Source organism: Stakelama flava (assembly GCF_019351405.1).
In the GTDB taxonomy this organism is placed as follows: domain Bacteria; phylum Pseudomonadota; class Alphaproteobacteria; order Sphingomonadales; family Sphingomonadaceae; genus Sphingomonas; species Sphingomonas flava_A.
Genome location: NZ_JAHWZX010000001.1, coordinates 284,842 through 340,936, shown reverse-complemented (window position 1 = coordinate 340,936; position 56,095 = coordinate 284,842). Strand labels below are relative to the sequence as shown.

The window sequence follows — 56,095 nt, the reverse complement described above, 5'->3', positions numbered from 1 at the left end:
CTGTTTTCGGGCGCTTCGACCGCGTTCGGGGCGGAGCCGAACACGCAGGTCTCGCTGGTTGACGCGGCGATGCCGGGGATGCTTCCCGTGCCCAACCGTGAATGCATTCGTCAGGCGGTTCGCACCGGCATGGCGATCAATGCCGTGATCAACAAATGGTCGCGCTTCGATCGCAAGAATTATTTCTACGCCGATCTGCCGCAGGGCTATCAGATTTCGCAGCTCTATCACCCGCTTGTGGGCGAGGGAGTGATCGAGGTGAGCCTCGACGAAAAGGACCCGGAGGCCGAGGTCAAGGAAATCGGCGTCGAGCGTATCCATGTCGAACAGGATGCCGGAAAGCTGATGCACGATCAGCACCCGACGCGCTCCTATGTCGATCTCAACCGTTCGGGGGTTGCGCTGATGGAAATCGTCAGCCGCCCCGACATGCGCTCGCCGCAGGAGGCGGGCGCGTATCTGACCAAGCTGCGTTCGATCCTGCGCTATGTCGGGTCGTGCGACGGCAATATGGATCAGGGGTCGATGCGCGCCGACGTTAATGTCTCGGTGCGCAAGCCGGGCGGGGAACTGGGTACTCGGACCGAGACGAAGAACGTCAATTCGGTTCGCTTCGTGATGCAGGCGATCGAGCAGGAGGCGCAGCGTCAGGTCGATGTGCTCGAAAGCGGCGGGCGGATCGTTCAGGAAACTCGCCTGTTTGACCCCGACAAGGGTGAGACGCGGTCGATGCGGTCGAAGGAAGATGCGCATGATTATCGCTACTTTCCCGATCCCGACCTGCTGCCGCTGGTGCTTGACGACGCATTTCTGGACGAATGCCGTGCGACGCTGCCCGAATTGCCCGATGCCAAGCGTCGGCGCTATGAAGGCGACCTTGGCCTTCCGGCCTATAACGCCGCCGTCCTGACCGCCGATGCCGAAACCGCGCGCTGGTTCGAGGCGCTGCTCGCCGAAAGCGCGCGGATTCAGAAAAAGGGTGAGGCGGAAGTCGCGAAAGCGGCATCCAACTGGCTGATCTCCGAACTGTTCGGCGCACTGAACCGGCTGGGCAAGGACATCGAGAACAGCCCTGTCAGCCCGGAAAAGGGTGCCGAACTGCTCGGCCTGGTTGCAGATGGCACAATCTCTGGCAGCATCGCCAAGCAGGTGCTTGAGATCATGCTGGAAACCGGTGATGCGCCTGCGAAGATCGTCGAGGAAAAGGGGCTGAAGCAGACCAGCGATACCGGCGCGATCGAAGCCGAGATTGCCAAGGTGCTGGAGGCAAACCCCGACAAGGTCGCCGATTATCGCGGCGGCAAGGACAAATTGTTCGGCTTTTTCGTCGGTCAGACGATGAAGGCGATGCAGGGCAAGGCCAATCCGCAGGTCGTCAACGAGCTGCTGAAAAAGGCGCTTGGCTGAGGAGAGGGCGATGCGGTTGGTGATAAAGGTGTCGGCGATGTTCCTGCCCATGCTGGTGGCAAGCGCTGCACTGGCACAGGACGCGCCTTCGCCGATCAAGGGGTTGCCCGATCCCTATGCCGGATGGCCGCGCGTCGAACTCGACACCAGCGCGGGCAAGATGGTGGTCGCCGTCGATACCAAAGACGCGCCGATTACTGCGAAGAATTTCCTGCATTATGTCGATTCGGGCCGGATGAACGGCGCCAAATTTTATCGCATCGTGAAGGTCGATAACGAATTCGGATTCGTCCAGTTCGGGATGCAGACCAACCCGAAAAAGCTGTTTCCCCCGATCAAGCATGAGCCGACGACCGAAACGGGGCTTCACCACACCGACGGCACGCTTTCGATGCCGCGATTGAAGCCCGGCACCGCGCAGGGCGAATTCACGATCACGCTGGGCGATCAGCGCCCGTCCTTCGATGCGCATCCCGAAGCGTCCGGCGATAATCTGGGCTATGCCGCGTTCGGCAAGGTGGTGGAGGGGCGCGATGTCCTTGTCAGCATCCTCGACACGCCGCTCGACCCCGAAAAGAACGATCGCGGCGCGTTCAAGGGCGAAATGCCCGCAGACCCGGTGATAATCGTAAAGGCGAAGCGACTGGCGGAATGACATCGCCGCCGCCTTTATGGTTAGCGAAAAGCTGCCTTTCGCCGCTGTATATTTGCGGAGGTCATGGCGCGGCGGAAATTCGTTAAGCTGATCGCCATCAGGTGGGCGCTATCTGCGAAAACGGAGCTGTACAATGTCAGCCGATGGTTCCCGTCCAGTCACCAATGATGCGGCCTTTCTTGTCGATTATGTGAAGGTGCGTCCCTTTTTCGACACCGCCTATGTCGTTCGCGGCAAGGACGATATCCGAACCGTCGAAGTGCCCGATGTCGTGATCTCGATCTCCGATGCTGCCCGCGCCGCCTATGACGGGATGAACCCGCAGCAGGCGAACGAACTGGGCCGCTATCGTCAGAGCGGCCACGACGATGCTTCATCCAAGGGTTAAAGCCTCTCCCTTTGCCTTGCCCCTGCCACAGGTGTAGCCCGAACGGGTGAGTCCGCTTGTTTCCAAAAATCTGATCGGTGATCGCATGCGCGGCGATGTCCCCGGCGTAGTGGGAATCGCGGTGGTGACGTGCCTGCTGTGGACGATTGCGCACTATCGCGCATCGTGGATGCCGTTCTGGGCACCATGGGATTTTTCGCCGCTCTGGTTTCTCGCCGCCGCCTTCACACTCTGGTGGTTCTTTCGCGGCTTGCGCGCGGTGCCGATGGGCGCGGGGCGGATTGTCCTGTTTCTGATCGGCATGGCGGCGATCTGGGCAGTGCTTCAGACGCATTTCGAATATGCCGCCCAGCATATGTTCTTCCTGAACCGCATCCAGCATGTGGTGATGCATCATCTGGGGCCCTTTCTGATCGCGCTTGCATGGCCCTGGCAAACGATAGCGGCAGGAATGCCCGGCCCCGTGCGCCGTGTGGCATCCCATCGCCATATGCACGCAGTGATGCGGTTCTTCCGCCAGCCGGAAATCGCCATCGCCTTTTTTCTGGGGCTGATCGCGCTATGGCTCTGGCCGCCGGTGCATTTCGTCGCGATGATCAATCCCGCGCTTTACACGGTGATGAACTGGTCGATGGTGATCGACGGGCTGTTGTTCTGGGCGGTGGTGCTGGACCCGCGCGGGGCCGGGCAGGCGGGTAACAGTTTCGCGATGCGCGCGGTGATGAGTGTCGGCATCATCTTCCCGCAGATCGCGCTTGGCGCAATCATCGCTTTTGCCGATAGCGACATTTACGGTTTTTATGCCTGGTGCGGGCGGCTCTATCCCGGCATCGACGCGATTTCGGACCAGCGGCTGGGCGGCGGCGTGGTGTGGATTCCGCCCGCGATGATGAGTGTCGTCGGGCTGATTTGCGTGCTGAACAACATGCGCCGCGAACAGGAGCGCACCGCCCGGCCCGGAAATGGCGGCGTGTCGAGTGCCGGCTGGACCGGACGGTAGAATAGCCCGATTAGACCATTTCCTGTCAATCCAATGGGAGACACCGTAAAAGCGAACGCGGGAACCCTGCCAGCAGGAGCAAGCATGTTCGCACGAGTTATTTCCGCACAGATGGGGGACGAAGGTGTCGACGGCTTTGTCAGTCTCGCCAAGCAGCAACTTCCCGGCGCCCGTGAGAGACCGGGGTTCTCGGGCTTCCTCCTTCTCGTCGATGAAGCCACCGGCAAAGCGCTCAACATCTCGCTATGGAAGACCCGCGAAGATATGGAAGCCGTCTCTGCGGGTACTGTGGAGGGTATCCATCAGGACGGTGTTTCCGAGGCCGGTATAGCTGACCTCCGCCTCGAAAATTATGAAGTAGTGGTCGATGTGGTCGCCGCGCCTTAGCTGGCGGCAACAGGTATCGCAGCCACGCGATGGTCGTGGCGAGAGTAGCGGCAGCCAGAAACTGTCCGGGCGTTACAAAACACCGCACCGTTTCGATACTAAGGCTTTTCGGCTGTCAGCCGTTTCAGGTCGGCGGCGACGCCGTCAATGTCGGGCTTGTCGGTGGAAAGCGAGTTTTCGAGCAGGCGCGCCTCCCCGTCGCGATCGAAGACGAACAATGCGCTGCTGTGCGTAACTTCATATTTCGCAGGATCGGCGGCGGGTTTCACCGAATAGGCGACGCGATAGCGTTTGGCGATGCGGGCAAGCTGGTCCTCGCTGCCGCGCAGGCCCACAAATTGGGGACCAAACGCCTTTACATAGTCGGCGACTTGTTTTGCCGTGTCGCGGCGCGGATCGACGGTGACGAACAGGACGCGGACATCGTTTGCTGCATCGCCCATCTGATGAAGCGCGCGGCCGAGGTTGGACAATGTCATCGGACAGATGTCGGGACAGAAGGTATAGCCGAAATACAGCAGCGTCACCTTCCCGCGGAAATTGTCGGCATCGACAGGCTTACCCGTTGCCGCTTGCGTCATATGAAGCGAAAGCGCGGGAACCTGACCATCGATATCGGTGCCGTGCCAATTGCCGCCGCCGGGCGAGCAGGACATCAGCGCCGATGCGGCGAGAAGCGGGAACAGCGGAATGCGCATGTGCCGCTTCCTTAAGCGCGAAGGCGGGGCAGCGCCAGGGCTGATGCCGTGCGGCCGATCGGAGGCTTCAATCGACCGGCTGTCCCGGTACCGTGGTCGGGCCGGGTTGCGGCGCGGGGCCGGGGTCCGGAACATCGATATCGGGGCCGGGCGGCGATATTTCGGGCGGAGGCGCGCCGGGAAGTCCCGGATCGGGTTCGCCGGGGCGCTCGGGCGGCGGCTGGGTAGGTTGGGGCGTAGGGCGCACCGGCGTTTCAGGCGGATGGGTGTCGGGCAGCGGAAACGGTTCGGGTGATGGCTGATCGGGCACGGCGTGTTTCTCCTTGTCCTTTGGCCCGTGAAAACGCATGGGAAGGGGCTGGGTTGCGGGACACTTGCTCGAAACAACATGGCTGCTATAGAGCCGGCCGACCGGCGGTGTCCGTTTGCGGGCGTGGCGGAACTGGTAGACGCGCTGGATTTAGGTTCCAGTATCGAAAGATGTGGGGGTTCGAGTCCCTTCGCCCGCACCAGTTTCCGCCCCTGTGATCGGGATGCCAGCCAATAGGGATCCTTGAAATTCTATTTTGAAAGCGTGGGAATGCAGACTGTCGAGACGTTGAACGAAGGCCTGAAACGCGCCTATACGATGACGATCACCGCCAAGGACATCGATGCGAAAGTCGATGCCGAAGTGAAGCGTGTCGCGCCGCAGGTCCGTATGCCCGGTTTCCGGCCCGGCAAGGTGCCCGCCAACCTGATCCGCAAAATGCACGGCGAGGCGCTGAGCCAGGACGCGTTGAACAACAGCATCCGCGAAGGCGTCGATTCGCTGATCGCCGAGCATAAGCTGCGTCCGGCGATGCAGCCTTCGGTCGAACTGAAGAACGATTACGAACCCGGCAAGGATGCGGAGATCGCGGTCGAACTGGAAGTGCTGCCCGATGTCCCGACCCCGTCGATCGACGGGCTGACGCTGGAGCGCCTGACCGTTCCCGCCGATGAAAGCGTGATCGACGAACAGCTCGAAACGCTTGCCGGCCAGCAGAAGCAGTTCGAGGATGCACCCAAGACGCGCAAGGCGAAGGAAGGCGACCAGGTCGTCATGGATTTCGTCGGCAAGGTGGACGGCACCGCGTTCGACGGCGGCACCGGTGAGGATATGGCGGTCGAGATCGGATCGGGCCGCCTGATCCCCGGCTTTGAAGATCAGATCGTCGGCGTCAAGGCGGGCGAGGAAAAGACGATTACCGTCACCTTCCCCGAAGATTATGGCGCGAAGGAACTGGCCGGCAAGGAAGCGACGTTCGACCTGACCATCAAGGCGGTGAAGGTCGCCGGGGAAACGAAGGTCGACGATGACTTCGCCAAGAATCTGGGGCTGGAAAGCCTGGAGCAGCTTCGCGAACTGATGAAGGGGCAGGTCGAGCAGGAACTGAACGGCCTTACCCGTACGCATATGAAGCGCAAGCTGCTCGATCAGCTTGCCGCCGGGCATGATTTCCCCGTCCCGCCGACCATGGTCGAGCAGGAGTTCCAGCAGATCTGGCACCAGCTTGAGCATGAAGCGAGCCATGAGGAAGATCCCGAAGCGGCGAAGAAGGAACTGGAAAACGACCGCGACGAATATCGCGCGATCGCCGAGCGCCGGGTTCGCCTGGGCCTGCTGCTTTCCGAAATCGGTCAGGAAAACGGCGTCGAGGTCACGCAGCAGGAAATGAGCCGCCTGATCATGCAGGCGGCGCAGCAATACGGCCCGGAAGACCGTGAACGGTTCATTCAGTATGTTCAGCAGGAGCCGATGGCTGCCGCTCAGCTTCGCGCACCGCTTTACGAGGACAAGGTCGTCGACTTCCTGTTCGAAAAGGCGGAAATCACCGATCGCGAAGTAACTCGCGAGGAACTGGAAGCCGCGATCGAGGCTGAGGACGAGGCAGAGGCCGAAAAGGCAAAGCCCGCCGCCAAGAAGAAAGCGCCCGCCAAAAAGGCCACTGCGAAGAAGACCGATGACAAGGCTGATGAAGCCAAGTCGGAGGAAAAGCCTGCGGCCAAAAAGGCGCCCGCCAAAAAGGCCGCGGCCAAGGCTGATACGGACGAGGAGCCTGCTGCCGAAAAGAAGGCCCCGGCCAAGAAAGCCGCAGCCAAAAAGGCGCCCGCCAAGAAGTCTGACGACAGCGAGGGCGAGAAGAAGCCCGCCGCCAAAAAGGCTCCGGCCAAGAAAGCGGCTGCCAAGAAGGAAGGCTGATCTCCGCCTTTTAAGGTGAAGGGGCAGGTGTGATGACCGACGATAGCCCGCATGTCGCGGTGCTTCTGCCCTGCTATAACGAAGAGGCGGCGATCGCGCAGACGGTCGCCGCCTTTCGTGCCGCGCTTCCGGACGCGGCGATTTATGTTTACGACAATAATTCGCGCGACCGCACGCGAGAGGTCGCGGCGGATGCGGGCGCGATCGTCCGGACCGAACGGATTCAGGGCAAGGGCAATGTAGTCCGCCGCATGTTCGCCGATGTCGAGGCGGATATCTATGTCATGGCCGACGGCGATGCGACTTATGACGCGGATGCCGCGCCCGCGATGGTCGATCGGCTGCTGAACGAACAGCTGGACATGGTCGTGGGCGCGCGCATCCATGATGCGGCCAAGGCCTATCGTCGCGGCCATGTTACCGGAAACCGGCTGATGACCGGCCTGCTCGCGCGGCTGTTCGGACGCAGCTTCACCGATATTTTTTCCGGCTACCGGGTATTTTCGCGGCGGTTCGTCAAAAGTTTCCCGGTCCTGACCGGCGGGTTCGAGATCGAGACCGAAATCAGCGTCCATGCGCTGGAATTGAAAATGCCGGTGGGTGAGGTTGAAACACGCTATTTCGCGCGTCCCGACGGATCGGCGTCGAAGCTCAACACCTATGGCGACGGCCTGCGCATCGTACGCACCATCATCACGCTGTACCGGGTCGAACGGCCATTATTATATTTCGGCCTTGTCGCGGCGATGCTTGCACTGGTCGCGATCGTGCTCGCGATACCGCTGTTCGTTACCTATGCCCAAACCGGGCTGGTGCCGCGCTTCCCCACCGCGATCCTTTCGACCGGGCTGATGCTGCTGGCGGCGCTCAACATCTTCACCGGGCTGATCCTCGACACCGTGGTCCGTGGGCGGCGCGAGGTGCGCCGACTGGCCTATCTCGCGCAGCGCCCGCCCGGCGTTTGACGACAACCCGCCTGCCGCCCCTTGCGCCGCGCGATGCGAGCGCCGATGTTGGCGGGGCCAACCAACCGAGCGGGATTTTATGCAGAACAATTACGACCCCATGGATGCCCTCGTTCCGATCGTGATCGAACAGTCGAGCCGCGGCGAACGCAGCTTCGACATCTATTCGCGCCTGTTGCGCGAACGGATCGTCTTCGTGACCGGCGGGGTGGAGGACCAGATGGCGTCTCTCATCACCGCCCAGCTTCTGTTCCTGGAATCGGAAAATCCGACCAAGGACATCTGGATGTATATCAATTCGCCGGGCGGGGTCGTGACCGCCGGCATGGCGATCCACGACACGATGCAGTATATCCGTCCGCGTGTCGGCACCGTGTGCATCGGTCAGGCAGCGTCGATGGGCAGCTTCCTGCTTGCGAGCGGCGAACCCGGGATGCGCGTGGCACTGACCAACGCCCGAATCATGGTTCACCAGCCGTCGGGAGGCGCGCAGGGCATGGCGTCGGATATCGAAATCCAGGCGAAGGAAATCCTTCGAATCCGCAAGCGTATGAACGATCTGTATTGCAAATATACCGGTCAGCCGCTGGAAAAGATCGAAAAGGCGATGGATCGCGACACCTTCCTCGAAGCGGGCGAGGCGAAGGAATTCGGCCTGGTCGATGAAGTATATGAAAAGCGCCCCGGACCGGGCAAGGAAGACGGCGAAAGCACGCCCGCTCCGTCGTCGGAAAGCTGATCGCGTGTGGACGGCGGCGGTAATTCCGGCCGGAAAAGCGCCGCCGCCGCATCTTTGTCGCTACGTCAACGGGTTGTTTGAAAATCACCGGGTAGACATATTGGCTATCGGCACGGCAAAGTGTCGGGTACAGTAAGCGAGTCCGGCCCGCGGCCATGACGTGCAGGCAAATGCGTCTGGCGGCTGTGATACCGGACTGAAAAGGTACGGATTTTATGACGAAATTGAGCGGCGGCGATTCGAAAAGCACGCTCTATTGCTCCTTCTGCGGAAAGAGCCAGCACGAAGTGCGCAAGCTGATCGCGGGCCCCACCGTCTTCATCTGCGACGAATGCGTGGAACTGTGCAACGACATCATCCGCGAGGAAACGAAGTCGGCGCTGGTTTCGAAAAAGGACGGCGGCGTACCCACGCCGCTGGAAATCTGCGACGTGCTCGACGACTATGTCATCGGGCAAAAACAGGCGAAGCGTGTTCTGTCGGTCGCGGTTCATAACCATTACAAGCGGCTCAACCACGGTGCGAAGGGCGCCGATGTCGAGCTTGCCAAGTCGAACATCCTGCTGGTCGGCCCAACCGGGTGCGGCAAGACGCTGCTCGCGCAGACGCTGGCGCGCATCCTCGACGTGCCGTTCACCATGGCGGACGCGACGACGCTTACCGAAGCGGGCTATGTCGGTGAAGATGTAGAAAACATCATTCTGAAACTGCTTCAGGCGTCCGATTATAATGTCGAGCGCGCCCAGCGCGGCATCGTCTATATCGACGAAATCGACAAGATCAGCCGCAAGGCGGAAAATCCCTCGATCACACGCGATGTTTCGGGCGAGGGCGTTCAGCAGGCGCTGCTCAAGATGATGGAGGGCACGGTTGCCAGCGTGCCGCCCCAAGGCGGGCGCAAGCACCCGCAGCAGGAATTCTTGCAGGTCGATACGACGAACATCCTGTTTATCTGCGGCGGTGCGTTCGCGGGGCTGGACAAGATTATCGGCGACCGCCTGCAGCGCAAATCGATCGGCTTCGGCGCGTATGTCGCATCGCCGGAAGAGCGCCGCACGGGTGAGGTTCTTCGTCAGGTCGAGCCGGAAGATTTGCTGAAATTCGGGCTTATTCCCGAATTTGTCGGGCGTCTGCCGGTTATTGCGACGTTGGAGGACCTCGACAACGACGCGCTGGTCAAGATTCTCACTGAGCCCAAAAACGCGTTGGTCAAACAGTATAACAAGCTGTTCGACATGGAGAATGTGAACCTGGGCTTTAACGACGACGCGCTGGTGGCGATCGCCAAGAAGGCGATCGAACGAAAGACCGGTGCGCGAGGCCTGCGCTCGATACTTGAGGGTATTCTGCTCGACACCATGTTCGACCTGCCCAGCATGGACGGCGTTGATGAGGTGATGATCGACAAGGATGTGGTCGAAGGCCGCAAGGAACCGGTTCGCGTCTATGCCGAAAAGAAGAAGACGGGTGCGAGCGGCGGCGACGCTGCCTGATCCGACAGTGCTTTCCAAGTTGAGAAAGGGGCCGGGGCGGCATTCACTGCCCCGGCCTTTTTTTATTCGCGCTTTTTGACGGAGGCGCTTTCGAAACGCGCGCGCAGGTGGCAAATTATGGTCTGGCGCTGCCAATCTACGCGGATTTGCCGGACGGGTGCGATTGGCGCGTGAACACTGCGATTTGATTTCAGGGGTAGTGAATGCGTTTCTATCGCGCGACGCGGTTCCTTTTTCCGACCGATCTGCGCATGCGTCTGTTTTTAGTGTGTTTTATCGGTACGCACGTCCCGTTGATCGTCTTCGTGCTGTGGCAGCTCGCGCTCGGTCATTTCGGCTGGCGCGATACCGGCGTGCTGGTCATCGCCACGCTGGCCGGAACTGCCTTCGCGCTTTCGGCAATCAACTGGCTGCTCGTCCCGGTAAGGCGCAGTACCGAGGCACTGGATGCGCTTGGCGAGGGGGAATGGCCGGTGCTTGAGGAATGTGACGGCCGCGATCTGATGGGTGCGCTGATCACCAGCGTGAACCGCGCGGCCACTGCCACGCACGACCTGGTCGATCAGTTGGACGAAGCCGCGCATCGCGATCCGCTTACCGGACTGTGGAACCGGCGCGGGTTCGAAGCGCGCGTTGCCGAAGTCGCCCATTGTTATGATTACAGCGCGCTCGCGATCGTCGACCTCGATCATTTCAAAGCGGTCAATGATACTTATGGCCACCGGGCGGGGGACGATGTGCTTCGCCTATTCTCCCACCGTCTGGTAGGCGCGCTTCGCCGGGGGGACCTGATCGCGCGCTGGGGCGGGGAAGAGTTCGTGGTGCTGTTGACCGGCGCGACGGTGCGCGAATCGACCGGCATCCTCGAACGGCTCGCCCAGTCGCTTCGCGACGAACCGCTCGACGTGCCGGGCGGTGCGGATGTTCGTTTCTCGGGCGGAGTGGCACCCTATGGCATGAGAGGCATGGATACCGCGCTGATGACCGCCGACCGGGCGCTTTATCGCGCCAAACGCGGGGGGCGCGACCGCATCGAACCAGTGCTTGCGGAGGTGCCCTAGCCGCATCGGGCGACAATCCGCTGCGCCAGCACACTATCGATAACGGCGCTTTCCATCATCCTAACGCTTTGGTGCGTTATTGCTGCTGCTCCGCCTCCCACGCCTTGGCCGCTTCCACCGCCGGTTCGACTTTCAGGATGCGCGCATGCGGATCGAGCACGATATGGGCATCGTCGGGCACCGCGATACTGCCATGGCCATCGGTCATCGGTACGGTTTCGAACCGGTCGCCGGCCTGCACTTCGACCGGCATGGGGAAGGGGCCGCCGCCCGGAACCTTCCAGGAAAGGTCGAGCCGCCCGTTGCCGCGATGCTGCTGCAATTCAGGCAACGCGGCCTGTTTCAGATAGACGTTGAAGAACCAGCCATAATCCTTGCCCGTCACCCGATTGACGTTGCGGACGAATTCATCGGTCGAACCGTAGCGCGGCGTGAAGTTGCCGGGTTTCGGGTCGGGGCGGCCATAGACCTCCAGCCGGGTAGCGGCGTAGAAATCCTTGTCGCCGATCAGATTGCGCAGCGTATGGAGCATCCACGCGCCCTTGAAATAGATGTCCTGCCCCGGACCGCCGTCCTTGGCCTCATACACCTCTTCCTCGGTAATGACGCGGCCGCGCACCATCGGCACCTTGTTCACGATCCGGTTGCGCTGATCGAGCATCATCGCGTCGTACCGCGCCTGCCCCTGCAGCCACAGGCCATAGAGCGGCTGCATATATTCCTCGAACCCCTCGTGCAGCCAGTAATCGTCCCAGTTCGCGGCGGTCAGTTGGTTGGCGAACCATTCATGGCCGAATTCATGCTGGAATATCTCGTCAAAGCCGCTTGGCGTCTTTTTGTAATGGTTGCCATAACCGTTGATCGTCTGGTGCTCCATGCCGAGATAGGGGGTGTGCACCACGCCCATCTTCTCGTCCCCGAACGGATAGGGGCCGATCTTGCTTTCGTAGAAATCGAGCGTCGGGGCGAATTCGGCGAACAGGTCCTTCGCCGCTTCCTCCTCGCCCGGCAGATACCAGTAATATAGCGGAATATCATTGCCGTAGCGGCTGTGATAGGTCGCGTGCAGTTCTTTATACGGGCCGATGTTCAGCGCGATGGCATAGGTGTTGGGGTGCTTCGCATGCCAGTTCCAGCGAGTGCGGCCGTCGGGAAGCGTATCCACCCCCTTCAGTACGCCGTTCGAGGGCGCTTTCAGCCCGGCCGGCACGGTGATGTGCAGGTCTACGCTGCCCGGTTCGCCCGTCGGGAAGTCCAGGCATGGCCAGAACAGGTCGCAGCCATAGCCTTCCGCCGTCGTTGCGATCCAGGGCTGGCCGTCCGGGGTTCGCGCCCACACCATGCCGTCGTCCCATGGCGCGCGAACCGCGACATGCGGCGTACCGCCATAGGTAATCTTCGCCCGGATCGTGCCGCCTTTTGCGATATGGCGCGGCAGGGTGATCGCCAATTTTCCTTCCGGGTTCGTCCAGGCGGCGGGCCGCAGTGCCTTCCCGTTGATCGAGACCGCGCTGACCGGGAGGTTCCGGTCGAGATCGATCAGCAGCCGGTTCAGCGACCCGGTAGCGGTGAAGTCGAGCGTGGCGACCCCCTTGATCGTTTCGCTGTCGGGAAAAACCTCGAACGCAAGATCGGCATGATCGAAGCGAAGGCTGGCCTGTTCGGGATTGATCGGCCCGCCTGACCGCATGGTCTGCGCGGTAAGTTCGGGCTTGCCCTTGTCGGGAACGGCATGCGCCGTAAGGGGGCAAAGCGCGGCCAGCGCGGCTGTGGTGAAAAAATGGCGGCACTTCATGGGTATCTGGCGCTCCCCCCGGCAAAAATATCAGGCGTGGTGTCGCCGGTCGGGTCGGCGATGGCAAGCATGTCCGGTTCGGAAAGTTTCGCCGACGTTGATGGAGGCTTTACGATCCCCATATATAAAACAAAGCCAAGCGCCGTGACGGGCGCCATCCGGAGTATTCATGAAACAATCCTATCCCGTCCTTCCCCTTCGCGACATCGTCGTCTTTCCGCACATGATCGTTCCGCTGTTCGTGGGGCGCGACAAATCGGTCGCCGCGCTGGAAGCGGCGATGGCAGATGACAAGGAAATCTTCCTCGTCGCGCAGCTCGATCCTGCCGAGGACGATCCCGACCGCGACGATCTGTACGATACCGGTGTGTCGGCCGAGGTGCTTCAGTTGCTGAAGCTGCCCGACGGGACGGTACGCGTGCTGGTTTCGGGCAAGGAGCGCGGCCGGCTCGAAGGGCTGGAAGCGACCGGCGATTATCTTACCGCGACCGTGGCGCCGGTCGAGGGGGGCGATGAAAGTCTTGAGTCCACCAGCGCCGAACTGGGCGAAAAGGTGCGTGACATCACGCCCGAAGAGTTCAGTCCCGATCTTAAGGCGCTGATGCGCTCTGTGATCGAGCAGTTCGAAAACTATGCCAAGCTCAACCGCAAGCTGCCCGCCGAAACGGCCGGGCAATTGGCCGAACTAGACGATCCATCGCGCCTCGCCGACGCGGTTGCCGCCAATATTGCGGTCAAGGTGGCCGATAAACAGTCGCTGCTGGTCGAAACCGATCCCGCCAAGCGGCTGGAAATGGTCTATGCCTTCATGGAGGGCGAACTGGGCGTCCTGCAGGTCGAAAAGAAGATCAAGAGCCGCGTGAAACGGCAGATGGAAAAGACCCAGCGCGAATATTATCTCAACGAACAGTTGAAGGCGATCCAGCGCGAACTGGGCAATGAGGGCGAGGAAGGCGAGGGCGACGAGATCGCCGAGCTGACCCAGAAGATCGGCGCGCTCAAACTGTCCAAGGAAGCGCGCGCCAAGGCGCAGGCGGAACTCAAAAAGCTGAAGACCATGGCGCCGATGAGCGCCGAGGCTACGGTGGTGCGCAACTATCTCGACGTGCTGCTCGGCCTGCCCTGGGGCAAGAAGTCAAAGCTGAAAAAGGACCTGACCGAGGCGGAAAAGGTGCTCGACGAGGACCATTATGCGCTTGAAAAGGTGAAGGACCGTATCGTCGAATATCTGGCGGTGCAGGCGCGCACCAACAAGCTGAAAGGCCCGATCCTGTGCCTTGTCGGCCCTCCGGGCGTTGGCAAGACGTCGCTCGGCAAATCGATCGCGCGGGCGACGGGGCGTGAATTCGTTCGCCAATCGCTTGGCGGCGTTCGCGACGAGGCCGAAATTCGCGGCCATCGCCGCACCTATATCGGCAGTCTGCCCGGCAAGATCGTGTCGAACCTGAAAAAGGCGGGAACGGGCAACCCGCTGTTCCTGCTCGACGAGATCGACAAGCTGGGCCAGGATTTTCGCGGCGACCCGGCATCGGCGCTTCTCGAAGTGCTCGACCCCGAACAGAACAACAAATTCAACGATCATTATCTTGAGATCGACATCGATCTTTCGGACGTGATGTTCGTGTGCACCGCCAACACGCTTAACCTGCCCCAGCCACTGCTCGACCGCATGGAGATCATCCGCCTCGAAGGCTATACCGAGGATGAAAAGGTGGAGATCGCGCAGCGCCACCTGATCGAAAAGCAGGTCGAGATGCACGGCCTGAAAGAAGGCGAGTTCGAACTGACCGAAGCGGGGCTTCGCGACCTGATCCGCTATTATACGCGCGAGGCGGGGGTGCGAACGCTGGAGCGGGAAATCGCCAAGCTGGCGCGAAAGGCGCTTCGCAAGATACTCGAAAACGAAGTCGAGAGCGTGGTGGTCACCCCCGAAAATCTTCGCGATTTTTCGGGGGTGCGCAAATATCGCTTCGGCATTTCGGAGGAAGAGCACCAGATCGGTGCGGTTACCGGGCTTGCCTGGACCGAGGTGGGCGGCGAATTGCTGACCATCGAAAGTGTTACCGTGCCGGGCAAGGGCGCGATCAAGACGACCGGCAAGCTGGGCGAGGTGATGAAGGAGTCGGTCGAGGCCGCGATGAGCTTCGTCAAGGCACGTGCCCCGCAATATGGCGTGAAGCCCAGCATTTTCGCCCGCAAGGACATTCACGTCCATCTGCCCGAAGGCGCCGTGCCCAAGGACGGGCCATCGGCGGGCATCGGATTGGTTACCTCCATCGTATCGACGCTGACCGGCGTTCCGGTTCGCAAGGATGTGGCGATGACCGGCGAAGTCACGCTTCGCGGCCGGGTATTGCCGATCGGCGGATTGAAGGAAAAATTGCTGGCAGCGATGCGCGGCGGGATCAAACTTGTCCTCATTCCGGAAGAAAATGAGAAGGACCTTGCCGAAATTCCCGCGAATATCCGCGAAGCGCTGGAGATCGTTCCCGTGCGCCATGTCGACGAGGTTTTGCGAATCGCGCTGACCGAGTCGCTGGAGCCGATCGACTGGACCGATGCCGATGAACTGGCGGCCCAGCCCCAGCAGCCGGTGGGCGGCGTAGGGGGCGCTTTGCCGCATTAAGCGCGGGTTTTTTCGTGGTTTCTCGCGGAAAAACGTCATTTTCCTTTTGACAGCAGGGATATGAACCGCCTTACTGGTCATTCAGTCACGCGCCGTCGACGGCACGGCGGCTAGTGATTATTTTTCAAACCGGAACAAACAGGGGTTCGACGAATATGAACAAGCAGGAACTCATCGGGCAGGTTGCCGACCAGTCGGGTCTGAGCAAGGGCGATGCCAGCAAGGCCGTTGAAGCGGTTTTCGATTCGATCACCGGTGCCCTGAAAAAGGGTGACGAAGTTCGCCTGGTCGGGTTCGGCACGTTTTCGGTCAGCAATCGCAAGGCATCGACGGGCCGCAATCCGCGCACCGGCGAGCCGATGACGATCAAGGCCTCGACTCAGCCCAAGTTCAAGGCCGGCAAGGGCCTGAAAGACTCGGTCAACTGATCGGTCTGTAAAGGACTGGACAAGCGGCGGGGGCTTCCCTAGAGGCTCCCCACCCGCCCTGTTGAACAGGGCATGGGCGCGTAGCTCAGTGGTAGAGCACTGTGTTCACACCGCAGGGGTCGCTGGTTCAATCCCAGCCGCGCCCACCACCTTCTAAGGCCGGTCTACCCTGACATTTTCACCTCCGCGGGTTGGATGTTGGGGAGTCCGGCTCCGGTGCCGGACCGGTGCAAAGTATCTGGCACCAATTCCTCCATGTCCCGAAGAATCTCGTTGGATGCCCGCTCGACGCTTCGAAATTCGCCGATCGCATTGACTTCGGTTGGCTTGGCAAGCGATGCTCCATGAAGTTTTTACGACCTTATTCCACGACGCTGTATTTTACAGTGGCGTTGTGATGCAGTGGCAAACCTTTGGTCAGTCGAAGAACCAAATGGACGATAAAAGAGATATGTCCGAGGTTGGCCAGCTTTAAGGATAGTTTGCATTTGTGTAGTTTGGATTGGCAATTTCACGATTGCTTGCCTCGCTAAAGAAGGATCCGAATCCATGCCTACACCGACAGAAGCGCAAGTCGTATCGGCACTTGACGATCTGGGATACGCTGCAACAAAAGCGCAGTTTATCAATGCTCTTGAAAATGCGGACTTGTTGCAACCGGTTAGCGGGCATCGATACGCCGAGCGTCTTTTGTTCGCGCCACCAGCGCTTTCCAATCCGATCGTCGTCAATCTTGGAACGGGATATCAAGGTGACCCATCGGGCGCATCAACGAACACAGATATTAATTTCATTCCAAGTGAATCACCACGCGTTGGTGGTTTTAACCTTACAACGGGTCGAAACGTACGCCAGATCGGGGGTAGGGTTGACTATAATCCCAGCGGCGGATCGCGTGCGCATCAATGGTATGGTTTGAGCGGCAGCGCTTATTTTGAAGGAATCGCCGTAAATTTGATTCGGCAACCTTCGGACTGTTTTTCAGCGGGGGGCGGATCGGGCACCAATCCTGACATTTACATCCAGAATTGCTGGGGAGATGGGCTTCGGGGGGATAATGCGGGTCTTCATCCAGACTTTCTGCAACTGGGTCAGCCCATCCGCAGTCTGTATTCACATCGTACGACGTTCACGACCAACTATCAGGGTATGTTCCTGTCAGCGCAGGCAGCGATAACAGGTGAAATTATTATCGTAGAATCGAATGCGCATTGCCTTGAAAATGCCGCGCCTAATAGCGGCTATGGTTCGGCATACTGGTTTTCAGACAGCATTGACCAATGGAACAATACGTCTCATCCGATCACGGTCAGGGATGTGTGGATTGCTCCTGGCCCGGATCGAACGGTTCGCGATCGAGTGACTTGTTACGCCCCAGGCTATGAAGCCGGCCGGGGGGTGTATTCGAGCGACAACATAAGTCCATTTGTGTGGTATCCCGATCTGTACCCTCGTCTGAGCGACGGTGCGGGGGGGCCGGCCAAGTTCCGGGAAGGCACACCACCAGGGGGTGATTTCTGTCCGGAAGCATCAGTGGGCGTCGGCTATGCGTCCCCCGGATATCGGTAGGAAAATATCGTCCCAATAGCGGGGGTTCGGTACTCCAGAAACCGCTAAGGCGACTTGTTGGGTGGCGTATTCTTTGGTGCAGCCACGCCTGAGGCGCTTATGACGGGTGGTCCTTGCGGCGTTTGGGCTTTTTGCCGGTTGGATGCGGACGGCGTTTCGCACCTGCCGGGCGACCTGCGCCGGGTGCGTTGGCGCGGCCTTTGCGCGGTCCGCCGGTGCGGTTGCCGCGCGGGGCATCGCGTGGGCCTTCGGACGGTTCGATATGAACGCTCGCTTCGTCGCCTTCGTCGCTCGCCGTGCGCGCGATTGCCGCGCTGAACTTGCCGCCAATGGCGCTCGGCACCTGAAAATGGGTTTCGTTCGCGCCGATGCGGATCGCGCCCACTTCGTTGCGGGTGATATGGCCACGGCGGCATAGCAGTGGAAGCAGCCAGCGCGGATCGGCATTCTGGCGTCGTCCTATGTCGAGGCGGAACCAGACGACATCTTCGAAACCCGGCCGGTGACGCTCCTGCTGCGCCGCGCGACGCGCTTCGGGTGTGTTCGCGATCAGTTCTTCGGGCTGCGGCATGGCGGCGCGGTGCGCACGGACCAAAGCGGCGGCGATGTCCTCTGGCGAGCGTTCGGCGATCAGGCGCTGCGCGAGTGCGCGGTCCTCCTCATCATATTCAGCGGGTTGAAGCAGGTCGGCAAGCAGCCGCTCGCGATCCTGCGCGCGGATCGTTTCGGGCGTAGGCGCGTCGATCCAGTCGGCCTGTATCTTCGCACCGCGCAGCATTGATTCGACGCGTCTGCGGCGCGGATACGGCACGATCAGTACCGCCGTGCCCTTCTTCCCGGCGCGCCCCGTCCGGCCCGAGCGGTGCTGAAGCGTTTCGGCATCGCGCGGGATTTCGACATGGACGACCAGACTGAGGCTGGGCAGGTCGATACCGCGCGCCGCCACGTCGGTCGCGACGCACACCCGCGCTCTGCGATCGCGAAGCGCCTGAAGCGCCTGATTGCGCTCCGACTGCGAATGTTCGCCCGAAAGCGCGACGGCGGCGAAACCGCGTTCGAGCAGCGTGGCGTGCAGCCGACGGACATTGTCGCGCGTGGCGCAGAACAGGATTGCGGTTTCCGCTTCGTGAAAGCGAAGCAGGTTGATCGCGGCCGCGTCGATTTCAGACGGCGAAACGGTAACCGCCTGAAACGCGATGTCGCCATGGCCGCGATCGTCGCCAGCGGTCGAGATGCGCAGCGCGTCGCGCTGATATCGTTTTGCGAGCGCGACGATCGATTTGGGCATCGTCGCTGAAAACAGCAGCGTCCGTCGCTGATCGGGCGTGGCGTCGAGTATCTCTTCCAGATCCTCGCGAAAGCCCATATCGAGCATTTCGTCCGCTTCGTCGAGCACCACCGCGCCCAGCGCCGAAAGGTCGAGCGCGCCGCGTTCAAGATGATCGCGAAGCCGCCCCGGCGTGCCGACCACGATATGCGCGCCGCCGCGAAGCGTGCGCCGCTCCTTCGACGCATCCATCCCGCCGACGCAGGTGGCGATGCGCGCGCCCGTTCTGGCGTAGAGCCAAGCCAGTTCGCGGCTCACCTGAAGCGCCAATTCGCGCGTCGGCGCGATGACGAGCGCGAGCGGTCTGTCGGTAAGTCCGTCAAGTTCGCGAACAAGGTCGTCCGACAGGGCCAGCCCGAAAGCGACCGTCTTTCCCGATCCGGTCTGGGCGGAAACGATCAGGTCGCGCCCCTGCGCTTCGGGGGCAAGGACGGCGGCCTGTACGGCGGTCGGTTCGGCATAGCCGCGCTCGGCAAGGGCATCGCCGAAAACGGGCGGTAGGGTGGTAAAGGTCATGATGCTTTCGAATTGGCCAAGCCGCGATGGCGGCGGGCGGGATATGCCGATGCGTGGCAGGGACAGCCCTGCCCAAAGGTCGCATCACTGGCTTCGCGTGCGGCCATACAGGATTTGTGCGGCTTTGGCTCGCATTCTTTTTACCCGTGCCGGGGTATCGCGCGCGGGGTGTCATAGTCACGCCACGCAAGCGTAACAAAAGCGTCTCCAAAACCGCATCGTCCTGTCATCGGACGTCCCTAGCCACGGCCCTGCAATCGCAGCGCTTCGCCGAATCGGGTCCCGCACCCTGCATTTCACGTCGGCGGAGCGGTGCAAATAAGGGGAACGGTTTTATGGCACGGATTCATCGTATCGGTTTGATGCTGCTGGCAGGGTGTTCGGCGGCGGCGCTTTCGGGGTGTGACGGCGCGGACAGCGTCGCATCGCCCGGTGCTGGCACCGTAGTAGTGAATCCCACGCCCGCTCCCGCGCCGACACCGACTCCCACGCCGGGCGCCAGCTTCACCGCGGAAGATTTCGCGTCGAACGATGGCGAAGGCGATAGCGGCATCACCATCACCCCGGAAGAACAGCTGCAAATCGCCGAGTCGGGCGACAATGTCGTTGCCGACGGCACCAGCCCGCTGAGCGGCTTGCTCGCCGCCAACGCCGCCGCGACACTGACCGCTACCGATATGTCGGGCGTCGATGCGTTTTTCGACCGGGCGCAATATATCGGTGCGCTCAACGGTCAGGGCGATACGTCCTTTTCGGGCTGGACCTGTAATTCCAGCGCTGCGAACTTCGGCAGCGATCGCGCGTGCACCGACCTTCCGATGGAAAAGCCCGCCACCACGCCTGCCGCCAGCGCGTGCGCCAGCGGCACGACCGATGCGGGCGTCATCAACGATTTCCGTATCTGTACGCTGCCCAGCCAGATCAACGGCACCTACACGCTGCCCTATGTCGCTGGCGTCATCTATCGGCTGAGCGGGTTGGTACAGGTCGGCACCGATATGGGCACCACCGGCAATGGCGGCGGCACCGTCGGCAATCTGACGATCCAGCCGGGCGTGGTGATCGCGTCGGATTCGGATAATGCCAATAACGACGCGCTGCTGGTCAATCGCGGTTCGCAGATCCACGCGGTGGGCACCGCCGACAATCCGATCATCTTCACATCGGGTCAGAGCATTACCACCGGCGGCGTCAGCGAAGGATCGCAGGGGCAGTGGGGCGGCGTGATCCTGCTGGGTCAGGCACCGACGGCGGTTTGCGCGTCGGGCACCGGCCCGAACAATGCGGCGGGGTCGAGCACGACCTGCGAAAATGCGATCGAAGGATTCGCCTCTCCGCATAATTACGGCGGTCCCGACGCCGCCGATTCGAGCGGTGAGATCGAATATGTCCAGATCAACTATTCGGGTATCGCGATCGCACCGGGCAACGAATTGCAAAGCCTGACGCTGGGCGGTGTCGGTTCGGGTACGACGATCGACCATCTTCAGACGTTCAATTCGTCGGATGACGGCATCGAATTCTTTGGCGGCACCGTCAATCTGAAGCATCTCGCGCTGATCGGCGCGGATGACGACAGTCTGGACACCGACAATGGCTGGCGCGGCATGATCCAATATGTGGTGATCGCGCAGAAGGTTGGCGGGTCGACCGACGACAGCTTCGCCTTCGAGATCGATTCGAACGGCAATGAAGACCTGTTGCCCCGCCAATATGGCCAAGTTGCGAACGTTACCGTCATCCACACCTCGCCATCGCCGGCAGCGCTGCGCATTCGCGGCGGCGCGGACTATCATTTCTACAACATGGTAGTCGATACCGACGTGCCGTGCCTGAACATGATCGCGCGTGAGAAGAGCCAGTCGGATCGCAGCACGGTGCGCCCCGCCGACAGCGCGCTTCAGGACCTTGGCCCGCCGATGTTCACGTCCGTCTATTTCGCCTGTTCCGGCCGTTAAGGCCGACGGCGTTCGATGGAACCGGCGCCGGGATGTTGCGGAAAATCCGCCGTCCCGGCGCCTCGACATTCGCTAATTCGAGCGGGATTCCTGCCATGACCAAGCCACTAGCATTCGGCACGATGTTGCTGTTCACGACACAACTCGTCGCCCCGGCGGCGCTCGCCCAGACCGGGGGCAGCGCTTCGGGTGCCCAGAGCGCCCCCGCCACCGCCGCCCCGCCACAGGACCGTCAGCCAGACGATCAGGATGTGGAAGTGTCAACGCCCGGATATGATCCGCAATCGGCCGGGGATATCGTCGTCGTCGGCCAGAATATTCCCAATCAGGTTCGCGCGACGCCGCAGGTTCTCTCGGTACTTTCGAGCGAGGATATCGCCCGCACGGGCGAGGGCGACATCGCCGGGGCGCTCGGCCGGGTCACGGGCCTTTCCGTGGTCAATTCCGGGTTTGTCTTCGTGCGGGGCCTTGGCGATCGCTATTCGCTCGCCATGCTCAACGGTTCGCCGCTTCCCAGCCCCGAACCGCTTCGCCGGACGGTGCCGCTCGACATCTTTCCAACCGAAATCGTCGGCAGCGCGCTGGTTCAGAAAAGCTATTCGGTCAACTATCCGGGTGAATTCGGCGGCGGCGTCATCAATCTGACGACGCGCGCCATCCCCGACAAGACCTTCCTCAAAATAGGCGGTTCGATCGCGGCGGATACCGAAAGCACCAGCGAACTGGGCTATGTTTATGATGGCGGCGGTCATGACTGGAACGGGTTCGACGACGGCACCCGCGATGTGCCTTCCTTCATCCGCGACATCGGGCTTGGCAATGGCAGCTCGGCCTATGTCACCACCGATCAGATCGCGCAGATGGATAATCGGAAGACGACGGTCCTTCAGGCCAATTACCATCTGCCCGCCAATCTGGGCGCTGATCTGAGTTTCGGCACCTCCACCGATATCGGCACCGGCCGGCTGGGCGTGATCGCGGCGGGCAATTTCTCCAATACGTTCCGCACGCGCGAGACGACTCAGCAGGATACGACCACACCGAACGGACAGAAGCGTAACGATTTCGACGCGGTCATCACCGATAACCGGATCGTCGCCAACGGCCTGCTGGGCCTGGGCGCGGAATTTGGCGAACAGCGCATCCGCTGGACCAATGTCTATATCCACGACACGCTGAAACAGGGGCGTCTGGCGACCGCGACCAACTATACCAATTCCAGCGGCGATCCGATCGTTCAGCAGAATAGCAACTGGTATGAACGGCAGTTGTTCGAAAGCCAAGCGACCGGCGAATTCAAGATCGGCAACCTGGGGATCGACCTGCGCGGCGCCTATGCCAATACCAAGCGCAAGGCGCCGTATGAGCGCGAGTTCCAGTATAAATACGACCCCGACAATGGGGTGTACGTCAATGCGCTGAACCAGACGGCGTTCAGTTATGCCACGGTCAATTTCAGCGATCTGAACGAGGATTTGTGGAGCGGGCAGGCGGACCTTTCGTACAAGCTGCCCATGGCGCGGCCCACCACGCTTTCCGCCGGGTATTATTATTCGGACACGGATCGGGATTCGACCCGGTTCAGCTTCGAATATCGCTATGCCAATGGCGGATCGCTGCCCACACCGTACAGCTATCTGCGCCCCGACCAGCTGCTTTCGGATACGGTGCTGTACGATTCATGCGATGTGCCCGCCGACGGATGCGTCACGTTGATCAACACATCGGCCAGCCAGGGGGCGGCGCGTTATCGTGGTGGACTGACCATCCATGCCGGATACGGACAGATCGAATCGGAACTTGCCGATGGCCTGCGCGCGACGATCGGCGTGCGCTATGAAGACGCGACGGAGTCGGTGAATACCGGCGACGATGTTTTCGTCGGGACCAAGCTGGACCTTGACCACTGGCTGCCGGCGGCGACGATCACCTGGAACTTCGCGCCTGACATGCAGGTGCGCATCGCGGGGTCGAAGACGATCGCCCGGCCGCAGTTTCGTGAACTCGCCCCCCAATTCTATCAGGATTTCGATTCGACCCGCAGCTTTATCGGCAATCCCTATCTTACCGATACGGTGCTGAAAAATGCCGAGGCGCGCTTCGAATGGTATTTCGCCGATCAGCAAAGCCTGAGTATTGCAGGTTTTTACAAGCATCTCGACAATCCGATCGAGACGGTGTCCTTCTTCACTTCGCAGGACAATCCGGTTCTGACCGGCTTTTCCTATGCCCCGGCGGCCGAACTGTATGGTGCTGAGGTGGAGGCGACGAAATATTTCCCGCTCGACTGGGTGGGAAGCGGTTTCGGGACCCGGCGCGCCTTCATCATCGCCAACTACACCTATACCCAATCGAAGCTGAAGGTGGGTGATGAGGATGTGCCCTATCCGCTGGCGGGTTCAGCGACGCAAATGATCCCGGCGAACACGCTGTATGTCGACGGCGCGCCGCTAACCGGTCAGTCGGATCATATCGTCAATGTGCAGATCGGCGTCGAGGACACCGAAAGCCTGTCGCAGATTACGCTGCTCGCCAATTACGCCAGCAAACGGATCACCGCGCGCGGGGCGCAATATAACGGTTCGGACACGTTGCCCGACACCTATGAATATCCTGGCGTTCAGCTCGATCTGGTCGCGCGTCAGGGCTTCACGGTTGCGGGCACTGCGTTCGAACTGAAGCTGGAGGGGCGCAACCTTCTCCACACCGATTACAAGGAATATCAGGATTTCGGCGAAAACGGCCGGGTGTATTTCAACCGCTATGATCGCGGGCGGATATATTCGCTGGGCCTGAGCGCGAAGTTCTGATTTGGGCAGGTGCAGGCCCCGCAATGGTCCGGGGCCTGTTTTGTATCGATCGCCGGGGCAGGTACGGAGCGTCTATCCCCAGTGGCGCTCGCGAAACCATTTGGTGACGACATATTTGGTGCCCGCGCGTACCTTCATCGCGTGGTGGAGCGTGGCCGCATTGGGGCTGCCATCGGCGCGAAGGTTGCTCCAGGCGAGCAGCTTTCCGGTTTCGGGTTTCACGATCTTGTCGATGACCTTGAACCGGGTCGCGCCACCGGCGTCCGGTTCGTTCAGGTAAATCATCACGGTCCAGGTTCGCTGCCCGGCAACGCGGCAATATTTGTCGTAATCCTGCCCCGTCGGTTCGAAATAATCGGTGTGCGCCTTGAACTCCTGTCCGACGGCATAGCGCTGCCCCTGCACCGGTTCGCCGTGAAGCGGGTCAAGGCCGGTGAACGCGGTAATACGCTTGTCGAGTTCGGCGACAACCGCATCCTCCGACGCCAGATCGCAGGTCTCGCTGGTACGGAAACCGGGGTCGCCATTATCGTCGCCCACCGTCGAGGGACGCCGCTTCGCATCGATCCGGTCCATCAAAGACTGACAAAGCGCCGGTTCGAGGAACTGTTTGCGCACGAACAGAGTCAGCTTCGGGCTTGGCACCTTTTGTACCCGTTGCTGGGTCGAAAGATGATCGATCACCGGTTCGATCGGATAGCCGGAGCCAAGGTCGGGAGCGCGGGCGGCGGACATGGACGGTACGGTCATCCGCGCAATGTGGGCAAGGGCCGGGCCGATGCAAAGCCCGTTTCCACTGGTCGCCGCGATTTTGCATCGCTGTCACGGAAGCGAAAAATATCCGCAATAGCCTTTTCTCCCGAAAGTGCCGGAGGAGAGCGCGCATGGCAGCGCGGGCGAAGCGCGGAACGGATGGGTGTATCGACGTTCCGCCGATTGGCGGGCGCGCGCAGCGGCCGATGCTCGACCCGATTACCGCACCGCTGAGTGAAGCTGTATTTTTGCGCGCGCGCGATGGTGAAAACGCCGACGAACGTGCTGACGCCATCGTGCATTCGCTCATGACGGCGGCGGCACGTGCGGGTACGCAGGCGCTGCGGCTATATGCCGGGCAGCCGCAGCTTGTGATTGATGCGCTTTGGCCGGACGGCGCTATCCGCCGCGTGGCTGCGTTGGATCGGGCATTGGGCGCTGCCGTTCTGAAGCGGCTCGCCCTGCTGGCCGACGAAGAAGCGCTTGCGCTGGAACGGGTGGTTGCGGGCGACGACGTGATAATGCTTGTTCGGCTCCCTGCCTCCGAACCGCCCGCCTTCGCACTGTCCATCACGGGCGTGCCGCATCAGTTCGCCGAACGTGTGGCGCATGCCATGGATCGCCGCACCGGACTGGTCCTCGTTGCCGATCCGGATGCGCACGGAAGGGCGCGCACCATCGCCGCGCTGGGCGATCACCACCGTGCCGCCGGCCGCGCGGTGCTTTCGCTCGACCGATTGCACCATGACCGGCAAATATCGCTTCACGCCGCGCTTGCCTGTGCCGAGCGGGTGGCCGCTGACACGCTGCTGATCGACACGCTTCAAAGCGCAGAATCGGTCCGCATGGCGATGTCGGCCGCCGGATCGCGGCTGGTCGTCGCCGGAGTTTCGTCGGGCGATGCGCTGGGCGCGATTTCGCTGGTTGCGCCGCGAAAGCCCGACCGCTTCGATCTCGCCTGCGTGCTACGCGCGGTCATTGCGCAACGCGCGCTGCGGCGGCTGTGCGGTGCGTGCAAGCAGCCGGTTCAGGCCAGCCGGTCGGATGCGGCGCTGCTGGGCTTCGATGCCGGCGCGATGGTGTTCCGCGCGGTGGGATGCGGGCGCTGTCGGGGAAGCGGTTTTTCAGGTGAAATTGCGGCGATGGAGGTCGTGCGGGCCGACGATGCGCTCCGCCGCCTGATCGGTGTGGGCGGCGATGCGGCGATCCTTGCCCGGCATGCTTTTCTGAATACGCCGAATCTGGGCGCGGCGGCACGCGCACTGGTGCGCGAAGGCGAAACCACCCCGGCCGAAGCGATCCGAATTACAAGAAGCAGCATGGTTGCTGCCTGATATGCTTGACGGCGGCGACATCCTGCCGCTAAGCGCGCTGCTTCACGGCGATCGTAGCTCAGTTGGTTAGAGCACTGGTTTGTGGTACCAGGGGTCGTGGGTTCAAGTCCCATCGGTCGCCCCATTTTCGCGCATTCGCGCCAATTTTCAGCGATCCGGACAACCGCCGTGCAGACCGACTGGGGCTTTCCCGACTTCGACGATCATGAAGGCGTTCACCTGTTCACCGACCCCGAATCGGGGCTTCGGGCGGTAATCGCAATCCATTCCACGCATCTCGGCCCGGCGGCGGGTGGAGTCCGTTTCTGGCATTATGCCGATCCGCGCGCGGCGATCACCGACGCGCTGCGCCTTTCGCGGGGGATGAGCTACAAGAACGCGATGGCCAATCTGCCGATGGGCGGGGGCAAGGGCGTGGTGCTTGCCGAAAAGCAGGGCGACGTCATCACCACCGAACAGCTTGAAGCATTCGGCCGGTCGGTCGAATCGCTCGCCGGCAAATATGTGACTGCCGAGGATGTCGGCATGTCCGAAGCGCGAATGAAAGTCATCGCGACGCAGACGCGCCACGTATCGGGCCTGCCGGTCGGGGAAGGCGCTGCGGGCGGCGATCCCGGCCCGTTTACCGCGCACGGCATTTATCTGGGCGTTAAGGCAGCGGCGAAGCGCGCGCTGGGCGCGGATTCGATGAAGGGCGTCCGCGTCGCGATTCAGGGCGTCGGCAGCGTTGGCGGCACGCTGGCACGCAAGCTGGCGGCGGACGGCGCGGTGCTGACCATCGCAGACGTCGCGACCGACCGGGCGGCGAAACTTGCCGACGAACTTGGTGCGAAGACCGCCGACCCGGCCGAAATCCTGATGCAGGAAGCCGATATCGTCAGCCCCAACGCGCTGGGCGCGATCCTGGATGAGCGGACGATCGACGCGCTTCAGTGCAAGGCGGTGGCGGGCGGCGCGAATAACCAGCTTGCGCTTCGCGCCGACGGCGCGCGGCTGTTCGATCGTGGCATCCTGTACGCCCCCGACTATGTCATCAACGCAGGCGGCATCATCAATGTCGGGCTGGAATATCTCGGTCAGGGCGACCGCGCGGAAGTCGAGGCGCGGATCGATCGGATTCCGCTGCGACTGGTCGAGGTATGGGACGAAAGCGAACGCAGCGGCGCGACGCATGCCGAGGTCGCGGACCGTATCGCGCAGCGGCTTATCGGTCGCGGCTGAGCCGGCGGGGCGCTGCCCTCTCCCAATTACGTTGATCTGAACCCCTCGCAATAGCGACATTGCAAGCCCTGTAGAGGCGCGGGGATTCAGATAACCGCGCTATATAACCTGTTGTTGCTGGATCGCCGCGTCGCGCCGCTTCTCGCGATGACGATGGAGGCAGTGCGTGACGGGTACGGCACGTCGCCATTATTCGATCATGACGAATATGGTTCGGCTGCTTCCCCGCCATGCGTGTCGCCACGTTCGCCCGGAATAGCCGCGCAGGCGACGACCAGCGACACCCCGACTGCTATTCCGACAGCCGCGTTGCCGAAAGCGATGCCCATCGCCACGCCAAGCGCGACGGCGAGGACGATTCTCGTGCCGCGACGCATTCGCGGCCCCTGCCGTTCGTGCATATTCCCTCCTGCGACATTCTTTCTTTTATGGCGCCAGCCTATCACAATTACGGGGCCTGGGGCGAGCCCGCCCGCTTATGGCTGGAATCGCGGGCTTCAATCGATTACCCCGGCTGTGCCGTGCCGATCCTCCACGCCCTTGCGAATCCAGCGCGCTTCCTGAAACTCGCGCGTCCGCTGACGCCGTTGTGCTTCTGGTGCGGGGTCGTTCTTGCGCTGATCGGATGCTGGGCGGGGCTGACACGGACGCCGCCCGATTATCTGCAGGGCGACACCGTCCGCATCCTGTATATCCACGTTCCTGCCGCCTGGCTGGGCATGGCGGGGTGGGGCGGACTGGCCGTGGCAAGCTTCGCCTATCTGGTCTGGCGCCATCCGCTGGCCGCGATCGCCGCGCGCGCGATGGCGGTTCCCGGCGCGCTGTTCGCGGCGCTGTGCCTTGTCACCGGATCGATCTGGGGGCGGCCGACCTGGGGCACCTGGTGGCAGTGGGACGGGCGGCTGACGTCGATGCTGCTGCTGTTTTTCGTCTACATCGCCTATATCGCGCTGGCGCGCGCTGATGCCGATCGCGGCGGCGATGGCCGCATCCCGGCGGTGTTCGGTATCGCCGGTACGGTCTTGCTGCCGGTCATTCGCTATTCGGTGGTGTGGTGGCATACGCTGCATCAGGGGCAGAGTATCGGGCTGACGGGTTCGACGATCGCTCCTTCGATGCTCTGGCCGCTATGGTTCACCTTGTCGGGTTTCACCCTGTTTTTCGCAGCGATCGTGCTGATGCGGATGCGCGCTGCGCTTGGCCTGCAAAAAGCGGAAGCGCGTATGCGCCGCATGGCGGCGGCATGAATCCCTGGCCGTTTGTCGTCGGCGCTTATGCGATTATGGGCATCGGCATGGCCGGGATAGCAGGTGTGAGCTGGCGCGCGATGCGCCGTGCCGAGCGCGCGGTAGAGGCGCTTCGCCGCCGATGAAGCCGAAGCATCAGCGGTTCGTCCTCGCCGGGCTGGCGCTTCTCGCCATATTCGGCGCGAGCGCGCTGGCGCTGTCGGCGTTGCGCGACGAGGCGGCGTTTTTCTATGCCCCCGCCGATATCGTCGGCCATCTGCCCGATCCAAACCGTTCGGTGCGGCTGGGCGGCATGGTGAAGCAGGGATCGGTCGAACGCCAAGGCGACGGCGTCACCATTCGCTTCGTCGTGACCGATGGAAAGGCCAGCGTTCCGGTCCGTTTCACCGGCGTAACCCCCGATCTGTTCCGCGAAGGATCCGGCGTCGTCGCCGAAGGGCATTTCCGTGCCGATGGCGGGTTCACCGCCGATACGCTGCTCGCCAAACATGACGAACGCTATATGCCCCCGCAAATGGCGGGCAAAATGCACAAGACGGAAAGCCTGAAGCCATGATCGCCGAAGCGGGGCTGGCGATTTTGTGGCTGGCGGCGTCGCTGGCGCTGCTCCAGTGCGCGCTGGCGATTACCGGCATTCGCTTTAATCGCGACGATATCATGGCGGCGGTTCGCCCCGTCGCCGTTGTTCAGGGCGTATTGACGCTGTTCGCGATGGCGGCGTTGATCGCGCTGTTCGCCCGGTCGGACATGTCGGTGCTGCTGGTCGCCGAAAACAGCCATTCGATGAAGCCGCTGCTGTACAAGATCGCCGGCGCATGGGGAAACCATGAAGGATCGATGCTGCTATGGGTGACGATCCTTGGCATTTCCGGCGCGGCCATCGCGATCTTCGAATGGCGTCTTGATCGTCGCACGGTGATCGCGACGCTTGGCGCGCAAGGATTGATCGCGCTCGGCTTCTTTGCCTTCCTGTTGTTGTCGTCTAACCCGTTCGCGCGGATATGGCCGCCGCCCGCCGACGGGCGTGGCCTAAACCCGCTGCTGCAGGACCCCGGCCTCGCCTTTCATCCGCCCACGCTGTATTTCGGCTATGTCGGCCTGTCGGTCGCGTTTTCCTTCGCGGTCGGCGCGCTGGTCACTCGCGAGGTCGGCCCGGCCTTTGCCCGCGCGATGCGGCCATGGATACTTGGCGCGTGGCTGTTCCTGACGCTGGGCATAACGGCGGGAAGCTATTGGGCCTATTACGAACTCGGCTGGGGTGGGTGGTGGTTCTGGGACCCGGTCGAGAATGCCTCGCTGATGCCCTGGCTCGCCGCGACTGCGCTGCTCCATTCGGTAAATGTCCTGGCGACGCGCGACGGGCTGCGCGCCTGGACGATCATGCTGGCGGTGGTGGCGTTCTCGATGTCGATGATCGGCACGTTTCTGGTGCGATCGGGCATATTGACCAGTGTCCATTCCTTTGCCGTCGATCCTGCGCGCGGCAGCTTCCTGCTCGTGCTGTTGGCAATCTATATCGGCGGCGCGCTCGCGCTGTTCGCCGCGCGGATCGGCACGGTGCGGCAGGGCAATACGTTCGATCCGGTGAGCCGCGAGGCGGGGCTGGTACTCAACAACCTGCTGCTCAGCGTCATTCTGGGCATCGTCCTGATCGGAACACTGTATCCGCTGGTTGCGCAGGCGATGGGAGTGCAATTGTCGGTCGGAAAACCGTTCTTCGACAAAACCGTGGGACCGGTCGCGCTGCTGCTGATGATCGCGCTTGCCGCCGGGCCAATGCTCCGCTGGCGGCGTGACGATGCGCGCCTTTTGATGCGGCGCATGGCGCTTCCGGCCGGGGCGGCGCTGGCGACGCTGACCGCGCTGCTGTTCCTCACTGCCGGGGCCGGAGCGCTGCCACTCACAGGGCTTGCGCTCGCCGCAGGACTGGCGCTGGCAAGCGTCGCGCCATTATGGGGCCGCAATCTGCGCCGCATGCCGCTGTTCACCTGGGGCATGGTGATCGCGCATCTGGGGGTGGCGGTGGCGGTTACCGGCATGGCGTCCGAAGCGGCGTTTACCCGCGAACGGCTGGTCGCGCTTCGTCTTGGCCAAAGCGTCGATGTCGGGCCGTACCGGGTGGCCTTTACCGGTGTGAAGCCGCAGGTGGGCAAGAACTGGTCGGCAATCGGGGGCGTCCTCACCGCCCGACGCGGGGGCGGAACGGCGGTGCTGAACCCGCAACGGCGCTATTTTTCCGATCCGGTTACGACCACCAATGAATCGGCGATCCTGACCGCTTTCGATGGACAGCTTTACACCGTGCTCGGCGAACGCAATGCCGATGGGCGCTGGCAGCTCCGGCTGTGGTGGAAACCGCTGGTTACGCTCATCTGGCTTGGCGGCGGCATGATCGCGCTGGGCGGGTTGCTGTCGCTGATTGGCCGTGTCACGCGTGAGTGGCGCACCGAGCGGCGACGGCGGCGTGTCGCGGCGGGGATGATATGAGGCACTGGCTGCTCTGGGCTCCGCTGCTGGTCTTCGCCGGGATCGTCGCACTGGTCGCGATGGAAATGCACCAGCCGTCCGATCGCACGGTATTTTCGCATATGGTCGGCAGGGATCTGCCGCGCTTCGACCTGGCCCCGTTGCTCGACGACAAGCCCGGAATCAACGCTGCTTTGTACCGGCGGGGCAAGCCCCGGCTGGTAAATATCTTCGCAAGCTGGTGCGTCCCTTGCGCAGCCGAAGCGCCCCAACTTGCCGATCTTGCGGCGCGCGGCGTGCCGATCGATGCGGTGGCGGTGCGCGACACACCCGGCGATGTCCGCACCTTTCTGAACCGCTGGGGCGACCCCTATGCCCGGCTGGGCAGCGATCCGAAGGGCCGCGTCCAGCTTGCCCTCGGCTCATCGGGGGTTCCCGAAACCTTCGTGATCGACGGGCAGGGAAAGATCGTCGAACAACATGTCGGGCCTATCCGCGAAGAGGACATTCCCGGCATTCTGAAAGCATTGGAAGATGCGCGATGAGGGGTATGCTGATCGCGCTTTCGCTGCTCGCGGCGCTCGGCGCGCCGATTCCTCTCACAGCGCAGACCGCCGATGCCGATCGCTATGCCTATAGCGAACTGCCTGATCCCGCGCAGGAGGCAAAGGCCCACGATCTGATGGAAGAGCTTCGCTGTCTGGTATGCCAGGGCCAGTCGATCGTCGACAGCGACGCCGATATGGCCGCCGATATGCGCGCACTGGTGCGCGAGCGGATTGCAAACGGAGAGGCTCCCGAAGCGGTCCGCGACTGGTTGATCGAACGTTATGGCGATTATGTGACCTATGATCCGCCGCTCGGCTGGGCCACCGCGCCGCTCTGGTTTGCGCCCTTCCTGTTGCTGGGCGCGGGCGTGTGGCTTGCCACACGAAGTTTCAGGAGGCGGCGGCGATGACCGGATGGCTGATCCTTGGCGGCGTGGCGGTCGCGGTTATCGGCGTGTTGCTGGCGATGGGCGTGTCGCGCGGGCTGTGGACCTTCGTTCTTGCCGCGCTGACGCTGGGGGCGGCGGGCTATGCCTGGCAAGGGCATCCGGGGCTTCCCGGCGCGCCGGTTACGCATGGCACCATCATGGCCGAAGGCGATGCGCAGATGGTCGAGCTGCGCGAGCAGATGTTCGGCAAGCTGACCTATGAACGACCCTATTTCCTCGCCGCCGATGCGCTGGTGCGCAAGGGGTCGACCGAATCGGCGGTCAAGCTGATGCTCGCCGCGGTTCGTCATCAACCGCAAACCGCGTCGCTATGGACCTGGCTTGGCATGGTTTACATCGAGCATGACGAAGGTGATCTGTCTCCCCCGGCACGGCTTGCATTCGAACGCGCCATTACGCTCGCTCCCGATCATTCCGGCCCACAGTTTTTCTATGGCGTCGCGCTGATCCGGGCGAACCGGTTTAAGGCCGCACGGCCGCATTGGGCGCGTGCGCTGGCACTGTGTTCGCCCGAAGCGACATTTTGCGACGGGATTCGCCAGCGGCTTGTGCTGCTCGACCGGTTTATCATGCTATCGGAAGAGGCCTCGGGCCACGAATAAATCGCTTACGCGTCTGCGCCGCGCCCGGTGCGCTTCTGCAATTCGTCGATGCGCAGCGATGCGTCCGCCTTGCTCAGGCTTTCGTCGAACGGTTCGCCCGCCTCCTCGCTGAGCGTTTTCAGGTAAGAGGCTTGCGCCCCGGTCATCGCTTCATCGCCGGTTGTCCAGTTTTCCGGGTCCTTCTCGGCATTGGAGGTAGGGTCGGCCTTGGGGTGTTGATTGGGCATCGGATTTTCCTTTCGCGATGCCCAACGCAGTTTGTTCTCAGTTCGTTCCATTCCACGGATCATGCGCCATGCCGAATGCCTGAGCGACCGCCTCATAGCGGATTTTGCCGTTCGAGGTGTTGAGGCCCGCGGCAAGATGCGGATCGCTCTGCATCGCCTTTTCCGCTCCCATATTGGCAAGGCGTAGCACGAACGGCAGCGTTGCGTTGTTGAGCGCGAACGCGCTGGTGCGCGCCACCGCGCCCGGCATGTTCGCCACGCAATAATGGGTAACCCCGTCGATTTCATAGACTGGGTCGTCATGGGTGGTCGGCTTCGACGTTTCGAAGCACCCGCCCTGATCGATCGCGATATCGACGAGCACGCTGCCGCGCTTCATCGTTTTCAGCATGTCGCGCGTCACCAGCTTTGGAGCGGCCGCGCCGGGAACCAGCACCGCGCCGATTACCAGATGCGCCTTCGCAACCGCCGCCTCGATTGCCGCTTTCGATGCATAGGCGGTCTTGATCTGGCTGGAAAAGAACATGTCGAGTTCGGCCAGCCGTTCGTTCGAAATGTCATAGATGGTGACATCGGCGCGCATACCGACCGCCATCTGCGCCGCGTTCACTCCCGATGTTCCGCCGCCCAGAATTGCGACGCGGGCAGGGGCAACGCCCGGTACGCCGCCGAGCAGGATTCCGCGGCCGCCCTGTTCCTTTTCCAGGAAATGCGCGCCGACCTGAACCGACATGCGTCCTGCGACCTCGCTCATCGGCTTGAGCAGCGGCAGGCCGCCCTTCGGCCCGGTAACGGTTTCATAGGCGATGCAGGTCGCGCCCGATTTGAGCAGCCCCTCGGTCAGGTCCCGGCTGGCGGCGAGGTGAAGATAGGTGAACAGCGTATGGCGCGGCTCAAGCATCGCGATCTCGACCGGCTGTGGCTCCTTCACCTTCACAATCATATCGGCCTGTTCGAAAACGCTTTTCGCATCGGGAACGATGCGCGCGCCGACACCGGTATAATCGCTGTCGTCGAAATCGATGCCGCCGCCTGCATTGGTTTCGATAATCACCTCATGTCCCGCCGCGACCAGCTCTGCGACGGAGGGCGGGGTCAGGCCGACCCGATATTCCTGACTCTTGATTTCCTTTGGCACGCCGATGCGCATGGCTTCATCCTCTTCGCTTGTTCGCTCCGGGTAACCCTTAGCATCGCGGGCGGTTGCGAATCTCTGCAAAGCTTGCGTCAGAAGTCGAAGCAGGCGCATGGAAGTGCGGTGGTTGGCAAATAATTCGGTGATTCCATGCAAATCGACGCGATGGACCGTAAAATCATGGCGCTGCTGTCAGATGACGCGCGGATGAGCGTAAGCGAGGTCGCGGCCAGGGCGGGCCTGTCGCAATCGGCCTGTACGCGCCGCATTCAGGCGCTGGAAGCGACCGGCCGCATTCGCGGCTATTGCGCGCGTCTGGGGCGGCGTATGCTCGGTTTTCACGTAATCGCTCTGGTCGACATCACGCTCGGCACGCAAGTCGACGAAGACCTTGCCGCATTCGAACGCGCGATTGCGACGATCGACGGGATCACCGAATGCATGCTGGTGTCGGGAGCGCAGGATTACCGGCTGAAGATAGTGTGTCGCGACCTCGACGATTATGAACGGCTTCACCGCGAACATCTGGGCCGGCTGCCCAATGTCCTGACCATCTCGTCCAGCTTCGTTTTGCGTAGCGTCCCCACGCGCAGCGAGGCCGATGCGATGCTTACCGGCACCGATGCGGTGAGTCGTGGCATTGCGGGGGCATGACGCGCGTGCTAACGCGCCGCGGTTTCGAGATTAAAAGGCGCAAGCTGGTCTGTATGGCCTTTTCTGACATTCTTCCGGCGCGAATCAAGCGCACGTGACTTCCGGCGAAGACACCGCCCTGGAACCGGCGGAGCGACCCGCCGGCCATCACGGGGAGCACACGCAAAAGACGTGGAAGCTTGCCATTGCCGCGATCGGCGTGGTGTTCGGCGACATCGGCACGTCGCCGCTCTACGCGTTTCGCGAAACCTTTGCCGGTCATCATGAACTGACGCTGGACACCGCCCACATCATGGGCGTCATCAGCCTGATGTTCTGGTCGATGATGATCGTGGTGACGTTGAAATACGTTACCATCATCATGCGGGCTGATAACAAGGGGGAGGGCGGCAGCCTGGCGCTGCTCGCGCTTGTTTCCGGCCGGACCAAGGAAAAGCGATGGTCACGCGGAATCGTGCTGCTGGGCGTGTTCGCCACCGCGCTTTTTTATGGCGACAGCATGATCACCCCCGCCGTCTCTGTACTCGGCGCGATTGAAGGGCTTGCGGTTGCAGCGCCTGCCTTTGGCGACCTTGTGCTGCCGATCGCGGTGGTGATTCTGGTTTTCCTGTTTTCGATACAACGCGGCGGCACGTCGCGCGTCGGGGCGTTCTTCGGCCCGATCATGATGTGCTATTTCCTGATCATCGCGGTGTTGGGGATCATTTCGATCGTTCAGACGCCGCAGGTGCTCTGGGCGCTGCTGCCCTATCATGCGGTTGAATTTTTCCTGATCAGCCCGATGCAGGCATTTTTCGCGCTCGGTTCGGTGGTGCTGGCGGTGACCGGCGCGGAGGCGCTCTACGCCGATATGGGCCATTTCGGCCGCAACCCGATCCGCGTTTCGTGGCTGTGGTTCGTGCTGCCCGCGCTGATGTGCAACTATATGGGGCAGGGCGGGCTGCTGATCCGTGACGGCGTGCTCGCGCTGGAAAGCCCCTTCTATCTGCTGGCGCCCGAATCGCTTCGCCTGCCGCTGGTGCTGGTGGCGACGGCAGCCGCGATCATCGCCAGCCAGGCGGTGATTTCGGGCGCGTTTTCGGTAACGCAGCAGGCGATTCAGCTTGGCTTCATTCCCCGACTGCGCATCGATCACACCAGTGCAGCGACCGCAGGGCAGATATACATTCCGATCATCAACTGGCTGTTGATGACGATGGTCATTCTGCTGGTGCTGTTCTTCCAGACTTCGTCCAACCTCACCAGCGCTTACGGCATCGCGGTGACGGGTGCGATGCTGATCGACACCTGTCTGCTCACCGTTTTGCTGTTCTGGCTGTGGAACTGGAAGAAGCGCTACGCGCTGCCGCTGCTCACCATCTTCTTCATCGTCGATATCGCCTATTTCGCGGCGAACACGACCAAGATCCCCGATGGTGGCTGGTTCCCGCTGCTGGTCGGGTTCATCGTGTTCACGATGCTGACGACCTGGGCAAAGGGGCGCAAGCTGATGATCGAGCGGATGCGTGAAGCCGCGATGCCGATCAAGGTGTTCATCCAGTCGGCGGCCAATTCGGCGAGCCGCGTCCCCGGCACCGCCGTTTTCATGACCTCCACCCCCGAAGGCGTGCCGCACGCGCTGCTACACAATCTGAAACACAACAAGGTGCTGCACGAGCGTGTCGTCCTGCTGACCGTAAAGATCATGGATCAGCCCTTCGTAGTCGATGCCGAGCGCGTGCGGAGCGAGGATCTGGGGCAGGGCTTCCACCGCATGGTCATCCGCTATGGCTTCATGCAGGATGCCGACGTCCCCGCCGCGCTGAAGCAGGTCCATACCTGTGGCGAGGAGTTCAAGATGATGGACACCAGCTTCTTCCTCGCCCGACAGACGCTGCTCCCCGCCGAACGGCCGGGCATGATGATCTGGCGTGAGAAGATTTTCTCCTGGATGCTGCGCAACGCCGAAAGCGCGATGGAGTTTTTCCGTCTGCCGACCAATCGCGTGGTCGAACTGGGCAGCCAGGTGGAGATTTGACCGATGCCGCGCCGATCATCGTCACCGCATTGTTCGGTGGTGAGGATCAGGCGTGGTTCGACCGGCAGCGAAAGACGTTTTTCCCGCCCGACCGAAACCATCTGACCGCGCATCTGACGCTGTTTCACCATTTGCCGCCCACGCTGCTGCCCGAGCTCAAACAACGCCTCGCCGGGGAAACGCGTGGCGTGGCGGCGCCATCCGCGCGCATCGCCGGGTTGATGGATCTGGGCGGCGGCGTTGCCTATCGGATCGAATCCTGTGCGTTGCAGAACATTCGTGATTCGCTTGCCGATGCTTTCGCCCCGCTGCTCACGCCGCAGGATGCGGGAGGCTGGCGCGCGCACGTCACGGTGCAGAACAAGGTCGCGCCGAAGGAGGCGCGCGCGCTGAAGGCCAGGCTGGAAGCGGAATTTACCGCGCGCCCGGTCGTGATCGCGGGTCTCGCGGCCTTCTATTACCGCGGCGGACCGTGGGAAGCGATTTCGCGCCACATGTTCGCTTGACCGGGCGGCGTCATCGCCCTATGTCGCGCGCTCTTCGCACGATGCGAGGCCCGAAACGGGGCGGAGTAGCTCAGCTGGTTAGAGCACCGGAATCATAATCCGGGTGTCGGGGGTTCAAGTCCCTCCTCCGCTACCATTTCCCCTATTTTTCGATGTTCACCGCCCTATGGGGTCGGCTTGACGCGCGGCGGCTGCGGGTCGATCTAGCGCTTGTCAGAATAAAGCGGCGCGTTTTCGCGCGCCCGTTCCTGCTGTTTTGGAGAGCCGTTCATGTCCGCCGATCCCGTTGTCATCGCCAGCTATGCCCGCACGCCCATGGGCGGTTTTATGGGCGAACTCACCGGTCTCAGCGCGACACAGCTGGGGGCTGCCGCCGTGAAAGCAGCGATAGAGCGCGCGGGCGCGAAAGCCGATGCGATCGACCAGATTTTCATGGGCTGCGTCCTGCCAGCCACGCTGGGACAGGCGCCCGCCCGGCAGGCGGCGCTTGGCGCGGGACTGGCGCGCAATACGCAGGCGACCACCGTCAACAAGATGTGCGGATCGGGGATGCAGGCGGCGATAATGGCGCATGACGCGCTGGCCGCGGGTAGCGCCGACATGATCGTTGCGGGCGGCATGGAAAGCATGTCGAACGCGCCCTACGCGCTTCCCAAACATCGTGCGGGTGCGCGGCTGGGCCATGGTCAGGTCATCGACACGATGATGATGGACGGGCTGGAAGATGCCTATACCCCCGGCAAGCCCATGGGCGCGTTCGCCGAGGATGCGGTGCGGATGTACCAGTTCACGCGCGAGGCGCAGGACGAATATGCGATCCGCTCGCTCAATCGTGCCAACGAAGCGATCGCCAGCGGTGCGTTCGAACGTGAGATCGTCGCGGTTGAGGTTCCGGGGCGCAAGGGCAGCGTGACCGTCGCGACTGACGAGCAACCGGGCAAGGCAAAGATCGACAAGATTCCTACGCTGAAACCGGTTTTCGAAAAGGACGGAACGATCACGCCCGCCAACGCTTCCTCAATCTCCGACGGGGCGGCGGCGCTGGTCATGACCCGCGCCAGCGTTGCCGAAAAGCTGGGGATGAACGTGATGGCGCGGATCGTCGGCCATGCTGCCCATGCGCACGAACCCGGCCTGTTTACCACCGCGCCGGTGCCGGCGATGAAAAAGCTGATGGATCGGATCGGCTGGAGCGTCGCGGATGTCGACCTGTTCGAAGTCAATGAGGCATTTGCCGTGGTTGCGATGATCGCCCAACGCGACCTAGACATCCCCGAAGACAGATTGAACGTGAACGGCGGCGCCTGTGCGCTGGGTCATCCGATCGGCGCGAGCGGCGCACGGATCATGGCGACGCTTCTGGCCGCGCTGCAAAATCGCGGGCTGAAGCGGGGCATTGCGAGCCTTTGCATCGGCGGGGGCGAAGCAACCGCGATAGCGATCGAACTGGTGTAAGAGTGTATTCGTTAAAGAGGCAACATGCTTGCAAGCACATGACGGTTCATGCATCGCGCAAGCCATATCATTGCCGCTTTCAGAAATTTTGAAAGGTTTAGAACTTCCATGCCAAAGCTGAACGTCGTCACGCGTGAAGGAAAAGAGACTGAGGTCGATGGCGAAGCGGGCCATTCGGTCATGGAAGTCATTCGTGACAACGGGTTCGATGAACTGCTGGCCCTGTGCGGCGGATGCTGTTCCTGCGCGACGTGCCATGTGCATGTCGATCCGGAATTCATGGTCAAATTGCCGAAGATGAGCGAGGATGAGGACGATTTGCTCGACAGTTCGGAACATCGGAACGAATATTCCCGCCTGTCGTGCCAGATTCCCTTCGGTCCCGATCTGGACGGATTGCGCGTGCGGATCGCGCCGGAGGATTAAGCCGGTTCGGGGGCTTTCGAATGAACAGGCATGCGGATGTCGTTATCGTCGGCGCTGGGCAGGCGGGGGCGGCATGTGCGATCGCGCTTCGTCAGAACGGGTTCGAGGGCAGCATCCTGCTGGTCGGGGCGGAGCCGGAGCTGCCCTATGAACGCCCGCCCCTGTCCAAGGAATATCTTGCAGGCGACAAGACGTTCGATCGCCTGCTGATCCGCCCGGAGCCCTTCTGGGCGGAACGGCATGTGGATTTCGCGCTAGGCGAAAGCGTGGTCGGCGTGGACGCTGGCGCGTATCGCATCGTCACCGATCGCGGCAGTGAAATCAGCTATGGTGCACTGGTCTGGGCAACCGGCGGTGCGCCGCGGCGGCTGACCTGCGACGGACATCATCTTGCCGGCGTTCACAGTGTCCGGTCACGCGCCGATGCCGACAGGATGATGGCCGAACTGCCCGACGTGGCGCGCGTGGTGGTCGTTGGCGGCGGCTATATCGGGTTAGAAGCAGCAGCGGTGCTTGCCAAATTCGGCAAGCAGGTGGTGCTGCTGGAAGCGCAGGACAGGGTGCTGTCCCGTGTGGCGGGCGAAGCATTGTCGCGGTTCTTCGAACGTGAACATCGCAGCCATGGTGTCGATATACGGCTCGGCTCGGCGGTCGACTGCATTCTTGGCGACGAAACGGTGAAGGGGGTTCGCCTCTCCGATGGCGAAACGCTTTCCGCCGATATGGTCATTGTCGGGATCGGCATCGCGCCTGCGGTCGAACCGCTGATCGCGGCGGGGGCACGCGGCGGCAACGGCGTCGAGGTCGATGCGCAGTGTCGCACCAGCCTGCCCGACATTTACGCAATCGGCGATTGCGCGCTGCACGAAAACAGATTTGCCGCAAATGCGTCGCTACGGCTGGAATCGGTGCAGAACGCCAATGATCAGGCCGTGGTGGCGGCAAAGACGATCGTAGGGCAGGACGCAGCATATGCAGCGGTGCCGTGGTTCTGGTCGAACCAATATGATTTGAAGCTGCAAACCGTCGGCCTGTCGATCGGGCATGACACGGCGATAGTTCGCGGCGATCCTGATGCGCGCAGCTTTTCGGTCGTATATCTGCGGCAGGGAAGCGTGATTGCGCTCGACTGCGTCAACAGGATCAAAGACTATGTTCAGGGACGCAAGCTGGTCGCGGAAGGCGCGCGGATAGACCCTGCAAAACTTGCCGACGACAGCGTCCCGCTTAAGGAAATGCTCGCCTGATCTTGCAGGCCCAATGGGTGTTCAGATCGTCCCGATGGCCGGATCGTTCATCACCAGCATCGAATCGCGCCGCGCCAGGGCGACCAGCGCCAATCCGTTACGCCGCGCATGGTCGAGCGCCATCGTCGTCGCCGCGGATATCCCGACCAGCAGCGGAAATCCCGCGACCAGCGCCTTGTCGGCCATTTCAAAGCTGATCCGCGAGGTTACGAGCGCGAAGCCGGGGCCGGGCGCTTTTCCACCGATCCCGCCGATCAACTTGTCCAGCGCATTGTGCCGCCCGACATCCTCCGCCGCGGCGATGATCGCACCCTCCGTACCGCAAAATGCGGCGGCGTGCGTCGCGCCGGTAGCCGCCCCCAGCGGCTGATATTCGCGCAATCCGGCGGTTGCCCGGTCGATCGCCGCCCGGTCGATCGCCATCGGTTTGGGCGCGGGAGGGAGGGGGCGTTGCAGGCTGTCCAGACTGGCGATTCCACATAGTCCGCATCCGGTATCGCTGGTTCGGTGGCGGATGCGCTCGCCGATCCGTTCGGCGGCGCTGGGCGAAACGGTGATGCGAAGTACGATTCCGGCGGGCACGTCCGCCACGTCGCAATCGATCACATCGTCCGGCCCCGCAGCGATGCGCTCGGTCAGCGCAAAGCCAAGTGCGAAGGCGGGAAGGTCCGCCGGGGTCATCATCATCACGGCATAGCCGATGCCGTTGAATTCGACCGCGACGGGTGCCTCCACAGCGATTGCGCGCGCTATCGGTTCGGCGCCTGTTTCCGACAACCGGGTCACGGCTTCGTCACGTCGGATCATCGTGCGCGTTCCAGATCCTCGCGCGTGTCGATATCCATGATCGGTTCGGCGATGCGAACCGGCAGCGCGCCGACCGCGCGCGCGAACCCGCGAACCGACCGATCGCCGTCACGATTCAGCCAAACCTCCAGATCGGGTAGTAGCGAAACTGGCCAATGGCCGAAAACGGGGTGGTCATCGCAAAAGGCGGGCGGACGCGCCAATACGCGAAACAGACTTTCGGGCGGGCGAGGTACATCGCACGCTACCGTCAGAACCGAATCCGCGCCATGGATCATGGCATAGGCAAGTGCCCCGGTAATGCCGCCCAGCGGCCCCAGATCGGGGGCCGGACGGTCCGGCGCATGCGGCAAGGCGCCATGTTCCCGCCCGATTACCACGACGCGATTGACATGATCGCCCAGCGCGCGGGCGGCATGGTCGATCAGCGCGACGCCATCCAGCATGGCCAGCGCCTTGTCACCACCGAACCGTCGTGCCGCCCCGCCGGCCAGTATCGCGCCGACCTGCGCGGTCACCGCGATTTGCGGATCGTTACCGGCACCGATTTGCCCGCCGGGACATGGCTTTCCAGTGCATGATGTTCGATCGGGATCAGCACGTTGAGTTCGGGATAATAGCCGCCAAGGCACCCCTGCGGAATGTCATAAGGAACGATGCGCAGCCCGTCGACGACGCGGTCCTCCTGATCATCGGCATCGCTCGCCAGCGAAACCATATCGCCTTCGAACAGGCCCAGCGCGGTCATATCCGCATGATTCATCATGACGACCTCTCGCGTGCCGTGAATGCCGCGGAAGCGATCGTGATAGCCGTAGATGGTCGTGTTGAACTGATCGTTCGACCGCAGAGTCACCAGCCGGAACCGGCCGGGCTTGTCGTCGAACCCGGCGGCGTTCATCGCGCGCGGGGCGTTGAATTCCGCCTTGCCGCTTTCGGTCTCCCATTTGCGGTGCGCCGCCGGATTGCCCTTCCAGAAGCCGCCCGGTTGCCACATGCGGTCGTTGAAGTTGGAGAATTTGTCGGGATAGGTATCCTCGATCGCGTCGCGCACCAAGCTGTAATCATCGACCCATGCGTCCCAGGGGACATTTTCGTTCGGTTCCAGCGCCGCCTTGGCGATACCCGCGACGATCGCGGGTTCGGACAGCAGGTGGTGGCTCGCCGGGGTGGCCTTGCCGCGCGAGCCATAGATATGGCTGAACGAATCCTCCATCGTCACTGCCTGCGGCCCGCTTGCCTGCATATCGCGCTCCATCCGGCCGAGACAGGGGAGCAGCCAGCAATCCTCGCCCGGATGCAGGTGCGATTTGTTCAGCTTGGTCGCGATATGGACCTGCAACGGGATTTTCTCCCATCCCTTGACCATCTTTTCATGCTCGGGCGTGGCGCGTAGGAAATTGCCGCCAAGCTGGATAAAACCGTCGCAGGTGCCGTCGATAATGTGACGGCAGCTTTCGACCGTATCCCATCCCTGCCAGTCGGGCGGATTGAAATCGTAAAGCTGTTTCAGCCGCGCATTCGGGGCCAGTTTGGGCTTTTCGGTAATCCCCACCGTTCGCTGTCCCTGCACGTTCGAATGGCCGCGAACCGGACCGGGGCCAGCCCCCGGACGGCCGATATGGCCGCGCATCAGCAGCAAATTCACGATCATGTAGAGCGAATCCATGCCATAGCGGTGCTGGGTAATGCCCATGCCGTATACGGCGATCATCGCCTTTGATTTCAAATAGATACGCGCTGCATCCTCGATCGCTTCGCGCGTCAGGCCGCTTTCGCGAACGATGTCGTCCCATTTCGCCTTACGCGCATAATCGGCGAATTCTTCGAAACGAACGGTGTGTTGTTCGATGAAATGATGGTCGAGGATAGCTTCGCGCCCCGCCGAACGGGCTTCGTCATCGGCCTCGATCGCGATCTTGGCGATGCCCAGGATCGCGGAGATGTCGCCGCCAGCCTTCACCTGATGATATTGGGTCGAAATCTGTGTCGATGTGCCCAGCGTCATCTGCACCGGATTTTGCGGGTTGGTGAATTTCTCCCATCCGCGTTCCTTCAACGGGTTGAAGGTGACGATCTCGACGCCCCGCTTGCGCGCCTTTTCCAGCACGTGAAGCATGCGCGGGCTGTTGGTTCCGACATTCTGCCCCCAGCAGAAGATCGTGTCGCAATGTTCGTAATCGTCCATCTGGATCGTCGCGACCGGCGAACCGATGGCGTTGCTCAGCCCCACCGACGTCGTTTCGTGACACATGTTCGAACTGTCGGGCAGGTTGTGCGATCCGTACAGCCGCGCGCACAGCGAATACATATAGCTGGTTTCAAGGCTCGCCCGGCCCGAGGCGTAGAAAACGACCTTTTTCGCATCGAGCTTCTTCAGCTTCGCGCCGATCGCGTCGAACGCCTCTTTCCAGCTTACCGCGACATATTTGTCCGATGCCGCGTCATATTTCATCGGATGGGTCAGGCGGCCCGCTTGTTCCAGGTCATAATCGCGCCAGCCCTGCAATTCGCCGACGCTGTGCGCCTGAAAGAAATCGGGGGTGTTGCGAAGCGTGGTCAGTTCCCACGCGGTCGCCTTCGCCCCGTTTTCGCAGAATTCCGCGACATGCGGCTTGGCGGGCTTGCCCCAGGCGCAGCTGACGCACATCACGCCTTCGGGCTTGTTCTGACGGCGCAGCGCGTCGAGCGCTTCCGCGTTAAGCTTTTCCTTGGGCAGGACATGCGCCATGCCTTCCATCGAACCCCAGCCGCCGGCAGCGCCTTCATATTGCTTGATTTCGATATCGTCCTGCCCGGCCATGGCGTATTCTCCCGATGGTACTTCACGATGAACCCTGCAGCACTGATATCGTTGCAGCAAGTTTTGCTTCTGGCGAAAGGGGCTTTCGCCGCCATCGCCCTTCCCTATGTTGCACCCATGGTCGGGGTCGCGCTATCTGCCGCGCCCGACGGTTTTCCTCTGAACGATAGAGAGACATGTGAGCGACACCCACAAGACCCGTATGCTGATCCTGGGTTCCGGACCTGCCGGGCTGTCCGCCGCCATTTACGGTGCGCGCGCCGGGATGAAACCAATTCTGGTTCAGGGCATTCAGCCCGGCGGTCAGTTGATGACGACCACCGATGTCGAAAATTATCCCGGTTTCGCGGATGTCATCCAGGGCCCCTGGCTGATGGAACAGATGCAGAAACAGGCAGAGCATGTCGGCACGACGCTGATCTGGGACACGATCGTCGACGTCGACCTGACCCAGCGGCCCTTCCGAATGACCGGCGATGGCGGCGATGTGTATGAAGGCGATGTGCTGGTGATCGCCACCGGGGCGCAGGCAAAATGGCTCGGCCTTGATTCGGAAGAAGCGATGAAGGGCAAGGGCGTTTCCGCCTGCGCGACGTGCGACGGGTTTTTCTATCGCGGGAAAAAGGTCGCGGTGATCGGCGGCGGCAATACCGCGGTCGAAGAGGCGCTGTACCTTACCAACCATTCGGACGATGTGACGCTGATCCATCGCCGCAACGAACTGCGCGCCGAACGGATCCTGCAGGAGCGCCTGTTCAAGAGCGACAAGATCAAGGTGCTTTGGAACAAGCAGGTCGAACGCTTTGTCGGCGGCGGCAATCCGGAAGGGTTGGTCGCGCTGGAACTGAAGGACACGCAGACCGGCGACACTTCCACGCTTGATGTGGAGGGCGGCTTCGTCGCGATCGGCCATCACCCGGCGACCGAACTGTTCCGCGGGCATCTTTCCCTTGACGATGACGGCTATATCGCTGTCGAAACCGGCAGCACGCGCACCAGCGTGGCTGGCGTGTTCGCGTGCGGCGATGTGATGGACAAAACCTATCGGCAAGCGGTGACGGCGGCGGGAACCGGCTGCATGGCCGCGCTCGATGCCGAACGCTTTCTGGGTGAGATGGAGGCGGATATCGCCGAGGCGGCGGAGTAGCGCTCTCGCCGCAAGCCCGGTCGCTCAGTCGCGCATCGTTTCCAGAATGCGTTCGTAAAGCCATGCCTTGTCGGCTTCGTGCGCGAAGCTGTGGCTGGCGGTGTCGCAGCGCTGACAGGCAATAGCGCTGCGAAGCGCGGTGGGCGCGCGAGTCCAGGCATCGGTGAAAGCGATGGCGGTGTTGTCACCGCTTGCGAGGAGTAGGGCCGCATCGCTTCCCAGCGCGCGAAGAGAGTTCACACATTGTGTAAAGAGTGGTTGTGCAGGTTCACGCCTGCTGGCGACAATCCGCGCTACACCCTGAATAAGTCTGGACATATTCACGCCGCCGCGCAACAGACGCAGCCATTGGTGCGGATCGCGCATACGGGCGGCATAGCGCGCGCGGATCGCGGCGGCGGGCGGTATAGCTTCTGGACCTGAATCGCCGCCGATCCAGGGATTGGCGAGCAGCATTCGATCGACGTTCGCTTCCCGGCCGAAAAGTATCAGCGCCGTCGCGGCGTCGCAATTGCCGAATGCGATCAGCCGGTCGATCTGCGGCTGTCTTGCGCGAAAACACGCGGCGGCGGCGGCAATGTCGGGTCCGCTCGATTCAAAACCGCCATTTACGCCGCTCGAATCCCCGATCCCGCGCCGATCGAACCGAAATACCGGATAGCCCGCCGCCGCAACGTCCTGCGCCAGCATCGCCATGCCACGATGCGCGCCGATGCGGATTTCGTTGCCGCCCGACACGATCAGCAGGCCGGTTCTGCCGGGTGCGTCATCTAGCGTGCCGAGCAGCGTTTCGCCTTCGCAGCCGAAGGTTATCAGGCGTCGCACGAAGCGATCCAGCGGGCGATGTCGTCGGCGATGCGTTCGGCGAAGGCCGCGTCGTTGCCGGGTTCGCTGCGCCGCCACAGCGCGGGACCTTCGATTACGGGATCGGGCTGGCCGCTCTGGATAGCGACTTCGCGAAGCGGGCCGGGGGTGGCGGCGGGCGGTTGGTCGAGCGCCTCGATCAGCGCGGGGGCGAGGCGATTGCCGGCAAAAACCAACGCGTCGGCTTTCGTGTCCCCCAGTTCGGATACGCGCTGAACGCGGTGCAAATCGCGAAGCAGGCCGGGGCCGCTTTGCGGGGCAAGCCGCCAGCGGCCGGCGGCCTTTGCCTGCACATCGATCAGCGACCCGCTGCGGATGCTGGCGACGTGAACGGGGCGCGACCCGAGCGACAGGGCCGCCGCCGCGAAGGCGGAGCGCAATCCCTCCAGCGTCATTTCGCTTGTCGGAAGGAGGCTTTCGCCCGTACCCGGAAGGTCGGGCAGCGCGCCGCCGATTCCGTGCCCGGCCAGCATCCGCAAAACGGTAATGACCAGCGCACGCGTCCGGTTCGCCTCCTCTAACAAAGGAAGCGCGATCAGTACGACCGGGCCGGTATCGGGGCCGAAGCGAAGCATCGCCTCATTCCCGCCTTCCCAATCGTAGGAATTGATCACTGAAGCGCCTTGGCGCTCGCGAAGCGGGTGAGCGCGCCGAAGGTTTCCAGCGTCTCGCCATCGATATCGTCATCGTCGATCAGGATGCCCAGCCGGTCCTCGAGTTCGGTGAGCAGACCGGCGACCGCCATCGAATCAAGTTCGGGAAGCGCGCCGAACAGCGGCGTTTCGTCGTCGAACGACGCAACCCGCTCGGGCGTCAGACCCAGCACGTCGCCCAGCGTCGCGCGAACCGTCTTTTCCACTTCCACCTTGCCTTCGGGAACCAAGGATTCGATCCTTTGCATCAATGTTCAACCGCGCGGTTCGATAATCGCTGCGCGTCGCAAAGCCAAGGCCGCCCTTGTTAGCGCCGCCGCCATGGCTATCAAGGCTGACGATGGTTCCGCTTGATCCCGTTCCCCGCCCGATCGACCACCTGCCCCTGAGCGGCGGTGGCGGCGCGCCCGCGCTTGTTCACCGACATGGCAGTCTGGATTACGACGCGCTGGAAACTGCGGTGGGCGAACTTGCCGGCGCACTTGCGCACTATGGCCTGTCGCCCGGCGACCGGGTGGCGAGCTGGCTGCCCAAGACGCGCACCGCCTGCCTGCTTCCGCTTGCTGCGCCGCGTGCGGGACTGGTGCATGTACCGGTCAACCCGGCGCTCAAACGCGCGCAGGTCGCGCATATCCTGGCCGATAGCGGTGCCGCGTTGTTCGTCACCCAGTCCGCTCGCCACCCCGCGCTGAACGATGGCGACGTGCCCGTCGGCTGCCGACTGTTAAACGAGGATGACCTGAAGGGCGGTGTTCCTCTGCCTCCCTCGTCTGCCGACCCGGAGAAAATCGCCGCAATCCTCTATACGTCGGGATCGACCGGACGGCCCAAAGGGGTGATGCTTTCGCACACCAATCTGTGGCTGGGCGCGGTCAGCGTCGCGCACTATCTGAAGCTTACGCCGGACGACCGCGTGCTCGGCGTGCTGCCGCTCAGTTTCGACTATGGGCAGAACCAGCTGCTGTCGACATGGGCTGCGGGGGCCACGGTCGTTCCGCTTGATTATCTGACCCCGCGCGACGTGGTGAAGGCGGTGGCTCGCCACGATATCACCACGCTCGCCGGGGTGCCGCCGCTATGGGTGCAATTGCTCGAAACCGGGTGGACCGATGTCGATGCCGCCCGGTTGAAGCGGCTCACCAATTCGGGCGGCGCGCTCACGCCCCGCCTGGTGCGGGGGTTGCGCGAACGTTTCGCACAGGCCGATCTGTACGCGATGTACGGCCTGACCGAAGCGTTCCGTTCGACGTTTCTCGATCCGGCATTGATCGATGCGCATCCCGATTCGATGGGGCGCGCAGTCCCCTTTGCCGAAATTCTTGTCCTGCGGCCCGATGGCAGCCGTGCCGCGCCGGGTGAGCCGGGGGAACTGGTTCATGCCGGACCGCTCGTCGCGCAAGGGTACTGGCACGATGCAGAACGAACCGCCATTCGTTTCCGGCCAGCGCCGTCTTTTGCCGTGAGCGGAGGGATGGCGGTCTGGTCCGGCGATACGGTGGTGGAGGGCGAAGACGGGCTGCTTCGCTTCGTCGGTCGCGACGATGAAATGATCAAGAGCGCGGGCAACCGGATTAGCCCGCAGGAAATCGAGGAGGCGGTGCTCGCGGGCGATGAAGTGGCCGAAGCGGCGGCGTTCGGCGTTCCCGACGCTCGGCTGGGCCAGTCGATCACCATCATCGCGCGCGCGAACGGGGACCGGGCTGCGGCGGAGGAGGCGGTTCGCCTGCGCCTGCGACGGGAGCTTCCCGCTTTCATGCAGCCATCGCGCTATGACTGGCGCGATGAACTGCCGCGCAACGCCAATGGCAAACTTGACCGCGCAAGGCTTCGGGCCGAGGTGAACACATGAAGCCGATGGGACCGATCCCGCCCGATTATGCGGGCAGGCGCGTGCTGACCATCGCCGGCATGGACGCCGATTATTGGATCGACCGGGCAGGCGATACACCCGCGTTCATCTATGACATGCCCGCGATCGATCGCCGCGTTGCCCGGTTGCGAGCCGCGCTGCCGGAGTCGGTCGGGATTCATTATGCGATCAAGGCGAACCCTTATCCGCCGCTGGTGCGGGCAATGGCGGGACTGGTCGATGGGCTGGATGTCGCTTCGGGCGGAGAGATGGCCCTTGCGCTGGAAGCGAAGCCCGGTCGCGCGATCAGCTTTGCCGGTCCGGGAAAACGCGATGACGAGCTGGAGGCGGCGATCCGGGCGGGCGTAACGCTCAATCTGGAATCGACGGGCGAGGCGGCGCGCGCGCTTGCCATCGGCGAGCGTACGGGCGTTGTTCCGCGGCTCGCGGTTCGCGTGAACCCCGATTTCGAACTGCGCGGTTCGGGCATGAAGATGGGCGGGCGCGCCTCGCAATTCGGTGTCGATGCGGCGGACGTTCCCGCGCTGGTGCGCATGCTGGTCGAACGCGGCGCCGACTGGCGCGGATTCCATATCTTCGCAGGATCGCAATCGCTCGACACCGCCGCCATTATCGAAACACAGGCGGCAACGCTTGCGCTCGCCGAACGGCTGGCCTGGGCAGCGGGCCACATGCCCCCGTTCGTCAATCTGGGCGGCGGGTTCGGCATCCCTTATTTTCCGGGTGACGAACCGGTCGATGTCGAAGCCATCGGGACGGCGTTGCGGCACGCAATCGATACTTGCCCGCTCACCGTTTCGGGATGCGGCTATGCCGTCGAACTCGGCCGATGGCTGGTGGGAGAGGCTGGCGTCTATCTCACCCGCGTGGTCGACCGGAAGGTCAGCCAGGGCGAAACCTTTCTGGTCGTCGATGGCGGCCTCCATCACCAGCTCGCGGCGAGCGGCAATTTCGGCACGGTGGTTCGGCGCAACTATCCGGTCGCGCTGGCCGCGAACATGGATGGGGAGGCGGTGGAGACCGCGTCGGTCGTCGGGTGCCTGTGCACGCCGCTCGACCGGCTGGCCGATCGCATCGCGCTCCCCCGCGCCGAACCGGGCGATATCGTCGCGATTTTCCTTGCCGGGGCATACGGCGCGACGGCCAGTCCTTCGGCGTTTCTCGGTCATACCGCCGCGCTTGAAGTGCTGGCCCGAGCGCACCAGCCCTAACGCTATCTTAACCTCCCTCCCGCATAGCCGGGGGCTGAACCGTGGCACTCCTGCGACCAACGAAGCGCAGGGGGGGCCGGCGATGGAGGGAAGGGCAGATGCGTTTCGTCGATCTTGCGGGAACAATCGCCGCACCGCTTGCGCTCGCCGCGATGCTGGGCGGCTGCGCGACCAGCACCGGCCAGGAACTTCCCCCGGCGCAGCTTTCCGCCAATCCGCAACAGGTGAGCGATGAATATGTCATCGGCCCGCTGGACCAGCTTCAGATATTCGTGTGGCGCAATGCCGAACTGTCGGCAAAGGTTCAGGTCCGTCCCGACGGGCGCATCACCACGCCGCTGGTGAGCGACATGCCCGCCGTGGGCAAGACGCCGGCGATGCTTGCCGAAGACATGAAAATCGCGCTCAGCCAGTATATTCAGGACCCGATCGTATCGGTGATCGTGGAAAATTTTTCCGGCACTTTCGGTCAGCAGATACGCATCGTCGGCGCCAGCGAAAAGCCTGCCTCCATTCCGTATCGCGCGAACATGACGTTGCTTGACGCGATGATTACGGTGGGTGGCCTCAACGAATATGCGTCGGGCAACCGCGCGCGGCTGGTGCGGCTTGACCCGCAGACCGGCAAGCAGCGCGAATATCGCCTGCGCCTCGGCAGCCTGCTGAAGGATGGCGACATTTCGGCCAATGTCCGCTTGCAGCCCGGCGATGTCATCATCATTCCTGAAAGCATGTTCTGATCATGGGGGGGATGGTCGACGAACTCCGGATCGCGCTGCATGCGATCTGGGCGAAGCGCTGGATCGCGCTTGCCGTCGCATGGGCGCTGTGCCTTGCCGGCTGGCTGGTCGTTTCGCAAATCCCTAACCGATATGAATCGAGCGCGCGTATCCTGGTTGAAACCAGCGATATTCTTCAGGGCGACGCCGCCGCCACACCGGTTCAGCAGGCGCGCCAGATGGACCGCATCCGCCAGACGCTGACATCGGCCGTGAATCTGGAAAAGGTGGTGCGCGGCACCGATCTTTCCAAAAGCGCGTCGAGCGATGCCGAGGTCGCGGCAAAGGTCGCCGCGCTTCAGGACATGATCACCGTTACCCAGCAACAGGACAATCTGTTCAAGATTTCGGCCAGCGTCGCCGCCGGGTCGGATGCCGAGAGCGCGAAACTCTCCCGCCAGATCGTCCAGAAGCTGATCGACGTGTTCGTTAGCGACAATCTGTCCGCCGATCGCGAGGATGTCGCGCAGCGGCTCGATTTTCTCAACCAGCAGCTCGATCAGCGTCAGAAACAGCTTCAAGCGGCGGAGGAGAAAGTTGCTGATTTTCAGGACCAGTATCTTTCCTCGCTGCCCGGCACGGGATCGCTCACCGATCGCATTTCCGCCGCGCGCAGTCAGCTTGCCGATGTCGAACAGGACCTTGCCGCCGCGCGCTCCAGCATGACCGCGGTCGGTGCGCAGCTGTCGAGCACGCCGCGTTCTATTCCGGGCAGCGCAGGCAGCGCCGGTCCCGCACGCACGCGGGTTGCTACGATCGAGGGGCAACTGGCGGAAGCGCGTGCGCGCGGCTGGACAGATCAGCATCCCGATGTGATCGCGCTGAAAAATCAGCTTGCCCAGGCGAAGCAGGCCGCCCGGAGCGAACCGGTCAACAGCGGCGGCGGTTCGCCCAACCCGCTTTATATGCAGCTTCAGTCGATGCAGGCGGACAAGGAATCGCGCGTTGCCGAGCTGACCCAGCGCCGCAACCAGCTTCAGGGCGATCTCGACCAGCTTCAGGCGAAGCTGAACGGCAACCCGGCGGTCGCCGCGGATCAGGCGCAGACCCAGCGCGATCTTCAGGTACTGCAGGACCAATATAATAAATTGCTGTCCGACCGCGAGCAGGTGAAGCTACAGGCGCAGGCGCAAAATGCCGATGATTCGGTAAAATTCAACGTGGTCGATCCGCCGACCGCGCCGCGTGTTCCGGCCGCGCCCAACCGTCCGTTGCTGCTGACCGGGGTGCTGATCCTTGGCATTGGCGGTGGCATCGGCGCTGCGTTCGCGCTGGGCAAGCTGCGCACCACCTTTCCCACAGCGGCGCGGCTTGAGCGTGCAAGCGGCATGCCGGTGATCGGTTCGATCGGCGAGGTAGTGACCCATGCGCAGAGCGCGCTTCGGCGAAAGCGGCTGAAACTGTTTTACGGCGGAGCAGGGGCGCTCGCCTTCGCCTATGTCGCGCTGCTGGGCATCGAATTCGTCCAGCGCGGGATGGTCGCGTGAGGAGCAGGCGATGAACGAAAGCACTCCGCGCAAATATAAGGGCACGCTGCTCGAACGCGCCGCCGAACGCTATGCCTATGGCGTGCCGGGCGAGTTCCCCCCGCTCGACAAACCACGACGCTTTTCCGATGTGGAGGATGCGCAAGCCGCGCCGCGAGAAGAATCAGCCGTGCCGGCCACGCCGACGGTGGCCGTCGCGCAGGAGCCGGTTGCAGGTTCACCGTCAGAGCCGCCGTCCGCACCCGAACAGCCCCGTAACGATCCGCCGCTGGTCAGGGGCAAGCTGGGCCTATCCACCGCACCGCGTGATGTCGTCGCGATCGATCGCGACCGACTGGTCGAAAAGGGCATGCTGGTGCCCGGTGCGCCGGTAACCGCGCTGGCCGAGGAAATGCGGCTGGTGAAGCGGCAATTGCTGATCACCGCCGCTGCCGTGGAACGGGAGAATGGCGCGCATTCGCGAATGATTCTGGTCGGCTCTGCACGACCGAACGACGGCAAGACCTTTTGCGCTATCAACCTTGCCATTTCGCTGGCGGCGGAAAAGGATGTCGAAATCCTGCTGGTCGATGCCGATTTCGCGAAGCCCGACATTCCGGCCACGCTGGGGATCGAACCGGGGCCGGGGCTGCTCGACGCGCTGGGCGATTCATCGATCGACGTCGAACGCCTGATACTTGCCACCGATATACCGCACCTTTCGATCCTGCCGGCAGGCACGCGGTCGGACAGCGACACCGAACTGCTCGCCAGCGCGCGTGCCAGCGCGATCCTCGATCGTCTGGCCGCAGCCAATCCGAAGCGCATCGTGCTGTTCGATTCGCCGCCCGCGCTCGCCGCCTCTTCCGCCTCGGCACTTGCGATGCATGTCGGACAGGTGATGCTCGTCGTGCGCGCCGATTCGACCAGCGAAGCGGACCTGCGCGAAGCGGTGCAACTGCTCGACCGGTGCGATCACATCCAGCTTCTCCTCAACGGCGTCACCTTCGCCCCCGGCGGCGCGCGATTTGGCACCTATTACGGCACGGATTCAGGAAAATGAGGAACCGCGCGCTCCTGTGCGGTATCGCGCTGATCGCCACCGCAGAGCCTGCCTCCGCGCAGTCGCGAACCGAAATCACGCCGCATATCGAGGCGTCGCAGGTGCTGACCGCCGATCTGCAATCGGGCGATGTGCTTACCTATTCGACGCTCGGCGCGGGGCTCGATGCCTTGATCCAGTCGCGCCGGGTGCAAGTGCAGCTAAGCTATAATTACGAACATCGCTTCGCCTATGACGACGATCTGAGCGACGAGGATGTGCATAGCGGGCTGGCGCGCGCGGCGATCGACGTAGCGCCGGGCGTATCGTTCGACGCCAGCGCGATCGCGACGCGCAGCCGCACCGATATTCGCGGTGCTGACCCGTCGCTGCTTGCGGTCGATAGCGACAATATCACGCAAATCTATTCGGCCGATCTAGGGCCGACCGTGTCCACCGGCATCGGCCCCGTACAGATCGGCGCGGCATATCGCTTCGGCTATACCAAGGCGGAGACGCCCGATTATGTCGCCGCCGCCGATCAGCCCGCGCAGGATTATTTCGACAGCTCGACCCGGCATGCCTTCAGCGCGAGCGCGGGCGTGGAGGCGGGCCGCGTCCTGCCCGTCGGGATCACGGTCAGCGCCGCGGTAAACCGGGAGGATGCGAGTCAGCTCGACCAGCGTTATCAGGGCGAATATGTCCGGGGCGACCTAGTGCTGCCGGTCAGCCGCGAACTCGCGCTTGTCGGCGGCGCGGGCTATGAGCATATCGAAATCAGCCAGCGCGATGCGCTGACCGACGATGACGGCGATCCGGTGATCAGCAGCAGCGGACGCTATGTCACCGATCCCGATTCGCCGCGGCGGATCGCGTATGAAACCGACAACCCGCTATTCTGGGACGCGGGCATCTTATGGCGGCCCAGCCCGCGCACCGAACTGGAAGCGCGGATCGGCAGGCGCTATGACAGCTGGAGCTATACCGGATCGTTCAGCCACCAGATCGGCCCCGGTTCGGGGATACAGGTCGGCGTGTACGACAGCGTGCAGAGTTTTGGACGGCAACTAGGGTCGGCGGTGGAAGCGCTGCCGACGCAATTCGACACCAGCCCCGATACGTTCAGCAACAATTACAATGGCTGCGTCTATGGCAGCGTGGGAAGCGCCGCGGGCGGTTGCCTGAACGGCGTGCTGCAATCGCTTGCCGCCGCCAATTATCGCGCGCGGGGCGTGGACGGCGTGATCTCCTTCAATCGTGGCGGCACGCGCTTCGGCATAGGTGCGGGCTATGCCAATCGCCGCTATTATGCGCCCGAACTCATCGCCGGGATCGATATCGACGGCGTCACTGACGAAAGCTATTATTTTCAGGCTTTCGCCGCACGGGCGCTGTCGTCAACTTCGACACTGTCGGGCAATATCTACGCCAATTATTACGAAAGCGGGCTGGGCAGCTCGTCGGTCTGGGGGGCGGGGGCGAACCTTGCCTATACCCGCAGTTTCGGCCGGCTGGGCGCGTCGCTTTCCGGCGGTCTTTTCACCTATGATACCGAAGGCGCGCAGCAGGATATTTCCGCCCAGGCGCTGCTCGGCCTTGGCTACAGTTTCTGACGCGCCACGGCCGCGGATGAGGAGCAGACAGAATGTATGACGACCATTACGGACTGAGCGGAAGGCCATTCCAGCTTACCCCCGATCCGAAATTCTGGTTCGATACCGCCACGCACAGAAAGGCGATGGCGTATCTCGGCTATGGCATCAGCCAGGGCGAGGGGTTCATCGTCATCACCGGCGATCCGGGCGCGGGAAAGACGACGCTGGTCGGTCACCTGACCGAGACGCTGGATACCGAGCAACTGCACCTCATCACCATCGTCACCACGCAGATAGAGGCGGAGGACCTGCTGCACATGGTCGCGGCGGGGCTGGACGTCGACAGCAGCGGGATGGCGAAGGCGCATCTGCTCGCCGCGATCGAGCGCGGCCTGCATGCTCAGGCGCGCGAAGGACGCCGGACGCTGCTGATCGTCGACGAGGCGCAGGCGCTTCCCGTCGCTTCGCTCGAAGAACTTCGGATGCTCTCCAATTTTCAATCGGGCGGTTATCCGCTGCTTCAGATATTCCTGCTCGGCCAGCCCGAATTTCGCGACGTGCTGCAGGGCCATTCGCGGCTGGAACAGCTTCGCCAGCGGATCATCGCGATGCATCATCTTGCCCCGATGGAGCGCGATGAGGTCGAATCCTATCTGATCCACCGGCTGTCGGTCGTGGGCTGGCGCGGGCGGCCGCGTTTCAGCAACGACGCGATTGCCGCGATCCACCGCTGGTCGCACGGCATCCCACGGCTGGTGAACCAGCTTGCGGGCCGGGTTCTGCTGTTCGGCGCGATCGAGGAGATTGACGCTTTTTCGGGAGCGGATGTCGAACAGGTCATTGCCGATCTGGAAGGCGACATGAACCCGGTCGCGCGGGTTGCGGCAGCGCGCTCCGAACCGCGCGAGCCGGTGCCCGAGCCAGGCCCGATAGCTGCCGAACCGGCCGACCCAGCGCCGACGGTCGATCATCAGGAAAATCACCCGGCCCCGGCGCCTGCGCCTGTTGAGGAAACGCCTGAGGAACCGGTGCGCGATGAGTCCGACGACATGGCGAAGCAACTCGCGCGGATCGAATCGCGACTGGATGAACAGGATCGGGCGCTTCGCCGGGTTCTCACGCTGCTCGTCGACTGGGTGGAAGGCGACGGCGCGCGACCCGATATCGGCACTATCCGAAATTCGATGGGATAGGAGCGGCACGGCGATGCGCAACGCGATGTCCGTCGATATCGAAGACTGGTTCCAGGTCGGCGCGTTCGAACGCGTGATCGATCGCGCCGACTGGGACCGGCTGGAACATCGTGTCGAAGCGAACAGCGATGCCGTGCTTGCGCTGTTCGCCGAAGCCGGGGTGAAGGCGACCTTTTTCACGCTCGGCTGGATTGCACAGCGCAATCCGAAACTGATGCGGCGGATTGCCGATGCCGGGCATGAGGTCGCCAGCCATGGCTGGGATCATCGGCGCGTCTTCACGTTGACGCCCGATCAGTTTCGTGACGACCTGCGCCGCACGCGTGCGGTGC

At 62.5% G+C, this 56,095-nt stretch carries 54 protein-coding genes and 4 tRNA genes (2 of these 58 running past the window's edge); 43 read left to right on the top strand and 15 right to left on the bottom strand.

All coding sequences use genetic code 11. The features are described from left to right. The 5 genes from gatB to KY084_RS01625 all read left to right on the top strand — a co-directional run. Positions 1-1,407, top strand: partial view of an Asp-tRNA(Asn)/Glu-tRNA(Gln) amidotransferase subunit GatB gene (gatB, locus tag KY084_RS01645; RefSeq protein ID WP_219236669.1) — the 3' portion only. It extends 90 nt beyond the left edge of the window; only the last 1,407 of its 1,497 coding nucleotides appear in the window; the start codon falls outside the window, past its left edge; its stop codon occupies positions 1,405-1,407. 10 nt (positions 1,408-1,417) lie between these two features. Beyond that, a complete protein-coding gene (locus KY084_RS01640; RefSeq protein WP_246586766.1) occupies positions 1,418-2,062 on the top strand; it encodes a peptidylprolyl isomerase in 645 nt (214 codons plus the stop codon). 133 nt (positions 2,063-2,195) lie between these two features. Then, positions 2,196-2,450, top strand: a complete 255-nt coding sequence (locus KY084_RS01635) for a hypothetical protein (RefSeq protein ID WP_219236668.1) — start codon at positions 2,196-2,198, stop codon at positions 2,448-2,450. A gap of 85 nt (positions 2,451-2,535) precedes the next feature. Continuing rightward, a complete protein-coding gene (locus tag KY084_RS01630; RefSeq protein ID WP_219236667.1) occupies positions 2,536-3,450 on the top strand; it encodes a cytochrome c oxidase assembly protein in 915 nt (304 codons plus the stop codon). A gap of 84 nt (positions 3,451-3,534) precedes the next feature. Beyond that, the gene (locus KY084_RS01625; protein ID WP_219236666.1) at positions 3,535-3,837 is read left to right on the top strand and encodes an antibiotic biosynthesis monooxygenase family protein; all 303 of its coding nucleotides are present in this window, start codon (positions 3,535-3,537) and stop codon (positions 3,835-3,837) included. 98 nt (positions 3,838-3,935) lie between these two features. Here the strand turns inward: KY084_RS01625 and KY084_RS01620 are convergent, their stop codons facing one another. Next, the gene (locus KY084_RS01620) at positions 3,936-4,535 is read right to left on the bottom strand and encodes an SCO family protein (protein ID WP_219236665.1); all 600 of its coding nucleotides are present in this window, start codon (positions 4,533-4,535) and stop codon (positions 3,936-3,938) included. 67 nt (positions 4,536-4,602) lie between these two features. Continuing rightward, positions 4,603-4,845 carry a hypothetical protein gene (locus KY084_RS01615; RefSeq protein WP_246586765.1) on the bottom strand — a complete coding sequence of 81 codons (243 nt, stop codon included), beginning with the start codon at positions 4,843-4,845 and terminating at the stop codon, positions 4,603-4,605. A gap of 117 nt (positions 4,846-4,962) precedes the next feature. Here KY084_RS01615 and KY084_RS01610 point away from each other — a divergent pair. From KY084_RS01610 to KY084_RS01585, 6 genes are all read left to right on the top strand, one after another. Further along, positions 4,963-5,047 (top strand) — tRNA-Leu (locus KY084_RS01610). A gap of 68 nt (positions 5,048-5,115) precedes the next feature. Beyond that, on the top strand, positions 5,116-6,759 hold the full coding sequence (gene tig / locus KY084_RS01605) for a trigger factor (RefSeq protein WP_219236664.1): 1,644 nt from the start codon (positions 5,116-5,118) through the stop codon (positions 6,757-6,759). A gap of 32 nt (positions 6,760-6,791) precedes the next feature. Continuing rightward, entirely contained in the window at positions 6,792-7,724 is a 933-nt protein-coding gene (locus KY084_RS01600) for a glycosyltransferase family 2 protein (RefSeq protein WP_219236663.1), read from the top strand. Between the two features lie 79 nt (positions 7,725-7,803). Continuing rightward, a complete protein-coding gene (locus KY084_RS01595) occupies positions 7,804-8,463 on the top strand; it encodes an ATP-dependent Clp protease proteolytic subunit (protein ID WP_281421867.1) in 660 nt (219 codons plus the stop codon). A gap of 215 nt (positions 8,464-8,678) precedes the next feature. Beyond that, positions 8,679-9,956: an ATP-dependent Clp protease ATP-binding subunit ClpX gene (gene clpX, locus KY084_RS01590; RefSeq protein WP_219236662.1), complete on the top strand. Its 1,278-nt coding sequence runs from the start codon at positions 8,679-8,681 to the stop codon at positions 9,954-9,956. A 203-nt stretch (positions 9,957-10,159) separates the two neighbouring features. Further along, entirely contained in the window at positions 10,160-11,017 is an 858-nt protein-coding gene (locus KY084_RS01585; RefSeq protein WP_219236661.1) for a GGDEF domain-containing protein, read from the top strand. 76 nt (positions 11,018-11,093) lie between these two features. Here the strand turns inward: KY084_RS01585 and KY084_RS01580 are convergent, their stop codons facing one another. Continuing rightward, the gene (locus KY084_RS01580; RefSeq protein WP_219236660.1) at positions 11,094-12,812 is read right to left on the bottom strand and encodes a M1 family metallopeptidase; all 1,719 of its coding nucleotides are present in this window, start codon (positions 12,810-12,812) and stop codon (positions 11,094-11,096) included. After that, the gene (locus tag KY084_RS01575; protein WP_219236659.1) at positions 12,809-12,970 is read right to left on the bottom strand and encodes a hypothetical protein; all 162 of its coding nucleotides are present in this window, start codon (positions 12,968-12,970) and stop codon (positions 12,809-12,811) included. The genes KY084_RS01580 and KY084_RS01575 overlap by 4 nt, the downstream gene beginning before the upstream one ends. An 11-nt stretch (positions 12,971-12,981) precedes the next feature. Here KY084_RS01575 and lon point away from each other — a divergent pair, with 11 nt between their 5' ends. From lon to KY084_RS01555, 4 genes are all read left to right on the top strand, one after another. Beyond that, on the top strand, positions 12,982-15,438 hold the full coding sequence (gene lon / locus KY084_RS01570) for an endopeptidase La (RefSeq protein WP_219236658.1): 2,457 nt from the start codon (positions 12,982-12,984) through the stop codon (positions 15,436-15,438). 155 nt (positions 15,439-15,593) lie between these two features. Beyond that, the gene (locus KY084_RS01565; RefSeq protein WP_219236657.1) at positions 15,594-15,866 is read left to right on the top strand and encodes an HU family DNA-binding protein; all 273 of its coding nucleotides are present in this window, start codon (positions 15,594-15,596) and stop codon (positions 15,864-15,866) included. 74 nt (positions 15,867-15,940) lie between these two features. After that, positions 15,941-16,015: transfer RNA gene (locus KY084_RS01560), tRNA-Val, on the top strand. A gap of 400 nt (positions 16,016-16,415) precedes the next feature. After that, entirely contained in the window at positions 16,416-17,435 is a 1,020-nt protein-coding gene (locus KY084_RS01555) for a hypothetical protein (RefSeq protein ID WP_219236656.1), read from the top strand. A 97-nt stretch (positions 17,436-17,532) separates the two neighbouring features. Here KY084_RS01555 and KY084_RS01550 read toward each other — a convergent pair whose 3' ends face one another. Next, positions 17,533-19,278: a DEAD/DEAH box helicase gene (locus KY084_RS01550; RefSeq protein WP_219236655.1), complete on the bottom strand. Its 1,746-nt coding sequence runs from the start codon at positions 19,276-19,278 to the stop codon at positions 17,533-17,535. Between the two features lie 335 nt (positions 19,279-19,613). Here KY084_RS01550 and KY084_RS01545 point away from each other — a divergent pair, with 335 nt between their 5' ends. Together KY084_RS01545 and KY084_RS01540 are read left to right on the top strand one after the other, a co-directional pair. After that, positions 19,614-21,236 (top strand): hypothetical protein, encoded by a 1,623-nt coding sequence (locus KY084_RS01545; protein ID WP_219236654.1) that lies wholly within the window; start codon positions 19,614-19,616, stop codon positions 21,234-21,236. A 95-nt stretch (positions 21,237-21,331) separates the two neighbouring features. Further along, complete coding sequence (locus KY084_RS01540) at positions 21,332-24,046, top strand: TonB-dependent receptor domain-containing protein (protein WP_219236653.1); 2,715 nt, start codon at positions 21,332-21,334, stop codon at positions 24,044-24,046. Between the two features lie 72 nt (positions 24,047-24,118). Here KY084_RS01540 and KY084_RS01535 read toward each other — a convergent pair whose 3' ends face one another. Continuing rightward, the gene (locus KY084_RS01535; protein ID WP_219236652.1) at positions 24,119-24,796 is read right to left on the bottom strand and encodes a prolyl hydroxylase family protein; all 678 of its coding nucleotides are present in this window, start codon (positions 24,794-24,796) and stop codon (positions 24,119-24,121) included. Between the two features lie 134 nt (positions 24,797-24,930). On the opposite strand from KY084_RS01535, the gene KY084_RS01530 reads away from it, so the two are divergent. The 3 genes from KY084_RS01530 to KY084_RS01520 all read left to right on the top strand — a co-directional run bounded on the left by KY084_RS01530 (position 24,931) and on the right by KY084_RS01520 (position 27,354). Then, a complete protein-coding gene (locus tag KY084_RS01530; protein WP_219236651.1) occupies positions 24,931-26,133 on the top strand; it encodes an ATPase, T2SS/T4P/T4SS family in 1,203 nt (400 codons plus the stop codon). A gap of 47 nt (positions 26,134-26,180) precedes the next feature. Then, positions 26,181-26,257, top strand: a tRNA-His gene (locus KY084_RS01525). A 44-nt stretch (positions 26,258-26,301) separates the two neighbouring features. Then, on the top strand, positions 26,302-27,354 hold the full coding sequence (locus KY084_RS01520) for a Glu/Leu/Phe/Val family dehydrogenase (RefSeq protein ID WP_219236650.1): 1,053 nt from the start codon (positions 26,302-26,304) through the stop codon (positions 27,352-27,354). 197 nt (positions 27,355-27,551) lie between these two features. Here the strand turns inward: KY084_RS01520 and KY084_RS01515 are convergent, their stop codons facing one another. Further along, positions 27,552-27,755, bottom strand: coding sequence for a hypothetical protein (locus tag KY084_RS01515; RefSeq protein ID WP_219236649.1), 204 nt, complete (start codon positions 27,753-27,755; stop codon positions 27,552-27,554). A 120-nt stretch (positions 27,756-27,875) separates the two neighbouring features. Here KY084_RS01515 and ccmC point away from each other — a divergent pair, with 120 nt between their 5' ends. From ccmC to KY084_RS01480, 7 genes are read left to right on the top strand one after another with little or no spacing between them, the layout of a single operon-like run. Next, positions 27,876-28,601, top strand: a complete 726-nt coding sequence (gene ccmC / locus KY084_RS01510) for a heme ABC transporter permease CcmC (RefSeq protein ID WP_219236780.1) — start codon at positions 27,876-27,878, stop codon at positions 28,599-28,601. Next, a complete protein-coding gene (ccmD, locus tag KY084_RS01505; protein ID WP_219236648.1) occupies positions 28,598-28,726 on the top strand; it encodes a heme exporter protein CcmD in 129 nt (42 codons plus the stop codon). Before ccmC ends, ccmD begins: the two co-directional genes overlap by 4 nt. Beyond that, on the top strand, positions 28,723-29,157 hold the full coding sequence (gene ccmE / locus KY084_RS01500; protein ID WP_219236647.1) for a cytochrome c maturation protein CcmE: 435 nt from the start codon (positions 28,723-28,725) through the stop codon (positions 29,155-29,157). The genes ccmD and ccmE overlap by 4 nt, the downstream gene beginning before the upstream one ends. Next, positions 29,154-31,088 (top strand): heme lyase CcmF/NrfE family subunit, encoded by a 1,935-nt coding sequence (locus KY084_RS01495; RefSeq protein ID WP_219236646.1) that lies wholly within the window; start codon positions 29,154-29,156, stop codon positions 31,086-31,088. The genes ccmE and KY084_RS01495 overlap by 4 nt, the downstream gene beginning before the upstream one ends. Then, complete coding sequence (locus KY084_RS01490) at positions 31,085-31,612, top strand: DsbE family thiol:disulfide interchange protein (RefSeq protein WP_219236645.1); 528 nt, start codon at positions 31,085-31,087, stop codon at positions 31,610-31,612. The genes KY084_RS01495 and KY084_RS01490 overlap by 4 nt, the downstream gene beginning before the upstream one ends. Next, complete coding sequence (locus tag KY084_RS01485; protein ID WP_219236644.1) at positions 31,609-32,025, top strand: cytochrome c-type biogenesis protein; 417 nt, start codon at positions 31,609-31,611, stop codon at positions 32,023-32,025. Before KY084_RS01490 ends, KY084_RS01485 begins: the two co-directional genes overlap by 4 nt. Further along, positions 32,022-32,666, top strand: a complete 645-nt coding sequence (locus tag KY084_RS01480) for a tetratricopeptide repeat protein (RefSeq protein ID WP_219236643.1) — start codon at positions 32,022-32,024, stop codon at positions 32,664-32,666. Before KY084_RS01485 ends, KY084_RS01480 begins: the two co-directional genes overlap by 4 nt. Before the next feature lie 5 nt (positions 32,667-32,671). Here KY084_RS01480 and KY084_RS01475 read toward each other — a convergent pair whose 3' ends face one another. Together KY084_RS01475 and ald are read right to left on the bottom strand one after the other, a co-directional pair. Further along, on the bottom strand, positions 32,672-32,893 hold the full coding sequence (locus KY084_RS01475) for a DUF3072 domain-containing protein (protein ID WP_219236642.1): 222 nt from the start codon (positions 32,891-32,893) through the stop codon (positions 32,672-32,674). 37 nt (positions 32,894-32,930) lie between these two features. After that, positions 32,931-34,043 (bottom strand): alanine dehydrogenase, encoded by a 1,113-nt coding sequence (ald, locus tag KY084_RS01470; RefSeq protein WP_219236641.1) that lies wholly within the window; start codon positions 34,041-34,043, stop codon positions 32,931-32,933. A 135-nt stretch (positions 34,044-34,178) separates the two neighbouring features. On the opposite strand from ald, the gene KY084_RS01465 reads away from it, so the two are divergent. From KY084_RS01465 to KY084_RS01435, 7 genes are all read left to right on the top strand, one after another. Further along, positions 34,179-34,682: an Lrp/AsnC family transcriptional regulator gene (locus tag KY084_RS01465; RefSeq protein WP_281421866.1), complete on the top strand. Its 504-nt coding sequence runs from the start codon at positions 34,179-34,181 to the stop codon at positions 34,680-34,682. A gap of 118 nt (positions 34,683-34,800) precedes the next feature. Next, entirely contained in the window at positions 34,801-36,699 is a 1,899-nt protein-coding gene (locus KY084_RS01460; RefSeq protein WP_246586795.1) for a potassium transporter Kup, read from the top strand. After that, a complete protein-coding gene (locus tag KY084_RS01455) occupies positions 36,696-37,205 on the top strand; it encodes a 2'-5' RNA ligase family protein (protein WP_219236639.1) in 510 nt (169 codons plus the stop codon). Before KY084_RS01460 ends, KY084_RS01455 begins: the two co-directional genes overlap by 4 nt. Positions 37,206-37,264: 59 nt before the next feature. Continuing rightward, positions 37,265-37,341 (top strand) — tRNA-Met (locus KY084_RS01450). Positions 37,342-37,475: 134 nt separating this feature from the next. Continuing rightward, positions 37,476-38,660, top strand: a complete 1,185-nt coding sequence (locus KY084_RS01445) for an acetyl-CoA C-acyltransferase (protein ID WP_219236638.1) — start codon at positions 37,476-37,478, stop codon at positions 38,658-38,660. Between the two features lie 108 nt (positions 38,661-38,768). Continuing rightward, positions 38,769-39,086, top strand: coding sequence for a 2Fe-2S iron-sulfur cluster-binding protein (locus KY084_RS01440; RefSeq protein ID WP_219236637.1), 318 nt, complete (start codon positions 38,769-38,771; stop codon positions 39,084-39,086). Positions 39,087-39,106: 20 nt separating this feature from the next. After that, the gene (locus KY084_RS01435; RefSeq protein ID WP_219236636.1) at positions 39,107-40,333 is read left to right on the top strand and encodes an NAD(P)/FAD-dependent oxidoreductase; all 1,227 of its coding nucleotides are present in this window, start codon (positions 39,107-39,109) and stop codon (positions 40,331-40,333) included. A gap of 21 nt (positions 40,334-40,354) precedes the next feature. On the opposite strand, the gene fdhD is transcribed toward KY084_RS01435, so the two are convergent. From fdhD to KY084_RS01420, 3 genes are read right to left on the bottom strand one after another with little or no spacing between them, the layout of a single operon-like run. Next, a complete protein-coding gene (fdhD, locus tag KY084_RS01430; RefSeq protein ID WP_219236635.1) occupies positions 40,355-41,140 on the bottom strand; it encodes a formate dehydrogenase accessory sulfurtransferase FdhD in 786 nt (261 codons plus the stop codon). Next, a complete protein-coding gene (gene mobA / locus KY084_RS01425; RefSeq protein ID WP_219236634.1) occupies positions 41,137-41,658 on the bottom strand; it encodes a molybdenum cofactor guanylyltransferase in 522 nt (173 codons plus the stop codon). Before mobA ends, fdhD begins: the two co-directional genes overlap by 4 nt. After that, complete coding sequence (locus tag KY084_RS01420; RefSeq protein ID WP_219236633.1) at positions 41,655-43,943, bottom strand: FdhF/YdeP family oxidoreductase; 2,289 nt, start codon at positions 43,941-43,943, stop codon at positions 41,655-41,657. Before KY084_RS01420 ends, mobA begins: the two co-directional genes overlap by 4 nt. A 202-nt stretch (positions 43,944-44,145) precedes the next feature. On the opposite strand from KY084_RS01420, the gene trxB reads away from it, so the two are divergent. Continuing rightward, positions 44,146-45,090 (top strand): thioredoxin-disulfide reductase, encoded by a 945-nt coding sequence (gene trxB, locus KY084_RS01415; RefSeq protein ID WP_219236778.1) that lies wholly within the window; start codon positions 44,146-44,148, stop codon positions 45,088-45,090. Positions 45,091-45,114: 24 nt separating this feature from the next. On the opposite strand, the gene KY084_RS01410 is transcribed toward trxB, so the two are convergent. Genes KY084_RS01410 through KY084_RS01400 form a run of 3 tightly spaced genes read right to left on the bottom strand, consistent with a single transcriptional unit; the run spans position 45,115 to position 46,855 of the window. Then, positions 45,115-45,915 (bottom strand): hydrolase 1, exosortase A system-associated, encoded by an 801-nt coding sequence (locus KY084_RS01410; protein ID WP_219236632.1) that lies wholly within the window; start codon positions 45,913-45,915, stop codon positions 45,115-45,117. After that, positions 45,903-46,568: an alpha/beta hydrolase family protein gene (locus KY084_RS01405; RefSeq protein ID WP_343227926.1), complete on the bottom strand. Its 666-nt coding sequence runs from the start codon at positions 46,566-46,568 to the stop codon at positions 45,903-45,905. The genes KY084_RS01410 and KY084_RS01405 overlap by 13 nt, the downstream gene beginning before the upstream one ends. Beyond that, positions 46,565-46,855 carry a phosphopantetheine-binding protein gene (locus tag KY084_RS01400; protein WP_246586762.1) on the bottom strand — a complete coding sequence of 97 codons (291 nt, stop codon included), beginning with the start codon at positions 46,853-46,855 and terminating at the stop codon, positions 46,565-46,567. The genes KY084_RS01405 and KY084_RS01400 overlap by 4 nt, the downstream gene beginning before the upstream one ends. Before the next feature lie 92 nt (positions 46,856-46,947). Here KY084_RS01400 and KY084_RS01395 point away from each other — a divergent pair, with 92 nt between their 5' ends. From KY084_RS01395 to KY084_RS01360, 8 genes are all read left to right on the top strand, one after another. Continuing rightward, the gene (locus tag KY084_RS01395; RefSeq protein WP_219236631.1) at positions 46,948-48,456 is read left to right on the top strand and encodes an acyl-CoA ligase (AMP-forming), exosortase A system-associated; all 1,509 of its coding nucleotides are present in this window, start codon (positions 46,948-46,950) and stop codon (positions 48,454-48,456) included. Then, positions 48,453-49,688 (top strand): pyridoxal-dependent decarboxylase, exosortase A system-associated, encoded by a 1,236-nt coding sequence (locus KY084_RS01390; protein ID WP_219236630.1) that lies wholly within the window; start codon positions 48,453-48,455, stop codon positions 49,686-49,688. Before KY084_RS01395 ends, KY084_RS01390 begins: the two co-directional genes overlap by 4 nt. Positions 49,689-49,786: 98 nt before the next feature. Next, positions 49,787-50,428: an XrtA/PEP-CTERM system exopolysaccharide export protein gene (locus KY084_RS01385; protein WP_219236629.1), complete on the top strand. Its 642-nt coding sequence runs from the start codon at positions 49,787-49,789 to the stop codon at positions 50,426-50,428. Between the two features lie 11 nt (positions 50,429-50,439). Continuing rightward, positions 50,440-51,954: an XrtA system polysaccharide chain length determinant gene (locus KY084_RS01380; RefSeq protein WP_343227925.1), complete on the top strand. Its 1,515-nt coding sequence runs from the start codon at positions 50,440-50,442 to the stop codon at positions 51,952-51,954. 10 nt (positions 51,955-51,964) lie between these two features. After that, positions 51,965-52,996: an AAA family ATPase gene (locus tag KY084_RS01375; protein ID WP_219236627.1), complete on the top strand. Its 1,032-nt coding sequence runs from the start codon at positions 51,965-51,967 to the stop codon at positions 52,994-52,996. Beyond that, the gene (locus tag KY084_RS01370) at positions 52,993-54,588 is read left to right on the top strand and encodes a TonB-dependent receptor (protein WP_219236626.1); all 1,596 of its coding nucleotides are present in this window, start codon (positions 52,993-52,995) and stop codon (positions 54,586-54,588) included. Before KY084_RS01375 ends, KY084_RS01370 begins: the two co-directional genes overlap by 4 nt. A gap of 32 nt (positions 54,589-54,620) precedes the next feature. Beyond that, a complete protein-coding gene (locus KY084_RS01365) occupies positions 54,621-55,763 on the top strand; it encodes an XrtA/PEP-CTERM system-associated ATPase (RefSeq protein ID WP_219236625.1) in 1,143 nt (380 codons plus the stop codon). A 13-nt stretch (positions 55,764-55,776) separates the two neighbouring features. Further along, on the top strand, positions 55,777-56,095 hold the start of the coding sequence (locus KY084_RS01360) for an XrtA system polysaccharide deacetylase (protein ID WP_219236624.1). Its footprint extends 524 nt past the window's final position; only the first 319 of its 843 coding nucleotides appear in the window; its start codon is at positions 55,777-55,779; the stop codon falls past the right edge of the window.

Excerpts from the sequence above, each read along its gene's own strand:
- KY084_RS01640 (WP_246586766.1), top strand. The coding sequence starts at position 1,418 with ATGCGGTTGGTGATAAAGGTGTCGGCGATGTTCCTGCCCATGCTGGTG.
- KY084_RS01635 (WP_219236668.1), top strand. The coding sequence starts at position 2,196 with ATGTCAGCCGATGGTTCCCGTCCAGTCACCAATGATGCGGCCTTTCTT.
- KY084_RS01630 (WP_219236667.1), top strand. The coding sequence starts at position 2,536 with ATGCGCGGCGATGTCCCCGGCGTAGTGGGAATCGCGGTGGTGACGTGC.
- KY084_RS01625 (WP_219236666.1), top strand. The coding sequence starts at position 3,535 with ATGTTCGCACGAGTTATTTCCGCACAGATGGGGGACGAAGGTGTCGAC.
- KY084_RS01620 (WP_219236665.1), bottom strand. The coding sequence starts at position 4,535 with ATGCGCATTCCGCTGTTCCCGCTTCTCGCCGCATCGGCGCTGATGTCC.
- tig (WP_219236664.1), top strand. The coding sequence starts at position 5,116 with ATGCAGACTGTCGAGACGTTGAACGAAGGCCTGAAACGCGCCTATACG.
- KY084_RS01600 (WP_219236663.1), top strand. The coding sequence starts at position 6,792 with ATGACCGACGATAGCCCGCATGTCGCGGTGCTTCTGCCCTGCTATAAC.
- KY084_RS01595 (WP_281421867.1), top strand. The coding sequence starts at position 7,804 with ATGCAGAACAATTACGACCCCATGGATGCCCTCGTTCCGATCGTGATC.
- clpX (WP_219236662.1), top strand. The coding sequence starts at position 8,679 with ATGACGAAATTGAGCGGCGGCGATTCGAAAAGCACGCTCTATTGCTCC.
- KY084_RS01585 (WP_219236661.1), top strand. The coding sequence starts at position 10,160 with ATGCGTTTCTATCGCGCGACGCGGTTCCTTTTTCCGACCGATCTGCGC.
- KY084_RS01580 (WP_219236660.1), bottom strand. The coding sequence starts at position 12,812 with ATGAAGTGCCGCCATTTTTTCACCACAGCCGCGCTGGCCGCGCTTTGC.
- KY084_RS01575 (WP_219236659.1), bottom strand. The coding sequence starts at position 12,970 with ATGGCGCCCGTCACGGCGCTTGGCTTTGTTTTATATATGGGGATCGTA.
- lon (WP_219236658.1), top strand. The coding sequence starts at position 12,982 with ATGAAACAATCCTATCCCGTCCTTCCCCTTCGCGACATCGTCGTCTTT.
- KY084_RS01565 (WP_219236657.1), top strand. The coding sequence starts at position 15,594 with ATGAACAAGCAGGAACTCATCGGGCAGGTTGCCGACCAGTCGGGTCTG.
- KY084_RS01555 (WP_219236656.1), top strand. The coding sequence starts at position 16,416 with ATGCCTACACCGACAGAAGCGCAAGTCGTATCGGCACTTGACGATCTG.
- KY084_RS01550 (WP_219236655.1), bottom strand. The coding sequence starts at position 19,278 with ATGACCTTTACCACCCTACCGCCCGTTTTCGGCGATGCCCTTGCCGAG.
- KY084_RS01545 (WP_219236654.1), top strand. The coding sequence starts at position 19,614 with ATGGCACGGATTCATCGTATCGGTTTGATGCTGCTGGCAGGGTGTTCG.
- KY084_RS01540 (WP_219236653.1), top strand. The coding sequence starts at position 21,332 with ATGACCAAGCCACTAGCATTCGGCACGATGTTGCTGTTCACGACACAA.
- KY084_RS01535 (WP_219236652.1), bottom strand. The coding sequence starts at position 24,796 with ATGACCGTACCGTCCATGTCCGCCGCCCGCGCTCCCGACCTTGGCTCC.
- KY084_RS01530 (WP_219236651.1), top strand. The coding sequence starts at position 24,931 with ATGGCAGCGCGGGCGAAGCGCGGAACGGATGGGTGTATCGACGTTCCG.
- KY084_RS01515 (WP_219236649.1), bottom strand. The coding sequence starts at position 27,755 with ATGCACGAACGGCAGGGGCCGCGAATGCGTCGCGGCACGAGAATCGTC.
- ccmD (WP_219236648.1), top strand. The coding sequence starts at position 28,598 with ATGAATCCCTGGCCGTTTGTCGTCGGCGCTTATGCGATTATGGGCATC.
- ccmE (WP_219236647.1), top strand. The coding sequence starts at position 28,723 with ATGAAGCCGAAGCATCAGCGGTTCGTCCTCGCCGGGCTGGCGCTTCTC.
- KY084_RS01495 (WP_219236646.1), top strand. The coding sequence starts at position 29,154 with ATGATCGCCGAAGCGGGGCTGGCGATTTTGTGGCTGGCGGCGTCGCTG.
- KY084_RS01490 (WP_219236645.1), top strand. The coding sequence starts at position 31,085 with ATGAGGCACTGGCTGCTCTGGGCTCCGCTGCTGGTCTTCGCCGGGATC.
- KY084_RS01485 (WP_219236644.1), top strand. The coding sequence starts at position 31,609 with ATGAGGGGTATGCTGATCGCGCTTTCGCTGCTCGCGGCGCTCGGCGCG.
- KY084_RS01480 (WP_219236643.1), top strand. The coding sequence starts at position 32,022 with ATGACCGGATGGCTGATCCTTGGCGGCGTGGCGGTCGCGGTTATCGGC.
- KY084_RS01475 (WP_219236642.1), bottom strand. The coding sequence starts at position 32,893 with ATGCCCAATCAACACCCCAAGGCCGACCCTACCTCCAATGCCGAGAAG.
- ald (WP_219236641.1), bottom strand. The coding sequence starts at position 34,043 with ATGCGCATCGGCGTGCCAAAGGAAATCAAGAGTCAGGAATATCGGGTC.
- KY084_RS01465 (WP_281421866.1), top strand. The coding sequence starts at position 34,179 with ATGCAAATCGACGCGATGGACCGTAAAATCATGGCGCTGCTGTCAGAT.
- KY084_RS01445 (WP_219236638.1), top strand. The coding sequence starts at position 37,476 with ATGTCCGCCGATCCCGTTGTCATCGCCAGCTATGCCCGCACGCCCATG.
- KY084_RS01440 (WP_219236637.1), top strand. The coding sequence starts at position 38,769 with ATGCCAAAGCTGAACGTCGTCACGCGTGAAGGAAAAGAGACTGAGGTC.
- KY084_RS01435 (WP_219236636.1), top strand. The coding sequence starts at position 39,107 with ATGAACAGGCATGCGGATGTCGTTATCGTCGGCGCTGGGCAGGCGGGG.
- fdhD (WP_219236635.1), bottom strand. The coding sequence starts at position 41,140 with ATGATCCGACGTGACGAAGCCGTGACCCGGTTGTCGGAAACAGGCGCC.
- KY084_RS01420 (WP_219236633.1), bottom strand. The coding sequence starts at position 43,943 with ATGGCCGGGCAGGACGATATCGAAATCAAGCAATATGAAGGCGCTGCC.
- trxB (WP_219236778.1), top strand. The coding sequence starts at position 44,146 with ATGCTGATCCTGGGTTCCGGACCTGCCGGGCTGTCCGCCGCCATTTAC.
- KY084_RS01400 (WP_246586762.1), bottom strand. The coding sequence starts at position 46,855 with ATGCAAAGGATCGAATCCTTGGTTCCCGAAGGCAAGGTGGAAGTGGAA.
- KY084_RS01395 (WP_219236631.1), top strand. The coding sequence starts at position 46,948 with ATGGTTCCGCTTGATCCCGTTCCCCGCCCGATCGACCACCTGCCCCTG.
- KY084_RS01390 (WP_219236630.1), top strand. The coding sequence starts at position 48,453 with ATGAAGCCGATGGGACCGATCCCGCCCGATTATGCGGGCAGGCGCGTG.
- KY084_RS01385 (WP_219236629.1), top strand. The coding sequence starts at position 49,787 with ATGCGTTTCGTCGATCTTGCGGGAACAATCGCCGCACCGCTTGCGCTC.
- KY084_RS01380 (WP_343227925.1), top strand. The coding sequence starts at position 50,440 with ATGGTCGACGAACTCCGGATCGCGCTGCATGCGATCTGGGCGAAGCGC.
- KY084_RS01375 (WP_219236627.1), top strand. The coding sequence starts at position 51,965 with ATGAACGAAAGCACTCCGCGCAAATATAAGGGCACGCTGCTCGAACGC.
- KY084_RS01370 (WP_219236626.1), top strand. The coding sequence starts at position 52,993 with ATGAGGAACCGCGCGCTCCTGTGCGGTATCGCGCTGATCGCCACCGCA.
- KY084_RS01365 (WP_219236625.1), top strand. The coding sequence starts at position 54,621 with ATGTATGACGACCATTACGGACTGAGCGGAAGGCCATTCCAGCTTACC.